Origin of the sequence: Caballeronia sp. TF1N1 (genome assembly GCF_022878925.1) — a bacterium.
Classification (GTDB): Bacteria; Pseudomonadota; Gammaproteobacteria; order Burkholderiales; family Burkholderiaceae; genus Caballeronia.
The window spans coordinates 114,639-171,919 of record NZ_CP084627.1 but is presented as its reverse complement, the minus strand read 5'-3'; the positions used below and the strand labels follow the sequence as shown (position 1 = coordinate 171,919).

53 protein-coding genes (1 of these 53 only partly in view) are annotated in these 57,281 nt (G+C 61.2%); 22 read left to right on the top strand and 31 right to left on the bottom strand.

Translation table 11 applies throughout. The features are described 5' to 3' along the window. Positions 1 to 53: 53 nt before the first annotated feature. Complete coding sequence (locus LDZ28_RS14850) at positions 54 to 1,175, bottom strand: HAMP domain-containing sensor histidine kinase (RefSeq protein WP_244829144.1); 1,122 nt, start codon at positions 1,173 to 1,175, stop codon at positions 54 to 56. Positions 1,176 to 1,795: 620 nt separating this feature from the next. On the opposite strand from LDZ28_RS14850, the gene LDZ28_RS14845 reads away from it, so the two are divergent. The 12 genes from LDZ28_RS14845 to LDZ28_RS14790 all read left to right on the top strand — a co-directional run bounded on the left by LDZ28_RS14845 (position 1,796) and on the right by LDZ28_RS14790 (position 16,912). Beyond that, a complete protein-coding gene (locus tag LDZ28_RS14845; protein ID WP_244829143.1) occupies positions 1,796 to 2,851 on the top strand; it encodes a glycosyltransferase family 2 protein in 1,056 nt (351 codons plus the stop codon). A 22-nt stretch (positions 2,852 to 2,873) separates the two neighbouring features. Beyond that, on the top strand, positions 2,874 to 4,364 hold the full coding sequence (locus LDZ28_RS14840; protein ID WP_244829142.1) for a N,N-dimethylformamidase beta subunit family domain-containing protein: 1,491 nt from the start codon (positions 2,874 to 2,876) through the stop codon (positions 4,362 to 4,364). A gap of 337 nt (positions 4,365 to 4,701) precedes the next feature. Beyond that, positions 4,702 to 5,967 (top strand): flippase, encoded by a 1,266-nt coding sequence (locus LDZ28_RS14835; protein WP_244829141.1) that lies wholly within the window; start codon positions 4,702 to 4,704, stop codon positions 5,965 to 5,967. Positions 5,968 to 6,213: 246 nt separating this feature from the next. Next, entirely contained in the window at positions 6,214 to 6,390 is a 177-nt protein-coding gene (locus tag LDZ28_RS14830) for a hypothetical protein (protein ID WP_244829140.1), read from the top strand. 422 nt (positions 6,391 to 6,812) lie between these two features. After that, the gene (locus LDZ28_RS14825; protein WP_244829139.1) at positions 6,813 to 7,967 is read left to right on the top strand and encodes a glycosyltransferase; all 1,155 of its coding nucleotides are present in this window, start codon (positions 6,813 to 6,815) and stop codon (positions 7,965 to 7,967) included. 12 nt (positions 7,968 to 7,979) lie between these two features. Then, positions 7,980 to 9,065, top strand: a complete 1,086-nt coding sequence (locus LDZ28_RS14820) for a glycosyltransferase family 1 protein (RefSeq protein ID WP_244829138.1) — start codon at positions 7,980 to 7,982, stop codon at positions 9,063 to 9,065. A gap of 22 nt (positions 9,066 to 9,087) precedes the next feature. Next, positions 9,088 to 10,281: a glycosyltransferase gene (locus LDZ28_RS14815; RefSeq protein ID WP_244829137.1), complete on the top strand. Its 1,194-nt coding sequence runs from the start codon at positions 9,088 to 9,090 to the stop codon at positions 10,279 to 10,281. 24 nt (positions 10,282 to 10,305) lie between these two features. Then, a complete protein-coding gene (locus LDZ28_RS14810) occupies positions 10,306 to 11,418 on the top strand; it encodes a glycosyl hydrolase (protein ID WP_244829136.1) in 1,113 nt (370 codons plus the stop codon). A 368-nt stretch (positions 11,419 to 11,786) separates the two neighbouring features. After that, positions 11,787 to 14,147 (top strand): polysaccharide biosynthesis tyrosine autokinase, encoded by a 2,361-nt coding sequence (locus LDZ28_RS14805; protein WP_250466488.1) that lies wholly within the window; start codon positions 11,787 to 11,789, stop codon positions 14,145 to 14,147. A gap of 76 nt (positions 14,148 to 14,223) precedes the next feature. Beyond that, positions 14,224 to 15,654 (top strand): hypothetical protein, encoded by a 1,431-nt coding sequence (locus LDZ28_RS14800; protein ID WP_244829134.1) that lies wholly within the window; start codon positions 14,224 to 14,226, stop codon positions 15,652 to 15,654. 134 nt (positions 15,655 to 15,788) lie between these two features. Continuing rightward, positions 15,789 to 16,130 (top strand): FKBP-type peptidyl-prolyl cis-trans isomerase, encoded by a 342-nt coding sequence (locus LDZ28_RS14795; protein WP_244829133.1) that lies wholly within the window; start codon positions 15,789 to 15,791, stop codon positions 16,128 to 16,130. An 11-nt stretch (positions 16,131 to 16,141) separates the two neighbouring features. Beyond that, positions 16,142 to 16,912 carry an AraC family transcriptional regulator gene (locus tag LDZ28_RS14790; protein WP_244829132.1) on the top strand — a complete coding sequence of 257 codons (771 nt, stop codon included), beginning with the start codon at positions 16,142 to 16,144 and terminating at the stop codon, positions 16,910 to 16,912. A 66-nt stretch (positions 16,913 to 16,978) separates the two neighbouring features. On the opposite strand, the gene purF is transcribed toward LDZ28_RS14790, so the two are convergent. The 23 genes from purF to LDZ28_RS14675 form a co-directional block, all read right to left on the bottom strand. Next, positions 16,979 to 18,526: an amidophosphoribosyltransferase gene (purF, locus tag LDZ28_RS14785; protein ID WP_244829131.1), complete on the bottom strand. Its 1,548-nt coding sequence runs from the start codon at positions 18,524 to 18,526 to the stop codon at positions 16,979 to 16,981. Between the two features lie 117 nt (positions 18,527 to 18,643). After that, entirely contained in the window at positions 18,644 to 19,183 is a 540-nt protein-coding gene (locus tag LDZ28_RS14780; RefSeq protein WP_244829130.1) for a CvpA family protein, read from the bottom strand. 17 nt (positions 19,184 to 19,200) lie between these two features. After that, positions 19,201 to 20,019 carry an SPOR domain-containing protein gene (locus LDZ28_RS14775; protein ID WP_244829129.1) on the bottom strand — a complete coding sequence of 273 codons (819 nt, stop codon included), beginning with the start codon at positions 20,017 to 20,019 and terminating at the stop codon, positions 19,201 to 19,203. A 61-nt stretch (positions 20,020 to 20,080) separates the two neighbouring features. Further along, positions 20,081 to 21,391 (bottom strand): bifunctional tetrahydrofolate synthase/dihydrofolate synthase, encoded by a 1,311-nt coding sequence (gene folC, locus LDZ28_RS14770; RefSeq protein ID WP_244829128.1) that lies wholly within the window; start codon positions 21,389 to 21,391, stop codon positions 20,081 to 20,083. A 76-nt stretch (positions 21,392 to 21,467) separates the two neighbouring features. Then, a complete protein-coding gene (gene accD, locus LDZ28_RS14765; RefSeq protein WP_244829127.1) occupies positions 21,468 to 22,340 on the bottom strand; it encodes an acetyl-CoA carboxylase, carboxyltransferase subunit beta in 873 nt (290 codons plus the stop codon). 70 nt (positions 22,341 to 22,410) lie between these two features. Further along, positions 22,411 to 23,214, bottom strand: coding sequence for a tryptophan synthase subunit alpha (gene trpA, locus LDZ28_RS14760; protein WP_244829126.1), 804 nt, complete (start codon positions 23,212 to 23,214; stop codon positions 22,411 to 22,413). 81 nt (positions 23,215 to 23,295) lie between these two features. Next, positions 23,296 to 24,150 carry a site-specific DNA-methyltransferase gene (locus LDZ28_RS14755; protein ID WP_244829124.1) on the bottom strand — a complete coding sequence of 285 codons (855 nt, stop codon included), beginning with the start codon at positions 24,148 to 24,150 and terminating at the stop codon, positions 23,296 to 23,298. A gap of 8 nt (positions 24,151 to 24,158) precedes the next feature. After that, positions 24,159 to 25,352, bottom strand: a complete 1,194-nt coding sequence (gene trpB / locus LDZ28_RS14750) for a tryptophan synthase subunit beta (protein WP_244829123.1) — start codon at positions 25,350 to 25,352, stop codon at positions 24,159 to 24,161. A 51-nt stretch (positions 25,353 to 25,403) separates the two neighbouring features. Next, entirely contained in the window at positions 25,404 to 26,072 is a 669-nt protein-coding gene (locus tag LDZ28_RS14745) for a phosphoribosylanthranilate isomerase (RefSeq protein WP_244829122.1), read from the bottom strand. Beyond that, positions 26,069 to 26,872 (bottom strand): tRNA pseudouridine(38-40) synthase TruA, encoded by an 804-nt coding sequence (gene truA, locus LDZ28_RS14740; protein ID WP_244829121.1) that lies wholly within the window; start codon positions 26,870 to 26,872, stop codon positions 26,069 to 26,071. Before truA ends, LDZ28_RS14745 begins: the two co-directional genes overlap by 4 nt. 1 nt (position 26,873) lies before the next feature. Then, a complete protein-coding gene (locus LDZ28_RS14735) occupies positions 26,874 to 28,937 on the bottom strand; it encodes a FimV/HubP family polar landmark protein (RefSeq protein WP_244829119.1) in 2,064 nt (687 codons plus the stop codon). A gap of 183 nt (positions 28,938 to 29,120) precedes the next feature. Continuing rightward, positions 29,121 to 30,242 (bottom strand): aspartate-semialdehyde dehydrogenase, encoded by a 1,122-nt coding sequence (gene asd, locus LDZ28_RS14730; protein ID WP_244829118.1) that lies wholly within the window; start codon positions 30,240 to 30,242, stop codon positions 29,121 to 29,123. 375 nt (positions 30,243 to 30,617) lie between these two features. Next, complete coding sequence (leuB, locus tag LDZ28_RS14725) at positions 30,618 to 31,685, bottom strand: 3-isopropylmalate dehydrogenase (RefSeq protein ID WP_244829117.1); 1,068 nt, start codon at positions 31,683 to 31,685, stop codon at positions 30,618 to 30,620. A 141-nt stretch (positions 31,686 to 31,826) separates the two neighbouring features. After that, positions 31,827 to 32,477: a 3-isopropylmalate dehydratase small subunit gene (gene leuD, locus LDZ28_RS14720; RefSeq protein WP_244829115.1), complete on the bottom strand. Its 651-nt coding sequence runs from the start codon at positions 32,475 to 32,477 to the stop codon at positions 31,827 to 31,829. A 71-nt stretch (positions 32,478 to 32,548) separates the two neighbouring features. Next, entirely contained in the window at positions 32,549 to 32,686 is a 138-nt protein-coding gene (locus LDZ28_RS14715) for an entericidin A/B family lipoprotein (protein ID WP_244829114.1), read from the bottom strand. A gap of 9 nt (positions 32,687 to 32,695) precedes the next feature. After that, a complete protein-coding gene (gene leuC / locus LDZ28_RS14710; protein ID WP_244829113.1) occupies positions 32,696 to 34,105 on the bottom strand; it encodes a 3-isopropylmalate dehydratase large subunit in 1,410 nt (469 codons plus the stop codon). A gap of 247 nt (positions 34,106 to 34,352) precedes the next feature. Next, positions 34,353 to 35,654: a citrate synthase gene (gene gltA, locus LDZ28_RS14705; RefSeq protein WP_244829112.1), complete on the bottom strand. Its 1,302-nt coding sequence runs from the start codon at positions 35,652 to 35,654 to the stop codon at positions 34,353 to 34,355. A 147-nt stretch (positions 35,655 to 35,801) separates the two neighbouring features. Beyond that, complete coding sequence (locus tag LDZ28_RS14700; RefSeq protein ID WP_244829111.1) at positions 35,802 to 36,098, bottom strand: succinate dehydrogenase assembly factor 2; 297 nt, start codon at positions 36,096 to 36,098, stop codon at positions 35,802 to 35,804. A gap of 13 nt (positions 36,099 to 36,111) precedes the next feature. Further along, complete coding sequence (locus LDZ28_RS14695; RefSeq protein WP_244829110.1) at positions 36,112 to 36,816, bottom strand: succinate dehydrogenase iron-sulfur subunit; 705 nt, start codon at positions 36,814 to 36,816, stop codon at positions 36,112 to 36,114. Between the two features lie 19 nt (positions 36,817 to 36,835). After that, entirely contained in the window at positions 36,836 to 38,611 is a 1,776-nt protein-coding gene (gene sdhA, locus LDZ28_RS14690) for a succinate dehydrogenase flavoprotein subunit (RefSeq protein ID WP_244829109.1), read from the bottom strand. A 5-nt stretch (positions 38,612 to 38,616) separates the two neighbouring features. Then, positions 38,617 to 38,985, bottom strand: coding sequence for a succinate dehydrogenase, hydrophobic membrane anchor protein (sdhD, locus tag LDZ28_RS14685; protein WP_244829108.1), 369 nt, complete (start codon positions 38,983 to 38,985; stop codon positions 38,617 to 38,619). Positions 38,986 to 38,989: 4 nt separating this feature from the next. Continuing rightward, positions 38,990 to 39,400, bottom strand: a complete 411-nt coding sequence (sdhC, locus tag LDZ28_RS14680; RefSeq protein WP_244829107.1) for a succinate dehydrogenase, cytochrome b556 subunit — start codon at positions 39,398 to 39,400, stop codon at positions 38,990 to 38,992. A gap of 179 nt (positions 39,401 to 39,579) precedes the next feature. Then, on the bottom strand, positions 39,580 to 40,371 hold the full coding sequence (locus tag LDZ28_RS14675; protein ID WP_244829106.1) for a GntR family transcriptional regulator: 792 nt from the start codon (positions 40,369 to 40,371) through the stop codon (positions 39,580 to 39,582). Positions 40,372 to 40,984: 613 nt separating this feature from the next. On the opposite strand from LDZ28_RS14675, the gene LDZ28_RS14670 reads away from it, so the two are divergent. From LDZ28_RS14670 to acnA, 6 genes are all read left to right on the top strand, one after another. Continuing rightward, entirely contained in the window at positions 40,985 to 41,971 is a 987-nt protein-coding gene (locus tag LDZ28_RS14670) for a malate dehydrogenase (RefSeq protein WP_244829105.1), read from the top strand. A 182-nt stretch (positions 41,972 to 42,153) separates the two neighbouring features. Then, positions 42,154 to 43,164 carry a CoA ester lyase gene (locus LDZ28_RS14665; protein ID WP_244829104.1) on the top strand — a complete coding sequence of 337 codons (1,011 nt, stop codon included), beginning with the start codon at positions 42,154 to 42,156 and terminating at the stop codon, positions 43,162 to 43,164. Between the two features lie 94 nt (positions 43,165 to 43,258). After that, complete coding sequence (gene prpC, locus LDZ28_RS14660) at positions 43,259 to 44,434, top strand: 2-methylcitrate synthase (protein WP_244829103.1); 1,176 nt, start codon at positions 43,259 to 43,261, stop codon at positions 44,432 to 44,434. A gap of 85 nt (positions 44,435 to 44,519) precedes the next feature. Then, positions 44,520 to 45,029, top strand: a complete 510-nt coding sequence (locus LDZ28_RS14655; protein WP_244829743.1) for a hypothetical protein — start codon at positions 44,520 to 44,522, stop codon at positions 45,027 to 45,029. A gap of 29 nt (positions 45,030 to 45,058) precedes the next feature. Beyond that, positions 45,059 to 46,510 (top strand): bifunctional 2-methylcitrate dehydratase/aconitate hydratase, encoded by a 1,452-nt coding sequence (locus tag LDZ28_RS14650; RefSeq protein ID WP_244829102.1) that lies wholly within the window; start codon positions 45,059 to 45,061, stop codon positions 46,508 to 46,510. Between the two features lie 105 nt (positions 46,511 to 46,615). Then, the gene (gene acnA, locus LDZ28_RS14645; RefSeq protein WP_244829101.1) at positions 46,616 to 49,333 is read left to right on the top strand and encodes an aconitate hydratase AcnA; all 2,718 of its coding nucleotides are present in this window, start codon (positions 46,616 to 46,618) and stop codon (positions 49,331 to 49,333) included. A gap of 84 nt (positions 49,334 to 49,417) precedes the next feature. On the opposite strand, the gene LDZ28_RS14640 is transcribed toward acnA, so the two are convergent. After that, entirely contained in the window at positions 49,418 to 49,744 is a 327-nt protein-coding gene (locus tag LDZ28_RS14640) for a DUF2917 domain-containing protein (RefSeq protein ID WP_244829100.1), read from the bottom strand. 318 nt (positions 49,745 to 50,062) lie between these two features. Here LDZ28_RS14640 and LDZ28_RS14635 point away from each other — a divergent pair, with 318 nt between their 5' ends. Continuing rightward, the gene (locus tag LDZ28_RS14635) at positions 50,063 to 51,481 is read left to right on the top strand and encodes a PLP-dependent aminotransferase family protein (RefSeq protein WP_244829099.1); all 1,419 of its coding nucleotides are present in this window, start codon (positions 50,063 to 50,065) and stop codon (positions 51,479 to 51,481) included. On the opposite strand, the gene LDZ28_RS14630 is transcribed toward LDZ28_RS14635, so the two are convergent. Further along, a complete protein-coding gene (locus LDZ28_RS14630; RefSeq protein ID WP_244829098.1) occupies positions 51,478 to 52,284 on the bottom strand; it encodes an NAD(P)-dependent oxidoreductase in 807 nt (268 codons plus the stop codon). The two genes, LDZ28_RS14635 and LDZ28_RS14630, sit on opposite strands and share 4 nt — an antisense overlap. 51 nt (positions 52,285 to 52,335) lie before the next feature. Further along, positions 52,336 to 53,787, bottom strand: coding sequence for an NAD-dependent succinate-semialdehyde dehydrogenase (locus LDZ28_RS14625; RefSeq protein WP_244829097.1), 1,452 nt, complete (start codon positions 53,785 to 53,787; stop codon positions 52,336 to 52,338). 130 nt (positions 53,788 to 53,917) lie between these two features. Here LDZ28_RS14625 and LDZ28_RS14620 point away from each other — a divergent pair, with 130 nt between their 5' ends. Beyond that, on the top strand, positions 53,918 to 54,334 hold the full coding sequence (locus tag LDZ28_RS14620; RefSeq protein WP_244829096.1) for a MarR family winged helix-turn-helix transcriptional regulator: 417 nt from the start codon (positions 53,918 to 53,920) through the stop codon (positions 54,332 to 54,334). 46 nt (positions 54,335 to 54,380) lie between these two features. Here the strand turns inward: LDZ28_RS14620 and LDZ28_RS14615 are convergent, their stop codons facing one another. From LDZ28_RS14615 to LDZ28_RS14600, 4 genes are all read right to left on the bottom strand, one after another. After that, on the bottom strand, positions 54,381 to 54,992 hold the full coding sequence (locus LDZ28_RS14615; RefSeq protein ID WP_244829095.1) for a hypothetical protein: 612 nt from the start codon (positions 54,990 to 54,992) through the stop codon (positions 54,381 to 54,383). 44 nt (positions 54,993 to 55,036) lie between these two features. Next, positions 55,037 to 55,810 (bottom strand): molybdopterin-dependent oxidoreductase, encoded by a 774-nt coding sequence (locus LDZ28_RS14610; RefSeq protein WP_244829094.1) that lies wholly within the window; start codon positions 55,808 to 55,810, stop codon positions 55,037 to 55,039. Positions 55,811 to 55,813: 3 nt separating this feature from the next. After that, positions 55,814 to 56,335, bottom strand: coding sequence for a cytochrome b/b6 domain-containing protein (locus LDZ28_RS14605; protein WP_244829742.1), 522 nt, complete (start codon positions 56,333 to 56,335; stop codon positions 55,814 to 55,816). A gap of 88 nt (positions 56,336 to 56,423) precedes the next feature. After that, positions 56,424 to 56,564 carry a hypothetical protein gene (locus LDZ28_RS14600; RefSeq protein WP_244829093.1) on the bottom strand — a complete coding sequence of 47 codons (141 nt, stop codon included), beginning with the start codon at positions 56,562 to 56,564 and terminating at the stop codon, positions 56,424 to 56,426. On the opposite strand from LDZ28_RS14600, the gene LDZ28_RS14595 reads away from it, so the two are divergent. Both LDZ28_RS14595 and LDZ28_RS14590 read left to right on the top strand, forming a co-directional pair. Next, positions 56,563 to 57,234, top strand: coding sequence for a heavy metal response regulator transcription factor (locus LDZ28_RS14595; RefSeq protein ID WP_244829092.1), 672 nt, complete (start codon positions 56,563 to 56,565; stop codon positions 57,232 to 57,234). The two genes, LDZ28_RS14600 and LDZ28_RS14595, sit on opposite strands and share 2 nt — an antisense overlap. After that, on the top strand, positions 57,231 to 57,281 hold the beginning of the coding sequence (locus LDZ28_RS14590; RefSeq protein ID WP_244829091.1) for a heavy metal sensor histidine kinase. Its footprint extends 1,389 nt past the window's final position; the window shows 51 of its 1,440 coding nt (coding positions 1-51); it begins with the start codon at positions 57,231 to 57,233; the stop codon falls past the right edge of the window. Before LDZ28_RS14595 ends, LDZ28_RS14590 begins: the two co-directional genes overlap by 4 nt.

Genomic DNA, 57,281 nt, shown 5'->3' with positions numbered 1-57,281 from the left:
GAAAGCGTCAGTATATGGGCGACAGGCAAACGAAAGTCAATTTACGTCCTCAATTACATTCCCGCCACCGGAATACGCATGGTGGCCGTGACAGCTGCACCATTGACGATATCCGTGTGCTCGAACGCGCCGCCATGCGCCTCCGAAATGCGCTTGCAAAGCGCAAGGCCCCACGCGATGCGGCCGGCTTCGCGCGGCTCCAGCGCCTGTCTGCGCGCGAATGCCTCGAGTACATGCGCGGCCGATGCATCGGTCAATGCGGACGCCGCAACCGTGAAGCGCACGTCGGTGCGCCACGTGCTGCCTTCGATGTTGCTCGATACCTGCACCGTCGTGTCGCGCGCGCTTGCTTCGGTGGCGAATGCCGCCATGAGCCAGAGCGCGTTGGTAAGCCGATCGGCGTCGCCTTCCACTTGTTCTTCCACGAGCGGCGAGTCGAGCGTGATGCTCACGCCGCGTCGCTCGCCGATAGCCTCGCGTGCGAGCGCGACGCCACGCTCGAGAAGAGCGCGCGCGGCGGCAGGCGCGATGGCAAGCGCGACGGCCTTGGTTTCGGCACGCGTCGTATCGATCGACTGTTCGATCAGCTTGACCTGCTGTTCGACGCCCGAGCGAATGCCCGTGAGCGCGCGCTGGGCGGCGGGGTCGTTTGCATCGACCTTGCGCTCGAGCACATAGCCCCAGCTATGAATGGCGTTGAGCGGACCGCGCAAGTCGTGCGATACGACCGAGAGCACGTGATCGCGCATGAACAGCGCGGCTTCGGCTCGCAGATGCGCGATGCGCGCTGCGTTGTCGCTAGCACCCGTCGCGTTCGCGCAGGTCGAGACGATCAGCGTCACGGATTCGGCGACGGGCAGCGCAAGTATGTTGAAGACTCGCGTGGAATCGTCCTCCTCGATGCTGACCTGCGCGCGCCGGGCGCCGTTGCCCGCGAGCGCGGCATCGGCTGCAAGCGAAAGCGACGCGATCAACGGAGCGGGCAGCGGGAGATCGGCGAGTGCGCGTCCGCGCAGCGCGGTGGAATCGACATCGAAGAGATGGGAGAAGACGGCGTCGGCACTGAGGCAGCGTTGGGCCGCATCGAGCACCAGCAAGCCATCGTTTCCGGCGACGGCCGTATCGAAGGACTGAGTGTCTCCGGGCTCGACCGTACTGGAAAATGACGTGGTCACGGTTTTGGGTCCTTGCGTGGATCGGTGTTGAGGTTCTGTCGCGAGCGGCGTTCCGGTCACCAGGAGCGCGTCGCGCGAGGCCAAGCCTGCGGGTCTTCCGAGAGGCCATTATAGGTGAGCGCCTGCCGCACGAACGGCTCTGTTTGCTCACGAACTACGGGGCAATTCCAGCAATTGGCGTGCACGGACGTGCGAAGAAAACGAGGGCGTCATGCGTCCCGGATTCAACCATTGCGAAACCGCGCCGATATACAGTCAGTGCAATTCAAATGGCCGATATCCGCGGATAACCAACGCTCTCATCCGCTATACCCGCCATTTGCGAGAAGCAATTGAAACACGGGTGTCTCTTACTCGCTCTAAGCTGATTATCCACGCCTGACAAGGATTCATCGGGTTTTGCAGAGCGATGCACGAAATCGCGCTTGAAGATACGGAAATCGTTTGCGAAGAAGCGGAAATTTCATGCGTGCGTCGGCGAACATTCCAAGCTTACAACTGCCTATAGCATTTGTCAGGAGACTACGTATGGACGGCTGGTCGACCTTTATTGTCGGCCCTCGAACGCCGGCCGCGGCCACGGTGGCTTCAACTAAAACTTAATCCGGTGACACGAGCCTATGACACGCGTCGAGAGCGACACCCCCAGAACCTTGCTGTCGGTGATCATTCCCGCCTATAACGTCGAGCACTTTATAGCCGCATCGTTGGAATCCGCGCTTTCGCAGCCGCGCTCCGACGAGATCGAACTTATCGTTATCGACGATGGTTCCACCGACCAGACACTCGCCCGCATTCTCGAAGTGCAGAAGCGCGCGCATGGCAAGCAGATTCACGTGATTCACCAGGAAAACCGTGGTGTTTCCGCCGCACGCAATCGCGCGATTGCAGAAGCGAAATCGCCCTATATCGGCTTTCTCGATTCCGACGATGTCTGGTCCGCGGATTTCACCGCCAAGATCATGCCGCTCCTCGACGCGCAAGCCGCGGACATAATCGAGTTCAACGTGGGCATCATCAATTCTGGCGGCAAGGTGATCGACAACGTAAAGCTGATCGACCGCTCGACCATCGGCTCGCGCACGTGCGATCTCGACGCGCTGCTCGACTTCGCGCACGTGTATCAGGTGTTCCCGGCCGCGCGTGTCTACAAGCGCGAATTGTGGGACGGCATCGAATTTCCGGCAGGCCGCGTGTACGAAGACGCCGCCGCCATTCCGCTCGTCTACGCGCGCGCCCGCACGCTGCATCGTCTGGCCGACGAACTGTATTCTTACCGCCGCCGCGCGGGCAGCATCACGACCAAGGCCACGACCTATACGGTCACGAGCCTCACGATCTGCGCGGAAGAAACGCTGCAACGCTGCGATGGCGGTCCGTACGACGCCTTCTGGCTCGCCATGTTCCACAAGATTTTCGGCTATGCGTGCCACCAGGCCGCGCGCGTGGATGCCCGCGCCTATGACGATGCGATCCGCGCGATCGAAGCCACGGCGGAGCGATATCGCGTGTTCGCGACGCAGCGCGGCGAAGAATCGAAGGAATTGCGTTTCCACAAGAAGATTGCCGCGGACCGCCGCCTGTTTCTCGCCAAGCGCCTGATCAAACGCGTGCTGGGCATGGAACTTCGCGCGCCCGCCGCCGCGCCGCGCGCGATGCCCGCAGGCAACCGATGACTCCGCGTATAAAGGCGCACTGATGCAGATCTATCCGATCAAGCCCGGCTTCACCGCTGGCGAACCGTTCGAAATCGCCGTGCAACCGGGATCGCGGTTTTCCATCGCCATCTATCGGCAAGGGCATGACGAGAATCTGACGAGCGTGGGCGGCGTGGCCGTTCAGGCAGGCGGCGCCGTTACGGCGGAACTCAAGCACGGCAAGTACGTGTTCCAGTCGCCGGGCCGCACGACGCCCGTGCGCTTCGACGAAGACTGGGGCTGGCCGACCATCACCATCAAGCCGAACACGGCGTCGCTCGAAACGGGCGCGTATGTGGTGATCGCATATGAAGTCGGCGGCAAGGGCGAGCCCCTGACCGAGCTCGGTCGACGCGCCGCCACGCACAAGCCGATCTTCGCGGGACCGCCCGACAGCGACAGCATGGCGCTCGTCATCGCGCGGCCGCGCAAGCCTTCCGCCGATATCGCGTATATCGTGCCGATCAACACGTATCACGCATACAACTCCATCGGCGGCGGCTGTTACTACGGCGACCCAATTCATCGCACGAAGCCCGCGACACGCGTGAGTCTTCGTCGGCCAGGCGGCGGTCTTGGCGCGCAACTCGGCGAGCCGAACGATCCCTATGATTCGCGCTCGCCGCGCCAGCAATTCACGCATTGGGATGCGAAGTTCATTCGCTGGCTCAAGGCGGAAGGAATTGCTTGCGACTTCTACACCGACCACGATCTGCATCGCGGCACGGATCTCAAGCTCGAGAACTACCGCTGCATGTTGAGCGTGGGGCATCACGAATACTGGACCACGGAGATGCGCGAGCGCGTGGCGGGCTTCATCGCGCAAGGCGGCAACCTCGCGGTATTCAGCGGCAATACGTGCTTCCGTCCGGTCGATTTCGGCGATGCGCCTATCGAAGGCGATCTCAAGATCATGAACCGGCTTGCCGAGAAATGGCCCGATCACGATGAATCGAATCTCATCGGCCTGAGCTATGGTTACGGCGGCGGGAAATACGGCGAATGGAAACGCTTGCGCGGCGGATGGATCAGACGCGAGCGCGAAGCGATCGGTTTTACGGTGCGTCAGGCGAATCATTGGGTCTTTGCAGGCACCGGCTTGCGAGAAGGTCAGACGTTCGGCGCGGAAGATCGTCTCGTAGGCTATGAAGTGGATGGCGTTCCGCCTGTCGCGAATGGCTTCGTGACGCTTGCGGATACCGTCAAGCTCACGGGCTGGGATGTCGGCGGCGCGGGCGCAATGGGCGTCTTCAAGCCCGATGCGAACGGCTCGCCAGAACAAGGCGAAGTGTTCAATGGCGGCACCACGGACTGGGCGCGCGTTCTCATGAATACGAGCGCGCAGAGCCATGTCGTCGTCGATCAGATCACGCGTAACGTCGTGCGCCGGTTCATCGGCTTGCCGCCGCTCGTGATCGAGCGACACGACACGCTTCTGGACCAGATGGTGAACAACGAGAGCGAGATTGCTAGCGCGATGCTCTACCAATAGTCAAGCAGTAGCCGGCAGTGTGCGTGTGCAAACCCACTGACGAATAAATTTTTTTATTGTTAAATACGTCCGGCACGACAACATGAACCGCTTCGCGTGGGCTTGTCGCTCGAGAGCGGTTCATGTCGTTCATACTTGCGCTCCTTTGCCCTGAGGCCAAGGCGAGGATGTGTCTAACCCCATTGGTCTTGCTGCGCTCGAAGTGGCGCATGCGCCTGACGAAACGATTCGTTACACGCGTTGTCATGCAATGCCCTTTTAAACGGGCGAACATGCGACAAGGCCGCAAACTGCGTTACCGCGATCAGTCAGCGCTCAAGCCGGAACCTATCGTTACATGGCATCTTTTCGAAAGAACTTCACCATTCTGATGACGTTGCAGGTATCCACATACCTCGCACCGCTTCTCACGCTGCCGTGGCTTGCGCGCGTACTCGGCCCCAGCGAATATGGACGCCTTTCGTTCGCACTCGCCTTCTCCGCTTATTTCATCACGCTTACGAATTACAGTTTCTCGTTGACGGCGACACCAAGAGTCTCGATCAATCGCGATGACCGCGCCATGCGCTCGCAGGTCTTCTGGGAAACCATCCTCACGCAAAGCGTGCTTGCGCTTGCAGGCTTCATCATCCTGCTCGCGGTGACGTTCATCGTGCCGTATCTTGCGGAAAACCGCGACTTGCTGCTATTGGGCTTCGGCATGGCGGTCGGCTCCATGCTCATTCCCACGTGGTATTTCCAGGGCGTGGAAGACCTCGGCATGATCAGCGTATTCGTATTCATCGGACGCGCCTTGAGCATTCCGGCGATGTACCTCTTCGTGCGTCATCGCGGCGATGTCGATATCGCCATGGCCGTCAACACGCTCGTGCCGTTGTGCTCGGGCATCGCAATTTGCACGTATTTGTATTTTCGACGCGAACTCGACTTCGTGCCGGTATCGCTGCCGACCATCTTCACGCGCCTGAAGGAAGGATGGAGCGTGTTCATGGCCACGTCGCTCGTCGATATCTATGCATCGAGCAATATCGTCTTGCTCACCTTCATTGCGGGCAATGTGGCGGGCGGCTACTTTGCGGCCGGCGACAAGCTGATTCGCGCGGCGTTGAACATGCTTCAGCCGCTCAAGACGGCCGCTTATCCGCGCGTGAGCTTCCTCATGCATCATGCGCGCGACGACGCCTTCGCCTTTCTGCGCAAGATGTTCGTGCTGCAAGGGTCGATCGTCTCGCTCATCTCCGTATGTATTTTCTTTGGCGCGCCGCTTGCCGTGAAACTGCTTTATGGTCCCCAGTTCGCGCCGACCGTCGACGTGCTGCGCTGGATGGCGTTCGTCCCGTTGATGGCCGGTCTCTCCGATCTCTTCGGCGTTCAGACCATGCTTCCACTCGGCATGAAGGCGCAATTCAGCCGTGTACTCATCGCTTCGGCGGTTCTGAACTTCGGTCTTCTCGCCGTGCTTGCCAGGCTCTTCGGCGAGCAAGGCGCGGCAGCCACCGTGCTGATCGTCGAGACGTCGATTGCCACCGCGATGTTCTGCACCCTGCACTTCCAGGGCGTACCCCTGCTCCGGCGCGCCATGCCGGAAAGCGCCGGTTCCTGACCAGGCGTGAATCGTGCACAAGGCACGTTTGCATCGGCATGACGAGCTTTAAACGGCTCCGTCATGCGGTGCACGGTTAGCCACTTCTACCTAATGTCCAGACGATTCAAGCTCCCACATTTCCGTTCGACGACGCACCGTTACTGCAAAAGTTGCGTTTTTGTATGTGTCGAAACGCACGGACGCCAATTGTTTGAGCCGATATCGTATTAGTAACAACATCAGGTAGGCAGGGTGAGGACCGGAATGAACTCAAACGACCCGACGCTCGAACGTGTGCGAGAACTCGCTGATCGTGCAGACAGGCTGCGTATGCAGTCCGTCGCGATTCCGCTCAAGGAACTCAAAGCCCTTGTGCAACTTTGCGACCAAGCGCTCGAACAGAAATACGCTTGGCTCAAGGCTGAATCGGAAGTCGATTAACCCGCTGCCTTGCTCGCTTGCATTCGTCTTTAACTGCGTGAACAAACTGTCGACGCTGGCCTAAGAATTCTTTAGACCAGTTCGCAGTTTTGATTGTCCTTAAGCCAGATTCGCTAACGCGGGCTTTGCAAAGCCGATTAGCAGGGGAATCAGCAAGTCCGTGTGCGTTGCCGCCCGGTTCTGAGAGATCGAGGCGCACCGGTTAGGTTGCATATGTATTAATCGAACAGAAAAACTCAGGTCGATTAGTGATACTGCATTCCAGGCCGTCATAGATGCCTCCTTCGACGGAACCGATAACGGACCCAGCGAGGCGCGTTGGCAAGCGGAGCTCACCACTCCACCTATAAACACAAGACCGCCGTGCCTTCTCAATTGCGAATGCCGCGGGCGCTCGGCTTTTGCTCATTGCAGAGTTCTATATGAAAGAGATCGTACATATAACCGAAGCCTTTGGAGGGGGAGTCCTCTCCATGCTCACTCAGCTCTCGAACCGTGCTGCGGCTGCAGGCGTCGGCGTCACGATCCTCCACTCCATCCGGCCCGAAACGCCGAACAACTTCGCGAGCCTCTTTCATCCGGCCGTGAAGCTCGTCTACGTGAGCATGTTTCGCGAAGTCAGTGTGAAGAAAGACTGGACGAGCATGTGGGAGCTGGTGCGCAAGCTCAAGGAATGCAATCCGTCGGTCGTGCATTTGCATTCGTCCAAGGCGGGTGTGCTGGGACGGGCCGCCGCGCGCATTGCCGCGCCGCGTGCCCGCGTGTTCTATTCGCCGCATGGCCTTGCGTTTCTGCGCCGCGATGTATCGGCGGCAAAGCAGTTTGCTTATCTCAGCTTCGAGCGCATTGCAGCACGCATGGGCGGCACCATCGTCGCGTGCTCCAAGAGCGAACAGCACGAGATAGAAACGCAGATGCGCACGCGCAACACGGAGATGATCGAGAACGGCGTCAACGTGCTGGAGATTCCTTCGCGTCTTGAGAAAGACGGCCGTGAAGTCGTGGTCGGCATGAGCGGACGCGCGTCGTTCCAGAAGAATCACGAAGCCTTCGTGCAGCTCGCCACCGATCTGCGCAACTCCACGACGCAATTCTTGTGGATCGGCGGAAACCTCGATGAATTGCCCGGTCAGACTGCGAGTGATTCAGTCGTATGCAGCGGCTGGGTCACGCGTGAACGCGCGCTCGCCCTGACCTCCGGCCTCGACATCTATGTGCAGACCTCGCGCTGGGAAGGCATGCCGATCGCGTTGATCGAAGCGCAGGTCGCGGGCATTCCCGCTGTCGTGACAGACGTGGTCGGCAATCGCGATGTCGTCTTGCACGGGCAGACTGGCTTCGTCGCCACGACGCACGAAGACATGCAAAAGTACATCGCCATGTTGCGCGACGACCCTATCCTGCGTGCGCGCATGGGCGAAACCGCGAAAAGAACGGCTAGCCGGCGCTTCTCGATGGAAGCCATCTTCCGCAAGTGGCTCTCGGTATACGAATTCGGTTCGGACAGGTACTTGAAAGAGCCCGTCGAATCGAACGAATTCGAATCGTACGAACCCACTTCCGAATCACAGTACTGACCCGCCCGAGACATGGACACATCTATTGCCCCGAACAAGCTCGTCTACAACGGCAGGTTTACGAGTCAGAAGACCACCGGCGTACAACGCGTTGCGCGCGAGCTCGTAGCCGCGCTCGTCAAGCTGCCGCAAGGCTCGCATGTGACGCTTGCCGTGCCGCCGCAAGACGGGCTAGAACCCGTGGCCGGCGTCGAAACCGTGAAGCTCGGCTTCGGTAAAGGCGTGCTGTGGGAACAATTCGTCCTGCCACTCTTTGCGGGCCGCTCGCGCATTGTCAATCTGAGTAACTCGGGTTCGATCTTTCGCGCGAACCAGGTCATCTACATGCACGATGCCGCGGTGTTTGACACGCCCGCGCACTTCTCGTGGAAGTTCCGCATGTGGTATCGCGTGATGTTCTGGATACTCGCGCGCACGTCGAGTTGCGTGATGACGAATTCGGAGTTCTCGCGCGACCGCCTCGCGCATCATGTCGGTGTGGATGCCAAACGTATCGGCGTCGTGCCGCTCGCAGCGGACCATCTCGATCACGTCGTGCCGGACCGGTCCGTCATCAAGGATCTCGATCTCACGCCGAACCGGTACGTGCTTGCAGTAAGCAGCATGAACCCGACAAAGAACTTTCAACGTCTTGTCGACGCGTTCATTCGACTGAACGATCCGTCTATCGACCTCGTTATTGTCGGCATGAAGAACGCCACTATTTTTGGCCGCGCGCATGATCTCTCGAGTGCGCCTAACATCAAGCAAGCGGGCTACGTGAGCGATGAAAAGCTCAAAGCTTTATATCAGGATGCAGCTTGCTTTCTTTATCCTTCGATTTACGAAGGATTCGGCATTCCGCCGCTGGAAGCCATGCGCAATGGCTGTCCGACGCTTGTCGGACGCGCAGCGGCGCTGCCGGAAACGTGCGGCGACGCATCAATCTATTGTGATCCGTACTCCGTCGAGGATATTTCGGCTAAGCTGCGCGAATTGCTCGACTCGCCGGCACTAAGCGAGGATCTCAAGCAGCGCGGCATTGCACACGCGGAGAAGTATCGCTGGACGGAAAGCGCGCGCATGCTCATGCAGTTCATCGACAAGCCATCGCGTTGAACGCGTTTTTGGGGGAAGGCCGGTGAAGTTAGGTATTTACTGCGATTCGGGCATCAATGGCGGGCACGAGGAAATGCTCAAGCGCCTGATGCTTGCGCTCGTCGCAAGCACAGGTATCGAGACGCTTAACATTCTCGTGCCGACCGCTAATGAACCGCTTTTTCGTTATGTAAGCGAACTATCGCTCAAGCATAAGAAAGTGAAGGTCATCGGTCTTACCTATACGGCCGAATCGCTGCGCGGAAACATGATCGAACTCGTCCGCATGGTGCGCTCCACGGCCGCCATCCTGCGTAGTCTCGAACTCGAAAAATTGCTGATCGCGCAAGGCACCATCGCTTCCGGTCTCGCAGGTCTTTTCGCCGCGCGCCAGGCGCGTGTCACCGCCGTGAGCTATCTTCCTCTCGTGGACGAAGCGCCGGAAAACGCGGGCGCCGCCGAGAAGATCAAGTGGCTCATCAAGCGCGTGTTGTATCGCATGCCGGATGAATTCGTCACGCTCAACGAGCACTTGCGTGGCAAATTGCGCGCACTTGCGCCGCGTGCGCGGACCACGATCCTCGAAAACTATGTCGATGACCGCTTCAGCCGTTCAACGCTCACGCGTTCGCAAGCACGCGCATCGCTGGGTCTGCCGGATGACGGCACCACGATCATCGCGCATATCGGCAGACTGAATTTCCAGCAGAAGCGTCAGGACTTTCTGATGCAGGCTATCGAAAGTCACAAGGAAGCGTTCGCGCGAACGCTGGTGTTGATCGTCGGCGAAGGACCGGATGCGGAGCGTCTCGAAGCAATCGTCGAGAAGAGTCCCGCGCTTGCCGCATGCGTGCGTATTGTCGGGCCACAGAAGGACGTGCTGCCGTATATCGTCGCAAGCGACACGCTCGTGTTGCCTTCAGCGTATGAAGGCGTGCCGCTCGTGATGATCGAAGCGGTGCTCGCGGAACGTCCAGTTGTCGTGTCACGGGTGTCGGGTCTCGAATCTTATCTGCCCAATGCGCTGCTGTTTCCCGTCGACGACTCCGCGTCTTTCGTAAAGCGAGTCTTCTCGGCGAGCACCTACTCGATGGCCGCGCTCACGCGCGACTTTCGCCGCCGCTTCTCGCGTGAAGTTTTCGACGCGCAAGCGCAAAGCATCCTGACGAGCGCATCGAGCTCGCGCGGCGCGGCCAATCCCGCCACGCGCGAGCATTCGGACATGCTGGCCAAATAGTTTCGCCTTCCCGAGGTCCAGATATTGAAGCGAACGATTCTGATCGTAGTCGCCTTCTTCGGCGCAATGCTTTGCGGCTCCGTTCTGCTCTTCGCGCGCAGCGGCAGTCCCGATGCGTATCACGCAAGCCGCACCGGCGGCGCCAAGGCCGATGCCAATGCCGACACCCCATCATTCGCCGCACCCAAGATGAAATGCGGCAATGAGTCGGCCGGCGTGTTCTACGGCATTGCTGGCCATATCGAACATCGCGGTGCGTATCGCACGAGCGACTATGGTTTGCAGATTTCGCAGCTTCGCGAACTCGGCGTCACCATGTACGCCCAGGACGTCTCGAACGAAGAAAGCGCGCACATGGTCGCGGACTTCGCGCGTCAGGCGTCCAGGCAGTGCATCGGCGTGCTTGCCCTCGTGACACCGTTCGAAGTGCAAAAGCGCGCCAACGAAGCGGAAGCCTTCGCGCGCGGCTACGAACTCGGCAAGCTCTCCGGACGCATTCTGAAGGGCGTGGTGACCTACTATCAGGTGGGCAACGAGTACGACAACTGGACCATACGCGGCGATGACCGCAGCGGCGAACATCCGTCGGATTACGACAACGCGTTGTACATGAAGGCGCGCGGCTCGATCCTCGGTCTCATCAAGGGCATTCGCGAATCCGACCCCGACGCCAAGATTCTGCTCACGTCGTTCAGCTGGCTGCATTTCGCCTTTCCGGACATGCTCTTTTCCGGCACGCAGCCGGACGGAACCAAAGGGCATCCCGTGCCGCAATGGGACATCACCGTGTGGCACTGGTATTCCGACATGGGTTCGATCACGTCAGCGGGATCGCAAAAGACCAACGTGCTGGAGCGTTTGCGCGACAGTTACGGCAAGCCGATCTGGATCACGGAATACGGCGTACGTCCGGATCATCCGGACCCTTCGGGGTATCTCGTGGGAAAGAACGCGCTGGGCGGTTTCGTCTCGATGGCGAAGACCTATGGCATTCAAAACGTGACGCTCTACGAGCTTTACGACGACCAGCGCTTTGGTGGCGACGGCAACTACGGCGTGATTCACGACGACGGCAAAACAAAAAAACCACGCTTCGACGTGGTCCGCGAATTCATCAAAGCCAACCCTATGCCGTGAGTGCGTGCCCGGGCTCAGGCAAACCGCGCATTATCGCCCAAATCCGCCATCGCGCAAGCGGCATGCCTGACCTTTCGAGCATTACAACGTTCGGTACTTAACAGACGCAGATAACTCAGGGCCGGAAGATGCCCCTTAGGATAATTTTTTTCTATTTATCTGCAAGTATCGTAGGGGTTTGCAAGATGCGCCGGGGCTGTCAAGGCCCGCGCTGACCGACGCCGCAGGCCCCAAGCATTCATGTTGCTGCGACTCACCGGCCGTACCGCCGGATTAAATAAAGCAAAGAGACGTACCGCGGCTTTAGCCGCCGGGGCATTCGTTTTTTCCAACGCCCTGACAACTACGTTCTAACTATCGAATTGAGGATGGCGCCTTTGAACACGCTCTATGTCAACTCCGGATCTTCGCGCTCAGGCAAGGACGACGGTGAATTCACCGCGAGCGATATGCTCAAACTGCTTCGCGACCATATCGGCATGCTGATGCTGTTCATCGCGGGCGCGGCCTTGCTCGCCACGGCTTATGCGTTTCTCGCCAAGCCGATCTACTCCGCCGACGTCATCATCCGCGTCGATCCGCCAGATCCGAACGCGCTCGGCATCACGCCGCAGAATCAGCAGCAGATGCAGCAGCAGGCGCAGACCGTCAATCAGATCGCGCCCGCCGAGATCTCGGTGATGCAGAGCCGTTCCGTGCTGGAACCGGTCGTCAAGCAATTTCACTTCGACATCAAGGCGAAGCCGCGCACGCTGCCGGTCCTCGGGCAGATCGCCGACCTGTTCGCCAAGCGCGGTCAACTTTCGCCCGCATGGCTCGGCCTCGATTCGTATGGCTGGGGCGGCGAGGAACTGAACATCGGCCGGCTCGACGTGCCTGCATCGCTCGAAGATTCGAAGCTCGATTTCGTGCTGCTCGACAAGAACCAGTACGAACTGCGCGACGAAGACGGCGACGTGCTCGTGCGTGGCACCGTTGGCCGTCCGGCGGCCGCGAATGGCGTGTCGATGCTCGTGGACAGTGTGGTGGGCCATCCCGGCGTGCACTTCGACGTGATCCGCTACAACACGCTCGACGCCATCGCGCTCATGCTCAAGACGATGAAGGTGACCGAGTCAGCGAAAGACACGGGCATTGTGCAGATTTCGTTCAATGCGGACGACCCCGAACTCACGGCCAATGTCGCGAACGCGCTCGGTCAGGCGTACATGTCGGCGGCAGTCGCGAGCCGTCAGGCCAACGACACCAAGACGCTCGAGTTCATTCGCGGCGAGTTGCCGCGTCTCGAAGCCGACCTGAAGACGGCCGAGGGCAATCTCAGCGCGTTCCGTTCGAAGTCGCAGTCGGTGCAGCCGGTCAACGAGGCGCAAGCGTATTTGCAAGGCAGCATCACGTCGATGCAACAGCTCGCCATGCTGCAACTGCAGCGCACGCAGGCCTTGCAGCGCTTCCAGCCCGACAGCCCGCAAGTGAAGAATCTGGATCAGCAGATCGCCCAATTCGAAGCGACCAACAAGCAGATCCAGTCGCGCTTCGACAGCATGCCGGCGTCGGAGCGTCAAAGCGCCGAACTCACGCGCGATGCACGCGTGGCCGAAACCATCTACCTCGGCATGATGAACAAGGCCGAGGAGCTGTCGGTGCGTCGTGCGAGCACGAGCGGCGGCGCGCATATTCTCGACAACGCGTTGCGTCCGCATCGCCCGGTGAAGCCGAACAAGATGCTCGTGATTCTCGCGGGTACGGGTCTTGGCTTCTTCGTCGGCACGTTCTTCATCTTCCTGCGCCGTCACGCCATGATCGGCGTGACCGACCCGATGTTCGTCGAACGCCGTCTGTCGGTGCCGGTGCTGGGCGAGGTACTGTTCAGCCGCCAGCAACTCGTGCTCGATCACGAGATCGCGGTGTCGCCGGTCGGACGCGCGCTCGGCTTCTCGGGCACGCAGCAAAACGGCGCCGCGCCCAAGGCCCTGCCGCACTATGACCAGGCGCAACACGATGCCATGACCATGCCGCATGTGGACGAACGCGACGAAGACGCTCGCGTGCTTGCCTCGCGCTTCCCGCACGATCCGGCTGTCGAAGCGCTGCGCGCCGTGCGTACCGAGTTGTATCGCGATCTCGTCAATGCACCGAACAACATCGTCATGTTGACCGGCCCGATCCCGTCGGCAGGCAAGAGCTTCGTCGCGGCCAATCTCGCCGTGCTGCTCGCGGAAATCGGCCTGAAAGTGTTGCTGATCGACGCCGACATGCGCCGTGGCCATATCGCGTCGTTCTTCAAGCAGTCGAACCCTGGCGGCCTCGCGGAAGTGCTGAAGGGCGATATCGGCATCACGGATGCGCTGCGTTACGTCGGCGTACCCGGCCTGTCGTTCATGTCGTGCGGCGGCTATCCGCAGAATCCGTCCGAATTGCTGATGATGCCGCGTTTCCGCGACATGCTCGCGCGCATGAGCGACCAGTTCGACCTCGTGCTCGTCGATACCCCGCCGTTCCTCGCCGTCACGGATGCCGCGATCGTCGCAAGCGACGCAGGCTCCACGGTGCTGGTGTTGCGCTCGGGCATTCAGACCGAGGAAGAGATCGAGGAGACCGTGAAGAAGGTGCAGCGCGCGGGCGGCAGACTCGTGGGTTCGGTCTTCAACGCAATTCCGCGCCGGCGCAGCAACCGTCGCAGTTATGGCTATGCCGCGGCATACACCAGTTCGTTCAAGCCGGTGAATTAAGCTTGGCCCACTAAAAGAGCGATTACGCAACGCCGCGTGTCTCACGCGGCGTTGCGCGTTGAAGAGCCCCCGACCGATGAAAGAAAAACTCGCGCTGACAGACCGCTTCTACCAGATATGGGCCTTCGCGATGCCCGTGACGTCGTTCCTCGTGATGCCGAGCATCCAGGGCACGACGATCGGCTATCTGATGTGCTTTCTTTCGGTGCCGCTCGTGCTGCTCTTCGGCGGCAAGGCGCGCAAGAACTGGATGCACTTCCTGATCGCGGCCGTGGTCGTATGGCTTTTGATGTTCTGCACCTCGCAGCTCGCGGACGTCATGGCGCCTTTCGATCCCGACTTCAGCAAGGTCGCGATGGTCGACGACACCGACCTCGTCACGTTCATCCTGCGCAAGAGCATGTTCACGCAGTCGATCTACGTCGCGGCGGTGGTGCTCTACGCATCCTACGTCTACTACTTCTACAAGCCGACATGGGACCAGTGGATTCTCGTGGCCGTGACGCTTTTCGCGCTCTACGGCATGTACGAAGTGGTCTACTTCGTCGCGACTGGACAGCCGGGCGACTTCATCTCGAACCGTGCATTTGGCGATCAGTTCGGAAAGGGTATCGTGCGCTCGGACGGCACCGTGAACGGCAGCTCGTTCCAGCAGATCGACATCAAGGGCTTCCCCATTCAGCGGCTGAAGGCGCTGACCGGCGAGCCTTCCATGTACGCGATGTCCATCTTCCCTTTCTGGGTGTATTTCAACGCGACATCGCGCGTACGCTGGCCGGTGTGGGTCATCGGCATCTCGCTCATCATGAGTACGTCGTCGACGGTGCTGATCGGCTATGCGGTTTATGCGCTGATTCGCATGCGCAAGCTCGGCATCAACCCGATCAAGGCGTTGATCGCGCTCGCGGTGGTGTGCGTGATCGCCTATCTCGCGCAGGACTATATCGCCGATCTGTTCCAGCAGATGGTGATGGACAAGCTCGAAGGCAAGAACGAATCGGGCTCGGACCGTTCGATGCTGGTCCTGAATTCCGTGCAGATGTGGCTTGGCGCGACGCCGATGAATCAGTTGTTCGGCATCGGCTTCGGCTACATACGCTCGACCGATTTGTTCTCCACGTTGCTCGTGAACACGGGCGTGGTCGGTCTCGTCGGCATCAGCGCGCTCATGCTGTATCCCGCGTTCAAGCTCGACTGGGACGCGCGCGGCATGGCGCTGCGTCAATGCTGCGTGGGCACCTGGCTGATGATGATGGTCTCCGTGCCCGAGTTCGCCTATCTCGCACCGTGGACTTTCGTCGCGATGGCTTACGTGCGAGTGCGCGCGCTCAAGCAGGCCCGGCAGCAATCGCATGACCGCGACGCCGCCGTCGTCATCGATCAGACGCCTATCGGCACCGACTTCGGTACGAACGCTAAACCGCATTCGGGTCCGCGTGTCGGCTCGCCCGTGGGACCGCGTCCCGCTATCGGCAGCCGCATGAATCCGCGCGGACGTCATCCCTGAAAGCGCCTCGGTGACCCTTCGGGCAGTGCGCGCACTGCCCTCCCGCTTGCCTGCGACGTTCTACAATGGTGGTTTCGACCACCGGACCATGGCATGACGAACGTGCGCATGGCCGGGCAACCAGGGAGCACAACATGGCGCAAGTCACGACCGATTCCGGCCTCAAATACGAAGACATCGCTGTTGGCGAAGGCGCCGAAGCCGTCGCGGGCAAGACGGTGAGCGTGCACTACACGGGCTGGCTGACCGACGGACAGAAGTTCGATTCGAGCAAGGACCGCAACGACCCGTTCGCCTTCGTGCTGGGCGGCGGCATGGTCATCAAGGGCTGGGACGAAGGCGTGCAAGGCATGAAAGTGGGCGGCACGCGCCGTCTCACCATTCCGCCGCAACTCGGCTACGGCGCGCGTGGCGCGGGCGGCGTCATTCCGCCGAACGCCACGCTCGTGTTCGAAGTGGAACTGCTCGACGTCTGAGTGTCGACGCCATGAACGCGCCAGTTCATCGTCCAGGCATTTCGCTGCGCCGCTATGAAGCGGTGCAAGCGACAGACGAGCACGACTTCCATCAGATCGTGCTCGGCTTCGACGGCGCAATGGGCATGGCGGTGGACGGGCGCGAGTCGCATATCGACCGGCATCGCGCGTGGATCATTCCGGCTCACGCGCGGCATGAATACTGGGCCGAGGGCGTGAATCGCCAACTCGTGCTCGATCTTCCGGCGACGTCGGTGGCGGTGCCCGAGCGCTTTTTCGAACGCGCTCGCACTGTCAATCTCGATTCCGCGATGACGCAGCTCGTCGCCGATATCGCGCTGAATGCAGGCATTCACGATGGCCGCTTCGCCTGGCAAGCCGCCGCGCATCTGTGCGGCGCGTTGATGGCCGACGCGGGCGCATCCGTCGTGGCCGAAGCGCGTGGCCTCGACTTCGCGCGCATCGACCGATGGCTGCGGCTGCATTTGTCGGAGCCGCTGCGCATTGCCGATCTCGCCGCACACTGCGGCTTCGGCATGCGGCGCTTTCATCAGCTATTCAGCGAGGCGTTTGGCGAGACGCCGCATCGCTATCTGCATCGCTTGCGGCTCGATACCGCGCTTGCGTTGCTTGCCGATCCGCGCGCCGCGTTGTCGGACATTGCGCTCGATGTCGGTTTCGCCGATCAAAGCGCGTTCACGCATGCGTTCTCGAAGCGCTTCGGCATAGCGCCTGGTCTCTGGCGCAATGGCCTGAGAGCGCCTGATCCGCGTCAGCATTGAAGACGTAAAAAAGCCCGCCGGTCATCGACCAGGCGGGCTTTCTTCATGCCTCAACCAGCTAACGAATCATTCCACCGACAGTTGCAGATGCAACTGCGAGCGCGCGACGTCGCCCTCTTGCACGTCGCTTGCATTGTCGCGATCCGACTGCGATTGCGGCGCAAGACGCGCCGATTCGATCCGGTCGAGATACTCGGTCGTGATGTCGCCGGTGATGTAGTTGCCGTCGAAGCACGAAGCCTCGAACTCCTGCAACTCAGGGTTGATGTCACGGATCGCGCTTTTAAGGTCGGCCACGTCCTGATAGACGAGATAATCCGCGCCGATCATGCGCGCGACTTCTTCGTCGCTGCGGCCGTGCGCCACGAGTTCACCGCGCGTGGGCATGTCGATGCCATACACGTTAGGGAATTTAACCGGCGGCGCGGCGGACGCGAAGATCACCTTGTTTGCGCCGGCGTCACGTGCCATCTGCACGATTTCATGCGAGGTCGTGCCGCGCACGATTGAGTCGTCGACGATCAGCACGTTCTTGCCTTTGAACTCGATGGCCATGGCATTGAGCTTCTGGCGCACCGACTTCTTACGCACCGCCTGGCCCGGCATGATGAAGGTGCGGCCCACGTAGCGATTCTTGAAGAAGCCTTCGCGATACTCCACGCCGAGCTTCGCGGCCACTTGCATGGCGGCGGGACGCGAGGAATCGGGAATGGGCATGACCACGTCGATAGGCACGTCCGGCAGCACGCGCTTGATCTTCTCGGCGAGATAGTCACCCATGCGCAGACGCGCGTTGTAGACGGGCACGCCGTCGAGGCACGAATCCGGACGCGCGAGATACACGAGTTCGAAGATGCATGGGTTGAGCGTCGGTTTTTCGGCGCATTGATGACTGTGGAGGTTGCCTTCCGCGTCGATGAAGATGGCTTCGCCCGGCTCGACATCGCGCACGAACTCGAAGCCCACGCCTTCCACCGCCACCGATTCCGACGCCACCATCCATTCCACGCCCGTCGCGGTTTCCAGCTTGCCGAGTACGAGCGGACGAATGCCGAACGGATCGCGGAACGCAACGAGCCCGTAGCCCGCGATCAGCGAGACGATCGCATAAGAACCCTTCACCCGCCGATGCACGCCCGCAACCGCCTTCCAGAGCGCGGCGGCGTCGAGTTGCAAGCCCGAACTCGCGAGCTGCAGTTCATGCGCGAAGACGTTGAGAAGGACTTCCGTGTCCGACGCCGTGTTGATGTGCCGGCGATCGATGCGGAACATCTCGTCCTTCAACTGCGTCCAGTTGGTCAGATTGCCGTTGTGCGCGAGGATGATCCCGAACGGCGCGTTCACGTAGAACGGTTGCGCTTCTTCCTCGCTCGATGCGGAACCCGCCGTCGGATAACGCACTTGCCCGATGCCGACCGTACCCGGCAGGCTGCGCATGTTGCGCGTGCGGAACACGTCGCGCACCATGCCATTGGCTTTGTGCATGTGGAAGTTGTTGCCGTTCGCCGTGGCGATGCCCGCTGCGTCCTGGCCGCGATGCTGCAGAAGCAGCAAGCTGTCATAGATCAGCTGATTGACGGGACTTTGGGAAACTACACCTACGATGCCGCACATGGCATGGTCCTTCAAAGAGTCGAAACGGGGTCGACGGGGTCGATAGGCGGTGCCGGTCCACACCGCCTGTTCGCAGGCGGGCGCCGTATCGCGTCCCTCATGTAGCCAGCCGTTCGTCTATTGTGCGACGTTTCGCGCCGCGTCGCCGGCATCGGGGGCCGGGGCGACACGCACATACGCGGCAAGCGTAGCGGGGAGCAGCGGTTTCAGTTCACGCACGCCTTGCTCGGCCATGGGCGCGAGCAGCGCATTGCGCCAAAAATCTTTCTGCGGCAGTTCGGTCAAGCCCGCCAGGGCGACCAGGATGACTACCAATATAGCCCCTCTGGCGAGGCCGAACAGCAAACCCAGCGAGCGGTCGACACCGCGCAGGCCGGTGACTTCGGTGATGCGCGTCAGGAGCGCGGACAGCACGCTCGACAGAAGCAGCACGGCCGCCACCACGAGCAGGAACGCCACGAGCCATTGCGTCAATGCACCGCCCGGCCACGTGGACGGTATGTACGGCACGACGACGCTGACGAAGCGCCCTGCAATCAAGATAGCCGCCACCCAGCCGACGAGACCGAACGCTTCGGCCAGAAAGCCGCGCCACATGCCGCGCAGGGCTGACAGGCCGATCACGGCGAGCACGGCATAGTCGAAACTGGTGAACATCGAGCTTCTGGTTCGCCTCAGTTCGCTGGCCGCTTGCCACCGGCAAGTCCGGCTTGCCGCACCTTCTGAAGCGCCGCCGATGCCGCCGTGCGATCCGCAAACGGTCCTGCGCGCAACAGAGCGCGCGTGGAGCCGTCCGTTTGCTTGCGATGTTCGAGATATGCGGGCACACCGGCCGCTTTCAACTTGTTGACCCAGTTTTGCGCGGCGGTTTCGTCGTCGAAGGTGCCGATTTGCAGCACGAAGCGGCTGCCGGCCGGCGACGAAGGCGAGCTCGGTGCGTTGGCGGCGGTATTGGCTTCTTCGGCGGGCGCGACCGGCTGCGGCTTGGCCGCCTGGGTTTTTGCGGGCTGGCTCGCGGGTGCCGGGGACTTTGCCTCCGGTTTGACCTGCGCCTGTTGCTGAACTGGCGCCGGCGTTTGCGCGTCGGGCTGCGCTACGCCCGCCGCCACGCCGTTCGATGTCGCCGCGGGGCCGTCATGCGCGACGCCGGCTTGCGTGTCGGCATCGGTGGCTTCGCGCGATTGCTTCACGGCAGGCGCGGGGCGGCTTGGAATATCGATGGAGATATCGTCGGTGACGGGCTTCGGGCGCGAGTCCAGCACCATGGGCAGAACGATGACCGCGGCCAGCACAAGCGCGATTGCGCCGACCAGCCTGCGCCGGGCACGCTGCTTTTCGGGCAGCGTGGGGTCGAGCATCATCGCGTCGGCGTCGGTGCGCTCGGGGCGGCGCGTGCGGCGTTCCGTGCGGACGGTATGACGCGTGCCGCGCGGTGAGTCGGAATAAGCGTCGCGACCGGAGTCGTCTTTCTTGCCGAACGAGAAAAGTCCCATGTATGGCTTGGTGCGAGAAGCTTGGTGCGGGGGTTTGCCTTGCGGCTGACCGCCAACCGTCTCAGTGATGCTGCGATTTCCGGTATGCCATGACGCCGGCAACCGTGTAGAAACTGCCGAAAACCAAAATTCTATCATTTTCGGACGCACGACTTAACGCATCTCGAAATGCTTCGGCCGGTGTGTCGAATTGTGAAACGCTGCTGTCGGGGCCTTCGTTGACACCGGCATCGCGCAAAACCTTGGCCAGGCGGTCGGTCGACGCAGCGCGCGGAGTAGGCAACGCGCTCACGTTCCAGTGATCGACCTCGCCCTTGAGCTGATTGACGATGCCTTCGATGTCTTTGTCGCCCATTGCGCCGAACACCGCGTAGGTGTACGGAAAGTAGCCCATGTTGCCGAGATTCTGACCGAGCACGGCGGCGGCGTGCGGATTGTGCGCGACATCCAAAATGATCTGCGGTTTGCCCGGCAGCACCTGAAAGCGCCCCGGCAACTCGACGTTCGCCAGGCCCAGCCGGATATCCTGCGCCGACACGGCCAGACGGTCGCGCAGCGCTTCGAGCGCCGCCAGCGCGGCCGACGTATTGATGAGCTGATTCGCGCCCCGCAACGCCGGGTAAGCCAGCGCGGAACGCCGTTGTGCGCGTCCGATGTAGCTCCACTGCTGGCGCTCGTTGCCCGGCTGCGCCTCGTAGCGGAAATCGCGGCCCACGAGCCACAAATCCGCGCCGATCGCCTCGGCATGATCGATCAGGCTTTGCGGCGGCGTTGGGTCGCCGCAAATCGCGGGCTTGCCCGAGCGGAAAATGCCCGCCTTCTCGAAGCCGATTTTCTCGCGCGTATCGCCGAGATAATCCGTGTGATCGATGTCGATACTCGTGATCACCGCGCAGTCCGTATCGACGATATTGACCGCGTCCAGCCGCCCGCCGAGCCCGACTTCGAGAACCACGGCGTCTAGTGTGCGCGAGGCGAAGAGATGCAGGATCGCGAGCGTCGTGAATTCGAAATAAGTCAGCGAGACCGGCTCGGCGAGACTCGCGCGCGCTTTTTCCACGGCCTCGAAATGCTGCAGCAACTCGGCGTCACTTGCCTCGACGCCATCGACGCGCGCCCGCTCGTTGAACGAAAGCAGATGCGGCGACGTGTGACAGCCCACGCGATAACCCGCGCGCAACAAAATGGTTTCGATGATCGCGCACGTCGAGCCCTTGCCATTCGTGCCGCCGACGGTGATGACCGGGCAGGCGAAGGAAAGCCCGAGCGCTTCCTTCACGCGACCGATGCGCGCGAGACCCATGTCGATACCGACCGGATGCGCCGCTTCGAGATGAGCGAGCCAGGCGTCGAGGGTGGGGAAAGTGTTCATTTTCGAGATCGGGAAACAAAAGCGCCGCGCGGAACCTCGCGGGTTCACGCGCGGCGCGGCGCTGCATTCGAAGCCGTCAGGCGACGGCGTCGGCGGGCTGTCGGGTCATCAATGCCATCAACTGGGCAATTTCCTCGCGCATCTTGCGGCGATCCACGATCATGTCGACGGCGCCCTTCGTCATCAGGAACTCGGCGCGCTGGAAGCCTTCCGGCAGCTTTTCACGCACCGTCTGCTCGATCACGCGCGGACCCGCGAAGCCGATGAGCGCTTTCGGCTCGGCAATCACCACATCGCCCAGAAACGCGAAGCTCGCGGACACGCCGCCCATGGTCGGGTCGGTCAGCACCGAGATGAACGGCAGCTTTGCCTCGGCCAGCTTGGTGAGGAGCGCAGTGGTTTTGGCCATTTGCATGAGCGAAAGCAGGCTTTCCTGCATGCGCGCGCCGCCCGAAGCCGTAAAGCAGATGAACGGTACGTTCTGTTCGAGCGCATTGCGCGCGCCGCGCACGAAACGTTCGCCGACCACCGAACCCATCGAGCCGCCCATGAACGAGAACTCGAAGCACGCCACGACGCACGGTATGGTGTGGATTGCGCCGCCCATGACGACCATGGCATCGGTTTCGTCGGTGTCTTCCATCGCCTCTTTCAGGCGGTCCGGATACTTGCGGCTGTCCTTGAACTTGAGGGCGTCGACCGGCAAGACTTCCTGGCCGATTTCATAGCGGCCTTCCGGATCGAGCAGACGATCGAGCCGCTCGCGCGCGCCGATTCGCATGTGGTGGCTGCACTTCGGGCACACATGCAGATTCGCCTCCACGTCGTTGCGGTACAGCACCGCCTCGCACGCCGGACACTTCACCCACAGGCCTTCGGGAATGCCCTTGCGGCTTTTGGGATCGGTCTGTTTGATCTTGGGCGGCAACAATTTGTCGAGCCAGCTCATCGAATTTCCTTCAGTGTTCAGACGGTCGCGGCGCCGCGCCGAGGGAATCCGGCGCGGCCGCGACTGCGTTTTACTTGGCGGCGTCGAGCGCCGCTCTGATTTCCGCGATGAATGTCGTAAGCGACGCCGCGGCAGTATCCGGCGGCGCCTCTTCGAGCAACTGCACGAGCCGGCTGCCGATGACCACGGCATCCGCGATCTCAGCCACCGCGCGGGCAGTTTGCGCGTCGCGGATGCCGAAACCCACGCCCACCGGCAGCGGCACATGCGACTTGATGGCCGGGATTTTACTCGCGATGCTAGAAACGTCCAGATTTGCCGCGCCGGTCACGCCTTTCAGCGAGACGTAATAGACATAGCCGCTCGCAATCTTCCCGACCGCCGCGATACGTTCGTCGGTCGAAGTCGGCGCCAGCAGGAAGATGGGATCGATGCCTGCCGCGCGCATCTTCGTGCCGAATTCCTCGGCTTCCTCGGGCGGGTAATCGACCACCAGCACGCCGTCGACGCCCGCTTCGTTCGCTGCCGCCGCGAAAGCGTCCGCACCCATGCGTTCGATCGGATTGGCGTAGCCCATCAGGACGACCGGCGTTCTGTCGTTGGTCTGGCGAAAACGCGCGACATCGGCAAGCACGCGCTTGAGCGTCACGCCGCGCGCCAGTGCGCGTTCCGACGAGCGCTGAATGACGGGACCGTCGGCCATCGGGTCCGAAAACGGCACGCCCAGTTCGATGACGTCCGCGCCGCCTTTCGCCAGCGCGTGCATGAACTCGACGGTCTGTTCAGGGTTCGGGTCGCCCGCCGTGATGAACGGAATCAGCCCCTTCTTGCCTTCGGCGGCGAGTGCCGCAAATGTAGTTTTGATGCGTGACATGAGAAATTTCTCGCAGTCGTATTCGTGGGCGTCAGACGTCGTTGTCTCGGCATCTGACGCGTTTCAGCGACGAAAATGGCGCTATCGGGCAGCTTCCGGTACGAGACTGACGCTAGGTGCGCGCAAAACCTGCATTCGATCCTCGCGTCCCTGCGCCGTGCGCTGTTCAGCGATCGCACAGTAGTCCGCGTTTATTTCGTACCCGGTGAAGAGCCGTCCGTGACGCGCGCACGCAACACCCGTGGTGCCGCTGCCCATGAATGGATCAAGCACGCGGCCGCCCGGCGGGCAACTGGCAAGCACCATCCGTTCGATGATCTCCAGCGGCTTTTGTGTCGGATGATCGACCCGTTCCGCATGCTGCCGGTGCAAACGCGACACCGACCACACGTCTTTCGGGTTGTAGCCCATCTCCAGCCACTTGCTGCCTTCGAAAATCTTGCGCGAGCGCGCCTTCTTCGTCACTGCGTCGTAAGGAATGCGCACTGGATCGAGATCGAAGTAATAGTCCTTCGATACCGCGAAATAGCCGATGTTGTCATGCACCGACGAAAATTTTCGCGTCGTTCCGCCCATGCTCGGTACACGCCGGTCCCAGACGATCTCGTTGATCATCATCAGCCGGCGCTTGAGAAACACGAACAGCTCGGGCGAATACTGCCAGGTGCAGAAGATATACATCGAACCGCTTCGCTTGAGCTTTGGCAAGGCCAGTTCAAGCCAGCCGTACGTCCATTCAAGGAAGGCGTCTCCGGACCGCATGTCCGAGTCGTTCCCGTAGTCCTTGCCCAAACCATAGGGAGGGTCCGCGACGATCAAGTCGATCGACGCGTCGGGAATGGTCGCGGCATCGGCCAGGAAATCGCGATTGCGGATATCGATATCGGCGCCCGTGAGCGCGCCGACGGACAACGGTTCGTCGATGACAGTGCGCATCCGGCCGCTCAGAACTGAATGCCCGATCGCTCGGCGACCGTGTGCATGTCCTTGTCGCCCCGGCCCGACAGGTTGACGAGCAGCACCTTGTCGCGCGGCAGCGTCTTCGCGAGCTTCGCGCCATACGCCAGCGCGTGACTCGATTCGAGCGCCGGGATGATGCCTTCGATGCGGCAGCAGTCGTGGAAGGCCTTGAGCGCTTCCTCGTCCGTGATGCCGACATATTCGGCCCGTCCCGCGTCCTTCAGCCATGCGTGCTCGGGACCGACGCCCGGATAGTCGAGACCCGCCGAAACCGAATGCGTCTCGATGATCTGGCCGTTGTCGTCCTGCAGAAGATAGGTGCGATTGCCGTGCAAAACGCCGGGACTACCGCCCATGAGCGAGGCTGCGTGACGGCCGGTGTCCATTCCGTCGCCAGCTGCCTCGACGCCAATCAGACGCACGTCCTTGTCGTCGATATAGGGATAAAAGATGCCCATCGCGTTCGATCCACCGCCTACGCACGCTATCACCGCGTCCGGCTGACGACCGGCCATTTCGGGCATTTGCACCTTGCATTCGTCGCCGATCACACGCTGGAAGTCGCGCACCATCATCGGATAAGGATGCGGGCCCGCCACCGTGCCGATGATGTAGAACGTGCTCTCGACGTTCGTCACCCAGTCGCGCATGGCTTCGTTGAGCGCGTCTTTCAGCGTCTTCGAGCCCGATTCGACCGGCACGACCGTCGCGCCCAGCAGCTTCATCCGATACACGTTCGCAGCCTGACGCCGCACGTCCTCGACGCCCATGTACACCACGCATTCCATGCCGAAGCGCGCGGCAATGGTGGCGGTTGCAACACCGTGCTGACCTGCGCCCGTCTCGGCGATTACACGCTTCTTGCCCATCTGGCGCGCAAGCAGCGCCTGGCCGATCACATTGTTGACCTTGTGCGCGCCGGTGTGATTCAGGTCCTCGCGCTTCAAATAAAGCTGCGCGCCGCCAAGCATTTCGCTCCAGCGCTTTGCGTGATAAATCGGGGAAGGGCGACCCACATAATGCTTCAGTTCGTAGTGATACTCCGCCTGGAACTCGGGATCTTGCTGAGCGGCTTCATACGCGACGCGCAATTCATCAAGTGCGTGGATGAGCGTTTCAGACACGAAAATCCCACCATATTGGCCGAAATGGCCTCTTTCGTCTGGTAAGTTGTACATTACGTCACTCTTCGGTGGTGAAGTGCCATTGCGGCGAATTCACATTTTTATTCAGCTGGCATCCGCTTCGCGCACCGCGCGCACGAATGCCGCCATCCGGGCGGGATCTTTCACGCCCTTGGCGCCCGGCGTTTCGATGCCGCTTGAAACATCGACCGCGAACGGGCGCACGCGCCGGATGGCTTCACTGACGTTTTGCGTGTTCAACCCACCACTCAAAACGGCCCGATGCCCTAGATCTGTTGGGATAAGTGACCAATCGAATATCTTCCCGCCGCCGCCAAAGCCCTCGACGAGTGCGTCGAGAAGAATGCCGCCAGCATCTGCAAATTTAAGAGACGATTCTATCAAATCGCTCGTTGCAGCATCAGGCCCGATTCGCAATGCGCGCCAATAGGGCAAACCCGCAATCGCGGCCAACTCGGCGCATTGTTCGGGTGTTTCGTCCCCGTGAAACTGCAAAATGGATAGAGGAACGTTCGACGTGACTTCTCTCACCCATTCCGGCGTCGCGTTGACGAACAAACCGACTGCCGACACAAGGGGCGGCACATGCCGAGCCAGTTCGACGGCTTGCGAAACGCTCACCGAACGCGGACTCGGTGGATAGAAAACAAAGCCCACGGCGTCCGCGCCGAGCGCCACGGCGTGGCGCACGTCTTCGGCGCGGGAAAGTCCGCACAGCTTGATTCTCGTTCGATGAAGATCCCGTTCGCTCATTTCTCGTTCGCCCAGACGGCGCTCCACGGCATGCTTTCAATATGCGCAGGCGGCACCGCGAATTGCGCCGGATAACCGACTTCCGCCAGATATAGGCCGTCCGGCATGAAGGTCGGCGCGGCGATACGACGGTCGCGCGCGGCGAGTACGTCGGTCATCCACGAAACCGGATGTTTTCCCCGGCCAATGGCAACGAAACATCCCATTAGATTGCGTACCATGTGATGCAAAAACGCGTTGGCGCGAAACCGGAAGTGCACGAAGTTGCCCTGCTCGCGTATATCGATCCGATACACATGCTTGACCGGCGTTTTCGACTGGCAATCCGCCGCGCGGAACGACGAAAAGTCGTGCTCGCCGATAAGACACGCCACCGATTCACGCATCGCGCCGACATCCAGCGGCGTGTGCACCCAGCCAGCGCGTTTCGCGAGCATGGGTGAACGGACCGCATTGATGTACAGCACGTAATAGTAAGTGCGTTCGAATGCGCTGAAGCGGGCGTGGAAGTCGGCGGGCATCGGCTTCGCCCATTGCACCGCGATCGTTTCCGGCAAAAACGCATTCGTGCCGCGCACCCAGGAAAACTCGGTACGGTCGAGTTCCGTGTCGAAGTGCACGACTTGGCCCAGCCCGTGAACCCCGGTATCTGTCCGTCCGGCGACGACCGTCTGCAAACGAGTCTGCGCGAACTCCCCGAGCGCGCGCTCGAGTTCGTCCTGCACCGTGTTGCCATGCGGCTGAGATTGCCAGCCGGAAAACGCCGAGCCGTCGTACTGAATGCCTAATGCAATGCGCATTTCAGGAATGCGGCGCGAGCGTCGAAAGCAACGCGGCGGCTTGCGGACGCGTGGCTGAATCGTTCGAGGCGAGCACTTCCTGAAGCAACGTGCGCGCGCCCGACAAATCGCCCAGTTCGATGTATTCGGTCGCTAGTTCGAGCTTGTTTCGCGCGATCGTCGCGAGTTGCGAAGGCGTCAGCGCCGGCAACGGTGCAGTCTGGCTCGCCGGCAGATTCAGGTCGAAGTCGAGGCTCAGCGGGCCGTACTGGGTGGCTCCGAGGCCGGCCACCGCCGCGGCGCCTGCAGTGCCGGCTTCGATCTGAGCGACGACGGAATCCCCTCGCGGCACGGGCGGCAAGTCCTCGTGAGCCGTCTGCGCGTGGGCCACCGGCTGCGGGATGAACGGCAACGGCGCCGCGTCAGCGGACTCACGGGGCGCGGCTTCAAGCGCCTGCGGCGGCGAACTCGCCAAATCATGAGGCGTGTTCAGCGTCAGTTCGAGACGCGGCGGCAGACCGAGTTCGAGCGAGTCGAGCGCCTGAATTGCTTCTTTTGGAAACTTGGGCATCGGGAAACGATGACCGGGCGATGGATCGTCATCGAGTTCCGGCTCCGGCGGCACGTCGAGCGCTGCGTGCTCGATCTCGCGCTGTTCTGCCGCGCGCTGCTCGGCGGCTTCCTCGGCGGCCGCACGCGCCTGAGCTTCGCGCAGTTCGGCTTCGCGAGCGATGATCTCGCGCGCCGCCGCCTCGCGGGCGTGTTCCGCGTGCTCGGAGGCATCGCGCGCTTCGGCCTCGCGCAATTGCGTTTCGCGGGCGGACAAATCGCGGGCGAGCGCCTCGCGGGCCGCGAGCTCACGTGCGCGCGTCTCCCGTTCCTCGGCTTCCTGATGCGCAGCCTGTCGCGCGGCGGCTTCGCGCTCCTGTTCTTCCCATTTGCGCGCTTCGAGCGCGGCGGCCTGGCGTGCGGCAATTTCGCGGGCATGCGTTTCGTGCGCGTCGGCATCGTTCGATGATTCTTCGCGCGCGGATGGCACGAATTCCGCGTGCAAAGCGGCGGGCGTCGCGGGAACGAACGGCTCGGCTTGCGACGCCGGATTCCTGGCCGATGGCGTCATGCGCGCGACCGCGTCGTCATCGGACGGCGTGGGGAAAACTTGCGCCGCATCGTAATCCTCGATGCTCGCCGCCACCGCGTTCAGTTCCGACTGATCGTCGCGCTGAACCGCCTTGCCATCTACGCTCGCCACGGCGATAGCAGCCAAACGCTCGCGCTCGCGTTGCTGACGCAGCTTTTCGTTACGCGCGGCGGCGTCTGCTTCCGCTTCTTCCATCGAGGAAAAGGTTCGCGGCGCGCGCGGGTCCGCTGCCGCTCTAGCCGCTTCGAGTTTGGCGCGATTACGCCTTCTGATATACCACTGGCCGAATATGACACTCAGTCCGACCAGCCCACCAAGGAAAATCCTGGGGTCCGAAAGCGGCGACCCGGTCGCGGGCGCCGCAGCGGAAGTGGCGAACTCGGGCTTCGCTGGCGCCATTGTGGAACTTGCCTCGGACGCCGGCGCAACGGCATTCGGCGCGCTCGCAACAAGCGCGGGATTCGAGGCTGCTTCGGGCGGCGCGGGTTCGCTCGCGGCGCTTTGAGTCGCTGACGCCGGTGCAACGCCAGTCGCGGATGCGCCCGCCGTCGCGTTTTCCTGCGGGACCGGCGCTGGCGTCGATGCGGGCACCGAGACCGGCGCGGACGCTCCGCCCGCATCCGTTGCCGGCACGTTCAACACCGAACCGAGCTTCAACCGGTTGATGTCGTGCCCGGCGAACGCGTTCGGATTGGCTTCGAACAGGGCGCGCGCCATCTTTTCCTTGACCGCGCGTTCCTTGGAACCGGTGAGTTCGCCGGCGATATCGCTCAGCGACTGACCGGGCTTCACCGCGTACTGCTGCGTAGCGCCTGCTGCAACCTCGCTCGCCTGCGCGAAAGCCGCGCCCGGATGCGCGGCGAGCACCGCGGACGCGACAATGCCAGCCGCAGCGAACGCCGCGCGCGAAGGCGTGTTGAAAGACCGGCCAGGTCGATGAATCATTGAAACTCCAGGGAACGGCGAAGGTTGAATCGAAACACTGCCATGACGAACGCGCGCGGGTGAATTTTTCGTCGAACGGTCACGCGGACACGTTCCATGACAAAACCGGCTGCACAAACGAAAAAGCGCCGCGATAAACGCGACGCTTCTCGTCAAGCCGCGCTCATAAGCGCGTAGTTTACTTTACTTGTCCAACAGAATGCGCAGCATGCGGCGCAGCGGCTCGGCAGCACCCCACAAGAGCTGGTCGCCGACCGTGAACGCGGACAGATATTCACCGCCCATGGCGAGCTTGCGCAGACGGCCAACCGGCACCGTAAGCGTGCCCGTAACGACTGCAGGCGACAGATCGCGGATGGATGCTTCGCGCTCGTTCGGCACGACCTTCACCCAGTCGTTCGCCGATGCCAGGATGCCGTGCACTTCGTCGAGCGGCACGTCCTTCGCGAGCTTGATGGTCAGCGCTTGCGAATGGCAGCGCATGGCGCCGATCCGCACGCAAAGCCCATCCACGGGAACCGAGCCCGGCTGACCCATTGCGGGCTTGCCGAGAATCTTGTTGGTTTCCGCGCCGCCCTTCCACTCTTCCTTCGACATGCCGTCGCCGAGATCCTTGTCGATCCACGGGATCAGCGAGCCTGCGAGCGGCACGCCGAAATTGTCGACGGGCATGCGTTCGCCGTTCATTGCAGCCAGCACGCGGCGGTCGATATCGAGGATGGCGGAAGACGGGTCGGCCAGGTCTTCCTTGGCCGCGCCGTAAAGCACACCCATTTGCTGCAGCAGTTCGCGCATGTTCTGCGCACCCGCGCCGGATGCGGCCTGATACGTCATGGCCGTCGTCCATTCGACGAGGTTTTCGCGGAACAGGCCGCCGAGCGCCATCAGCATGAGGCTGACCGTGCAATTGCCGCCGATGAAATCGCGCCCGCCCTTGACGAGCGAGTCCTTGATGACGTTCAGGTTGACCGGATCGAGAATGATGACCGCATCGTCCTTCATGCGCAGCGCCGAGGCCGCGTCGATCCAATAACCTTTCCAGCCCGCTGCGCGCAGCTTCGGATACACCTCGTTGGTGTAGTCGCCGCCCTGACACGTGATGATGGCGTCGCACTTCTTCAGGTCGTCGATGCTCGTCGCGTCTTTGAGCTTAGTCTCGTTCTTGGCGAACGACGGCGCGTTGCCGCCCGCATTGCTGGTGCTGAAAAACACCGGTTCGATCAGGTCGAAGTCGCCTTCCTGCTGCATGCGCTGCATCAGGACGCTGCCGACCATGCCGCGCCAACCAACGAGACCTACGTTCATGACTCACCCTTCCAGTGGTAGCTTCCCCGCATCCTTACCCGGCGTGGCCGCGCGGGGAAGACGCTCGGACACGAGGGACGATCAGCGAATCGTGATCGCTTTGATGGAGGTTTTCGTAATGCGCGTTTTGGCGAGGCCAACGATGGCGTGACCGCGCGTGCTGATGGTGAGACCCGTCGCGCTGACTTTTGAGCCGCGTCCGATGGATTCCAAAGAGAATTGAGAGTTCTTCGCCATAACAAAACAGTCTACACGATAACCGGGCAATTTCGTGGATCTCGAACCGAATCGCCGCGAATCGTGCCGTAAAACGGGTAAAAATAGGATAAACGTCACGATCGGCTGCATTTGTCGCAACAGCCGATCGCGAGTTTTTTAGAGCGCCTTGAGCACCGCGTCGCCCATTTCCTTCGTGCCGACGATTTTGCCGTCGGGCGTCGCGATATCGCCGGTGCGATAGCCCTGCTCCAGCACCTTCTTCACCGCGCTTTCGATACGGTCGGCTTGCTCCGTCTTGCCGAGCGAGTAACGCAGCATCATCGCGGCGGAGAGAATGGTCGCAAGCGGATTGGCCACGCCCTTGCCCGCGATATCCGGCGCCGAACCATGCGACGGCTCGTACAAGCCCTTGTTGTTCTTGTCGAGCGACGCCGAAGGCAACATGCCAATGGAACCCGTGAGCATCGCGGCTTCGTCGGAGAGAATGTCGCCGAACATGTTGCCCGTCACGACCACGTCGAAAGCCTTCGGCGCCTTGACCAGCTGCATCGCCGCGTTATCGACATACATGTGCGACAGCTCGACGTCCGGATATTCCTTGGACACGTCGATCATGATGTCGCGCCAGAATTGCGATGTTTCGAGCACGTTCGCCTTGTCCACGCTCGTCAACTTCTTCTGACGCTTTTGCGCAGCCTGAAACGCGACATGCGCAATGCGCCGCACTTCCGGTTCCGCGTAACGCATGGTGTCGAAGCCTTCCTGCGCGCCTTCGAACAAGCCGTCCGGCGCAGCACGCACGCCGCGTGGCTGACCAAAGTAGATGTCACCGTTCAGTTCACGCACGATCAGGATATCGAGCCCCGACACAATCTCGGCCTTCAGCGACGAAGCACCCGTCAATTGCGGATAGCAAATGGCCGGACGGAAGTTCGCGAACAGTTGCAGATGCTTGCGCAGACCGAGAATGGCTTGCTCCGGGCGCAACGCGCGTTCGAGCTTGTCATACTTCCAGTCGCCGACGGCGCCGAAAAGGATCGCGTCGGCGTCCTTGGCGAGTTGCAGCGTCGCATCCGGCAGCGGATGGCCCTTCGCCTCGTAACCCGCGCCGCCAACGGGCGCTTCTTCGAGTTCGAACTTCTCACCAAGCGCGTTCAGCACCTTGACCGCCTCGGCGGTGATTTCCGGACCGATACCGTCGCCGGGGAGGACTGCAATCTTCATGTCTCGATTCCTTATTCACAGGACGCGCTCCGCGCTTGCGGAGCTTCCCGGTTTGGTTCGCGCCGTCGTGTCGGGTTTCTCGGACACGAACAACGTCACTAAAAGCGCGCCTGCATCTGGGCGCAGGCCGAATACAGGTTCTTATCCAACCAGCCGATTGTTCAGCCACGGCTGCTTCGTCAGCCGTTCCGTCTCGTACTGACGAATCTTGTCCGCGTGGCGCAGAGTCAGCGCGATATCGTCGAAGCCGTTCAGCAGACAGTACTTGCGAAAGCCCGGGACTTCGAAAGAATACTCGGTGCCGTCGCCCGTACGCACGACTTGCGCTTCGAGATCGACAGTCAGCGTATAACCCACGAACGCGTTGGTCTCGTTGAACAGCTTGTCCACTTGCTGCTCCGTCAGCGCCACCGGCAGCAGCCCGTTCTTGAAGCAGTTGTTATAGAAAATGTCCGCGAAACTCGGCGCGATGATCGCGCGAAAGCCGTATTGATCCAGCGCCCACGGCGCGTGTTCCCGCGAGCTGCCGCAGCCGAAGTTCTTGCGCGTGAGCAGAATCGACGCGCCCTGGTAACGCTGCTGATTCAGCACGAAATCCGGGTTCAGCGGGCGCTTGCTGTTGTCCTGACCCGGCTGGCCGACATCGAGATAACGCCATTCGTCGAACGCGTTGGGACCGAACCCAGTGCGCTTGATCGACTTCAGGAACTGCTTCGGAATGATCGCGTCCGTGTCGACGTTTTCGCGATCCAGCGGCGCCACGAGGCCGCTATGCACAATGAATTTTTCCATGACGCTTGAGCCCTTTGTCTGTTGCAGATCCGGCAATGCTTGGCGCGCCTCGCCGGATGAATGCGGCCCGCCTACTTAGCCGCGTTGCTGATCGAATTGCCCAGATGCTGCAAATCTTCGCCGAAACCGTGCATCGTGTTGCAGCCCGCGAGTGTCAGTGTGAGCAGACAACCGACGGCAACCACGAGCGAGAGTAGATTTCGCTTCATCGCACCGAGTCAGGCGAGCTTGCGAACGTCGACGAAGTGACCTTCGATTGCAGCGGCGGCCGCCATTGCCGGGCTCACCAGATGCGTGCGTCCGCCCGCGCCTTGACGGCCTTCGAAATTGCGGTTCGACGTCGATGCGCAGCGCTCGCCCGGATCGAGCCGGTCCGCGTTCATGGCGAGGCACATGGAGCATCCCGGCTCGCGCCATTCGAAGCCCGCGTTCGTGAAAATCTTGTCGAGCCCTTCCCGCTCGGCCTGCGCTTTCACGAGACCGGAGCCCGGCACGACCATCGCCAGACGAATGTTCGATGCCACGCGGCGGCCGAGCGTCTTCACCACATACGCGGCGGCGCGCAGGTCTTCAATACGCGCATTCGTGCACGAGCCGATGAAGATTTTGTCCGGCTTGATGGCCTCGATTGGCGTGTTCGGTTGCAGCGCCATGTAGTGCAGCGCGCGTTCCATGGCGTCGCGCTTGACCGGATCTTTTTCGCGCTCGGGATCGGGCACGCGGCCATCGACCGACGTGACCATTTCCGGCGACGTGCCCCACGTGACTTGCGGCACGATTTCGGCCGCATTGAGTTCGACCACGCGGTCGAACTGCGCGTCTGGGTCCGACTTGAACTGACGCCAGTACTCGACCGCCTGATTCCACTCGACGCCCTGCGGCGAGTACGGACGATCCTTGAGATAGTTGATCGTGGTGTCGTCGACGGCCACCATGCCGGCGCGCGCGCCCGCTTCGATCGCCATGTTGCAGACCGTCATGCGGCCTTCCATGGTGAGCGCGCGGATGGTCGAGCCGCCGAATTCCATGGCGTAACCGGTGCCGCCCGCCGTGCCGATCTTGCCGATGATCGCGAGCACGATGTCCTTCGCGGTGCAGCCGCGCGGCAATTGGCCTTCGACCTTGATGAGCAGGTTCTTGCTCTTCTTCTGCAAGAGCGTTTGCGTGGCGAGCACGTGCTCCACTTCCGAGGTGCCGATGCCGTGCGCGAGCGCGCCGAACGCGCCGTGCGTGGAGGTGTGCGAGTCGCCGCAGACGATGGTCATGCCCGGCAGCGTCGCGCCCTGTTCCGGCCCGATGATGTGCACGATGCCCTGACGCAGATCGTTCATCTTGAACTGAGTGATGCCGAAGCTATCGCAATTGGAGTCGAGCGTATCGACTTGCAGCTTCGACACGGGATCAGCAATGCCGTGGGAACGGTCGGTGGTCGGCACGTTATGGTCGGACACGGCCAGGTTCGCGCTGATGCGCCACACCGGGCGCTCGGCCAGCTTCAAGCCTTCGAAGGCCTGCGGGCTCGTCACTTCGTGCAGCAGGTGACGGTCGATGTAGAGGATCGACGTGCCGTCCTCTTCCGTGTGGATCACGTGTGTGTTCCACAGTTTGTCGTAGAGAGTCTGTGCCATGTGAGCGCTTTGGAGTGTGACTGCGGGGTTTTCAGTTTGACGACTTGTGAGTCGATTATGCCACTCTCACGGAGCGCGTGGATAGTACTAGGCTACGGAAAAATCCATTAAAAACAGTGGGTTGGGTGGTGGGTTCGGTACCTGGATCAGCGATACCCGGATAGAAAGACGGACGAGGAAGAAGCCAAAAGCAAAAAGCCCCGGCAATCACTCGCCGGGGCTTTCGTCCAACCTAACCTGCGTGCGCTTAACGCTTGTCCAGCGCCTTTGCATCACGCGGCGTTTGACCAATGAACAACTGACGCGGACGGCCAATCTTTTGTTCCGGATCGGCGATCATCTCGTTCCACTGTGCAATCCAGCCAACCGTACGAGCCATTGCGAAAATACACGTGAACATGGACGTCGGAATGCCCAGCGCGCGCTGAACGATACCCGAGTAAAAGTCTACGTTCGGGTACAGCTTGCGCGACACGAAGTATTCGTCTTCCAGCGCGATCTTTTCCAGTTCCATCGCAAGCTTGAAGAGCGGGTCGTCATGCAGACCGAGCTCGTTCAGCACTTCGTGGCAGGTTTCGCGCATGAGCTTCGCGCGGGGATCGTAATTCTTGTAGACGCGGTGGCCGAAGCCCATCAGCTTCACGCCCGAGTTCTTGTCCTTCACCTGCTTGATGAACTCGGCGATGTTGTCGACCGAGCCGATTTCTTCCAGCATGTTCAGCGCGGCTTCGTTCGCGCCGCCGTGCGCCGGGCCCCACAGACACGCGATACCAGCTGCAATACACGCAAACGGATTGGCGCCCGACGACCCCGCGAGACGCACCGTCGAGGTCGACGCGTTTTGCTCGTGGTCCGCGTGCAGGATGAGGATACGGTCGAGCGCGCGCACCAGCACGTCGTTGACTTTGTACTCTTCGCACGGATTCGAGAACATCATGTACATGAAGTTCGCGCTATACGACAGGTCGTTCTTCGGATAAACGAACGGTTGACCGATGCTGAATTTGTACGCCATGGCCACCAGCGTCGGCAGCTTGGCGATCATGCGGATGGCCGACACTTCGCGATGACGCGGGTCGTTGATATTCAGCGAGTCATGGTAGAACGCCGACAGCGCGCCGACTGCGGCGACGAGGACGGCCATGGGGTGCGCGTCGCGACGGAAACCGCGGAAGAAGAAGTGCATTTGCTCATGCACCATCGTGTGGCGCGTGACCGTATCCACGAATTCCTGGTTCTGCGCGGCGGTCGGCAATTCGCCCTTCAGCAGCAGATAGCAGGTTTCGAGGAAGTCGGCGTTCACCGCCAGTTCTTCGATCGGATATCCGCGATAGAGCAGTTCGCCCTTGTCGCCGTCGATATACGTGATCGCGGAATTGCACGCTGCCGTCGACATGAAGCCCGGGTCATACGTGAACTTGCCGGTCTGACCGTACAACTTGCGAATGTCGATCACGTCCGGGCCCATGGTGCCCTTGTAGATCGGCATTTCGACGCTCGGCGAGTTGTCGCTGAACGATAGCGTGGCTTTAACATCTGACGGGGTCATAGCACATCCTCAATCGAAGTATGGATACAGGTTCTCGATAATTTGCACGACGGAAGCTGCGCGGCACAAACTGTACTGTGGGCCTCTTGCGGCCTTAATTCGTTTATTTCGGCTTATTGTGCAGAACTCCGTGGATTCCTGCTGAAATCACACGGTACGCAGCATACCTAGCAGACGGATTACATCGGGCGTCGCAAGCTCGCCTTCGGGCTCGGTGCGCGCCAGCAACAAATCCATCAGTTCGTTGTCGCTCAGCTCCAGCAGACGGGTCAACGCGAACACGTCGGCGTCACTGAGGTCATGCTCATATCGGCTGAAAAAACGCTCGAAGATCAGATCGTTTTCCAGCAGGCCGCGCCGCGCACGCCAGCGAAGACGCGCGCGACGAAGGGGGTCGGACTGATGCGGACCGTCGTCCGCGGTATTGCTTGAATTGTCGACCATCTCTTAGCCCATCTCAGACAGCGCGGCGCACCATCAATTCCTTGATCTTGCCGATCGCCTTGGTCGGGTTGAGCCCCTTCGGGCACACGTCGACGCAATTCATGATCGTGTGGCAACGGAACAGACGATACGGATCTTCCAGATTGTCCAAACGCTCGCCGGTCGCTTCATCCCGGCTATCCGCAATGAAGCGATACGCCTGCAGCAAGCCCGCCGGTCCGACGAACTTGTCCGGATTCCACCAGAAGCTCGGGCACGACGTCGAGCAACTCGCGCACAGAATGCACTCGTACAGCCCGTCGAGCTCGTCGCGTTCGACCGGCGACTGCAGACGCTCTTTTTCCGGCGGCGGCGTGTCGTTGATCAGATACGGCTTGATCGAATGATACTGATTAAAAAATTGCGTGAAGTCGCAAATCAGATCGCGCACCACCGGCAAGCCCGGCAGCGGACGCAGCACAATGCGCTGCGGCAGATCGTTCATGTTCTGCAAACACGCAAGACCGTTCTTGCCGTTGATGTTCATCGCGTCCGAGCCGCACACGCCTTCGCGGCACGAACGGCGAAACGACAGCGTCTCGTCGACCGACTTTAGCTTGAGCAGTGCATCGAGCAGCATGCGTTCGTGCGAGTCGATCTCCAGCTCGTAGGTCTGCATGCGCGGGGCTGCGTCCTTGTCCGGATCGTAGCGATAGACTTCGAAAATTCTCTTTGCCATTTCGATTTTCCCTTGTGCCTTAGAAGGTCCGTGCCTTCGGCGGCACCGATTCAACCGTCAGCGGCTTCATCTGCACCGGCTTGTAGTCGAGGCGATCGCCTTCGCTGAACCACAGCGTATGGCGCATCCAGTTCTCGTCGTCGCGATGCTCGAAGTCGCTGTGCGCGTGCGCGCCACGGCTTTCCTTGCGCGCTTCGGCCGACACCATGGTCGCGCGTGCGACTTCGATCAGGTTCGCCAACTCCAGCGCCTCGACCTTCGCCGTGTTGAACACCTTCGATTTGTCCTTCAGATGCACGTGCTTCACGCGCGCGGTGAGTTCGTCGATCTTGCTCACGCCCTCTTCGAGCAGCTTCGATGTGCGGAACACGCCCGCATGCGCCTGCATGGTCGAACGAATGTCGTTGGCGATGTTCTGCGTGTATTCGCCCGACGTCGACTTCTCCAGCACCGCGAGGCGTTCGAGCGCGAAGTCGGCGGCATCGGCCGGCAGCGGCTTGTGCTCTTTCAACTCCTTCGCGTGCTTGATGATGTGATTGCCCGCCGCGCGGCCGAACACCACCAGGTCGAGCAGCGAGTTCGTGCCCAGACGGTTCGCGCCATGCACCGAGACGCACGAGCATTCGCCCACCGCGTAGAACCCGTTGACCGGCTCGTTATAACCATTGGACGTACCCACGACCTGCCCGTGCATGTTCGTCGGTATGCCACCCATTTGATAGTGGATGGTCGGCACCACGGGAATGGGCTCCTTGATGCAATCGACGTTGGCGAACTTGAGCGCGATCTCGCGAATCGACGGCAAGCGCTTCATGATCGTCTCGGCGCCGATGTGCGACAGATCCAGCAACACGTGGTCCTTGTTCGGACCCACGCCACGGCCTTCCTTGATTTCCTGATCCATCGAACGCGAAACGAAGTCGCGCGGCGCGAGGTCCTTGAGCGTCGGCGCGTAGCGCTCCATGAAGCGGTCGCCGTTCGAATTGCGCAAGATGCCGCCTTCGCCGCGCACGCCTTCGGTAATCAGCACGCCCGCGCCCGCGACACCGGTCGGGTGGAATTGCCAGAACTCCATGTCCTGCAACGCGATGCCCGAGCGCGCGGCCATGCCCAAGCCATCGCCCGTGTTGATGAACGCATTCGTCGATGCCGCGAAGATACGTCCCGCGCCGCCCGTGGCGAACAGCGTGGTCTTGCCTTCGAGGATATACACGTCGCCCGTTTCCATCTCCAGCGCGGTGACGCCGAGCACATCGCCTTCGGCGTCGCGGATCAGGTCCAGCGCCATCCATTCGACGAAGAAGTGCGTTTTGGCCGCGACGTTCTGCTGATACAGCGTGTGCAACAACGCGTGGCCGGTACGGTCGGCCGCGGCACAGGCGCGTTGCACGGGCTTTTCGCCGTAGTTGGCCGTGTGTCCGCCGAACGGACGCTGATAGATCGTGCCATCCGGATTGCGGTCGAACGGCATGCCCATGTGTTCGAGCTCATACACGGCGTTGGGCGCTTCACGGCACATGAATTCGATTGCATCCTGGTCGCCGAGCCAGTCGGAGCCCTTGATGGTGTCGTAGAAGTGATAGTGCCAGTTGTCCTCGCTCATGTTGCCAAGCGAGGCGCCGATGCCGCCTTGCGCGGCGACCGTATGCGAGCGCGTGGGAAACACCTTCGACAACACAGCGACCGACAGGCCCGCACGCGCGAGCTGCAGCGATGCGCGCATGCCCGAGCCGCCCGCGCCCACGATGACCACGTCGAAACGGCGACGCGGCAGGGAAGTCTTGATTGCAGCCATGTTCTTTAAACTCTCCAGAGAATCTGTGCAGCGTAGCCGGCGCATCCAACGAGCCAGAGGATGGTCAGCACCTGAAGAAACAGGCGCACGGCCATGGGCTTCACGTAATCCATCCAGATATCGCGAATGCCGACCCACGCGTGATAGAACAGGCAAAGCAGAGTCACGAACGTGGCAAGCTTCATCCACTGCATGGCGAAGATGGACGCCCAGCCTTCATAGGAGAAGCTGTGTGCGGCGAAGAACCAGAACAGCAAAACGACGGTGTACGCCGCCATCACGACGGCGGTAATGCGTTGCGCGAGCCAGTCGCGCAGGCCGTAATGCGCGCCCACGACCAGGCGCTTCGGGCCAACTCTGTTTTGGGTTGCCATGGTCTTAAAAGGCTCCGAAGATTTTAAGGGCCATCACAGCCGTGAGAAGCAGCGAGACGACGAGCACGATCAACGCGCTTTGCTTGCCGCCTTCCTTGTTCACGCCAACGTGCGTGTCGAGCAGCAGAAAACGAATGCCCGCGCAGAAGTGATGCAGATACGCCCACGACAGCACGAGCGTGATGATCTTGACGATGGGGTTGGCCAGAAAGCCCTTGAACGCGTCGAAACTGAGTTCCGAGGTCAGGCTCTGATCGAGCAGATAGAGAATGAACGGCAGCGACACGAAAAGCAGCAAGCCGCTGATGCGATGCAGGATGGACACCTTCCCCGCCAGCGGCAAGCGATACTTCGCGAGTTGACCAAGCCCGATGTTCCGGAACTCGGGCCTTGGTTTTTTTACGGCTTCAGCCATGCTAGACCCCAACTTGTTATTACACCAATCCGCGATTTTAGCGCCTTTTTATTCCGCGCTGCAGCGAAAACCGGCCTAAAACACTCTTCTAAGGCGTGTAAGAAAAGAGTATCCCTTACGTGCTTGCGCGAAACTTACGCACTGCTTGCCACCCTGCATTTCCCGCCTGCTTTCGGCGCTCAACTCAAGTCGTTCTGATAGTAATACCCGGTCGTGACATACCAGCCGCGCCGCACTTCGACCGGCCGGTCGCCATACGTATAGGAGACGCGTTCGACCGACAGCAGTGGAAAGTCCGGTTTCACATCGAGCAGGCGCGCGACCGCTGGGTCAGCGGCGACGGCGCGGATCTTTTCTGTCGCACGAATCATGCGCGTACCGAACTCCGTCTCGAACATTGCGTAGAGCGGACCCTTGTAATCGGCGAGACGCTCGGCGGTCAGGCCGCGAAAGACCGCGCCGGGCAGCCAGATTTCATCGAAAACGGTCGTCACGCCATCAAACTGCAACAGGCGCTTGATAAGAACAACGGGGTCGGCCGGTTTCAGATCGAGTTGACGCGCGATCTCGGCGGGCGCGCGCAGACGCTTGCATTCGAGCAGGCGGCTGACGTGGGGATGAGCGTCGCCGTCGTCGGGCAACAAGCGCAGGAAGCGGAACTGGACGCGGTCTTCATTGTGCGTCGCAACAAACGTGCCCTTGCCTTGACGGCGCACGAGCAGATTGTCGGCGGCGAGTTCGTCGATGGCCTTGCGGACGGTGCCCTGGCTGACTTTATAGCGCGCGGCGAGTTCGACCTCGCTCGGGATGATTTCGCCGGGCTTCCATTCACCCGTTTCGAGCCCCTGCGTGATGAGCGATTTGATTTGCTGATATAGCGGACTGAACGTAGGCGACGACGTACTCGCGGCAGCCTCAGCCGCGCTCGCGCTGCCGTTCGGGTTCGTCGTGCTCGCCGGGTTCGAATTCATGCCGCGCATTTCAACACAAAGCCGCGCCGTGCGTCCAGAGCTTTCCCTGAGAATCCTATGTCTTATATAAGACATAAGATAGTGTTGACTTTGCTTGTGACGAACCCTACACTCCTTGTCGAGCAAGGGTTTGCGGGTTGTCGTAACACCGGAAACCGAGCTGACCGGCGCGTTTGTCCTGGCGGTTTTCGCCAGATGCCGTCAGTTCTTCGGCCGCGCGACATACCGCCAGGCACGCCCTTTCGCTTTCGCCTTACGCCGATCGACCACTCGATTCGCGCGCCGCTGCCTGCCTATCGCCTCGCAACGTCAAGCGCCGTCTCGTATGGGCGCGTTGCCGTTGGACCCAAGCGAATTTCGCGTCCTTTAAGAAACCTCCCGCAAGCAACTCGCTCGAACGAGAGATTCATGGCATGACAGTCACGCCGCGCCCGTCGGTGCGCCGCTCGCCTTGGCGCCAATACAGGCGCGAAGCCGCATCGGCAGGATATCGGCCGGGCGTTCCCACGCTTCGCGGGCGGCATGGCAGGCATGTCTTTCATCAACGCTTTGCGTAACGCGCATAAAATGGCGCTTTCCCTAGCGTTCCACGCACCGTCCAGGAGAGTTATCAATGGCTAAGTCCGCAAAGCGCGTTGCCGTCACCGGCGCCGCAGGTCAAATCGGCTACTCGCTGCTGTTCCGTATCGCCAATGGCGATCTGCTCGGCAAAGACCAGCCCGTGATTCTTCAGTTGCTCGATTTGCCGCAAGCGCAAGGCGCAGTCAAGGGCGTCGTGATGGAACTGGAAGACTGCGCGTTCCCGCTGCTCGCAGGCGTGGTCGTCACGGACGACCCCAAAGTCGCGTTCAAGGACGCCGACGTCGCGCTGCTGGTCGGTGCGCGTCCGCGCTCGAAAGGCATGGAGCGTAAGGACCTCTTGTCGGCCAACGCCGAAATCTTCACGGTTCAGGGCAAGGCGCTCAACGAAGTCGCAAGCCGCGACGTCAAGGTTCTCGTGGTCGGCAACCCGGCCAACACGAACGCCTATATCGCGATGAAGTCGGCGCCGGATCTGCCGAAGAAGAACTTCACCGCCATGCTGCGCCTGGACCACAACCGCGCGCTGTCGCAACTGGCGGCCAAGTCGGGCAAGCCGGTCGCATCGATCGAAAAACTGGCTGTGTGGGGCAACCACTCGCCGACCATGTACCCCGACTTCCGCTTCGCCACCGCGGCGGGCGACGATCTGACGAAGCTCATCAACGACGATGAATGGAACCGCAACACGTTCATCCCGACGGTCGGCAAGCGCGGTGCGGCGATCATCGAAGCGCGCGGTCTGTCGTCGGCGGCATCGGCGGCTAACGCTGCAATCGACCACGTGCGCGACTGGGTGCTCGGCACCAATGGCAAGTGGGTCACCATGGGCATTCCGTCGGACGGCTCGTACGGCATTCCGGAAGACATCATCTACGGCGTGCCGGTCACGTGCGAAAACGGCGAGTACAAACGCGTCGAAGGTCTGGAAATCGACGCGTTCTCGCGCGAAAAAATGGACGGCACGCTGAGCGAACTGCTAGAAGAGCGCGACGGCGTGGCGCATTTGCTGGGCAAGTAATTTTAAGTATCGCGGGGAAGCCGGGAGGCTTCCCGCTGGCGCGAATGCATCCGATGCATCGCGCCTGATCCGAACGCGTTTGGAGCTTGCCGTGCTTTCACGGAAGCAGCCCGAGCGCGGCCGAATCAGAAGCATTGAGCAAGATCGACATCCTTTTCCCCCAATTGGACCCGACGCCGACGATGCGCGCTCTCACCCCCGCCGAAGTGCTGTTTGACGGCGACCCGCAGCCTGCTGTCCTGCCGCCCTGCGATCACTACGCGGGCAGCGAAAAGCTGATGAAGAAGTCGCTCGCGTTGCAGGCGCAACTCGGGCCGGTCTTCGACATCACGCTCGATTGCGAGGACGGTGCGGAAGTAGGCCGCGAGGCGGAGCATGCGGAACTCGTCGCGTCGTTCGTCGGCGGCGAGGAAGACCGCTTCGGGCGCGTGGGCGTGCGCATTCACGACTTCAATCACCGCGCGTGGCGCGACGACGTGCGCATCATCCTGCGCCACGCGAGGAAAGCGCCTGCCTTCGTCATGCTGCCGAAAATCCGCAGCGTCTTCGACGCCGCCGAGATGGTGGCTTTCGTCGAGGCATCGCGTTGCGAGTTCGGCATCGAGAAACCGGTGCCTTGTCATCTGCTGATCGAAACACATGGCGCGCTTCGCGAAGCCTTCGAGCTCGCGGCGCTGCCCGGCGTCGAATCGCTGAGCTTCGGTCTGATGGACTTCGTTTCGGCGCACAACGGCGCCATTCCAGATACCGCCATGCGCTCGCCCGGCCAGTTTGAACATCCGCTCGTGCGGCGCGCGAAGCTGGAAATCGCGGCGGCGTGTCATGCACACGGCAAGGTGCCGTCCCACAACGTATCGACGGAAGTGCGCGACATGGGCATCGTGGCGAACGACGCCGGGCGCGCGCGCAACGAGTTCGGCTATACGCGCATGTGGAGCATTCATCCGGAGCAGATACGGCCTGTCGTCGAAGCCTTCTCGCCACGTGCCGATGAAATCGCGCTCGCCGCCGAGATACTGCTTGGCGCACAACGCGCGCAGTGGGGCCCAACGCGTCACCGCGATACCTTGCATGATCGCGCGAGCTATCGCTATTACTGGTCGGTGCTGCGGCGCGCCGAGGCCACCGGCCAGGCAATGCCAAGCGATTACGCGTCGCTCTTCGCCACGCCGGCGCAAGGCGGCAAGGCATGACAGAGCATTTGCAGCACGCGCGCGAGCGGTTACGCAGCGCGCGTTTCAAGAAGAAGTAACGCACGCCCTGAGCGTTGAAAGGAGACTTGAAGCAATGAGCGATACCGTATCGACCGACGCACCCGCCGCAGCGGGCGCATTCAAGCCAAAGAAATCCGTCGCGCTTTCGGGCGTGACCGCGGGCAACACCGCGTTGTGCACAGTCGGCAAGACCGGCAACGACCTGCACTATCGCGGTTACGACATTCTCGATGTCGCGACCACCAGCGAGTTCGAGGAGATCGCTTATCTGCTCGTGCATGGCAAGCTGCCGAACGTCGCCGAGTTGAAGGCGTACAAGACAAAACTCAAGGCTTTGCGCGGCTTGCCCGCAAACCTCAAGGCCGCGCTCGAATGGATTCCGGCGTCCGCGCACCCCATGGACGTCATGCGCACCGGCGTATCCATGCTCGGCACCATCCTGCCCGAAAAGGACGATCACAACGTTCCCGGCGCGAAGGATATCGCCGACAAGCTGATGGCCTCGCTCGGTTCGATGCTGCTCTACTGGTATCACTACTCGCACAACGGCAAGCGCATCGAAGTCGAAACTGACGACGACTCCATCGGCGGACACTTTCTGCATTTGCTGCATGGCGCGGAGCCCTCGAAATCGTGGGTCGAAGCCATGCACGTATCGCTCAATCTTTACGCTGAACATGAGTTCAACGCATCCACGTTCACCACTCGCGTGATCGCGGGCACGGGCTCGGACATGTATTCGGCGATCGTGGGTGGCATTGGCGCATTGCGCGGCCCGAAACATGGCGGCGCCAATGAAGTCGCGTTCGAAATTCAATCGCGCTATCAGACGCCCGACGAAGCCGAGTCCGATATTCGCGCACGCGTCGAGAAGAAGGAAGTGGTGATCGGCTTCGGTCATCCGGTCTATACCATCTCCGATCCGCGTAACAAGGTCATCAAGGAAGTCGCGAAGAAGCTCTCGAAGGAAGCGGGCGACAACAAGCTCTTCAGCATCGCCGAACGGCTCGAATCCGTGATGGCCGACGCAAAGAAAATGTTCCCCAACCTCGACTGGTTCAGCGCGGTTTCGTATCACATGATGGGCGTGCCCACGGCCATGTTCACGCCGCTCTTCGTCATCTCGCGCACGGCGGGATGGAGCGCGCACATCATCGAGCAACGCATCGACAACAAAATCATCCGGCCGAGTGCGAACTACACGGGCCCCGATAATTTGAAGTTCACGCCACTAAATAAGCGAAAATAGCGGACTGCGCGATCGAATTTCGCGAGGACGAAATTCACTCCGCGCGGCAACCGTTACCAACCTCCATGTTTTGAAAGGTTTTTCGATGAATAAACTCCTGATCGCTGCAATCGTCGGCACACTGGCTACCACCAGCGTGTTCGTCAGTGCCGACGCCTTCGCCGCGACGACCACCACGGACTCGAAGGCGGCAAAGGCCAAACGCCCGGCTCCGGCACGTCGACTCATCAAGCGCTCACCCAAGGCCGAAGCGGCCGCAGCAGCGAAGACCGACCCGATTCCCGAAGGCGCCGTCAAGTGGACCTGTAAGGAAGGCGCGTCTTTCTATCTGAAAGGCGACATGAAGCGTGACACTATCGTCACCGTGAATTGGGCCAAGAAGGACTACAAGCTGCCCCGTCAGGACACCACGACCGGCGCCGATCGTTTCCACGATGCGGCAACGGGCATGGATCTCGTCGTGATCCCGTCGAAGGCAATGCTGTTCTCCGACAAAGATTCGTCGCGCCTGGCCGACGAGTGCATGACCGCCGAAATGGCTGCGGGCGCAACCGCTCCCACGCAGTCGGAAGCGTTGTTCAAGAAGGCCGAATAACAAAGTCTGCAATCAAACAGGAATCCTCGATGTCCGCACCGATCTCGAACGTCCGGCCAGAGCCGGATCAGGTACTCGTCGACATAGTCGACTACGTTCTCAACTATCGCGTCGAGAGCACGCTTGCGCTGGAAACCGCGCGCAACTGCCTGATCGACACCCTCGGCTGCGGACTCGAAGCCCTCTCGTACCCTGCCTGCACCAAGCTGATGGGACCGATCGTGCCCGGCACGATCGTCCCCAACGGCGCGAAGGTGCCTGGCACCCAGTTTCAGCTCGACCCGGTTCAGGCCGCCTTCAACATCGGCGCCATGATCCGCTGGCTCGACTTCAACGACACATGGCTCGCCGCCGAGTGGGGCCATCCGTCGGACAACCTGGGCGGCATTCTCGCCACCGCCGACTGGCTGTCACGTAACGCAATCGCCACCGGCAAGAAGCCGCTTGCCATGAAAGACGTGCTGATCGCCATGGTCAAGGCGCACGAAATTCAAGGCTGTATCGCGCTGGAAAACTCGTTCAACAAGGTCGGGCTCGATCACGTGCTGCTGGTCAAGCTCGCGTCCACGGCGGTCGTTGGTCAGTTGATCGGCCTCTCGCGCGACGAACTCATCAACGCGGTGTCGCTCGCTTTCGTCGATGGTCATTCGCTGCGCACATATCGCCACGCGCCGAACACGGGTTCGCGCAAGTCATGGGCCGCGGGCGACGCGACCTCGCGCGCCGTGCGTCTCGCGCTGATCGCGAAGACCGGCGAAATGGGCTATCCGTCGGTCTTGACCACGAAGACCTGGGGCTTCTACGACGTGCTCTTCAAGGGCAACGACTTCAAGTTCCAGCGCCCGTACGGCTCGTATGTCATGGAGAACGTGCTCTTCAAGATTTCGTTCCCGGCCGAATTCCATTCGCAAACCGCCGTCGAAGCCGCCATGACGCTGCACGGCAAGCTGAAGGAAGCGGGCAAGAGTGTCGAAGATATCGCGAAGATCACCATTCGCACGCACGAAGCGGCTATCCGCATCATCGACAAGAAGGGACCGCTCAACAATCCGGCCGACCGCGATCACTGCATTCAGTACATGATCGCCGTGCCGCTCATCCACGGCCGTCTCACCGCCGCCGATTACGAAGATTCGATCGCGCAGGACCCGCGCATCGACACCTTGCGCGCGAAGATGGAATGCGTGGAAGACCCGCAATACACGACCGATTACCACGACCCTGAGAAGCGCTCGATTGCGAACGCGCTCACCGTCGAGTTCACGGACGGTTCGAAGCTCGATGAAATCGCGGTGGAATATCCGATCGGTCACAAGCGCCGCCGCGAGGACGGCATTCCGCTGCTCGTCGAGAAGTTCAAGACCAATCTCGCGCGCCGGTTCCCGCAAAAACAGCAACAGGCGATCCTCGCGGTATCGCTCGATCAGGCAAAGCTCGAAGCCATGCCGGTCAATGAATACGTCGATTTGTATGTGATCTAGCGCCTGGAGCCGGTGCGCGCGTGCCGGCGCGTCAAACCAGGCACGACCCGGTTTCAGATTCAGGAAACGTTGCATCAAACCCAGATCAGCCCAAGGAAAATAACCATGGCCCACAATCTTCACAATACGCTCAAGGAATTCGACAGTGGTTCCGGCAAAGGCAAGTTCTACTCGCTGCCGCAACTCGGCGAAGCCCTGAAGGTCAAGATCGAACGTCTGCCGGTGTCTATCCGGCTGGTGCTCGAATCCGTGCTGCGCAATTACGACGGCAAGAAGATTTCCGAAGAGCACATCGAGCAACTCGTGAACTGGAAACCGACTGCAGCCCGCGTCGATGAAATCCCGTTCGTCGTCGCGCGCGTCGTGCTGCAGGATTTCACCGGCGTGCCCCTGCTCGCCGACATCGCCGCCATGCGCGGTGTGGCCGAACGCGCGGGCAAGGACCCGAAGGCAATCGAGCCGCTCGTGCCGGTGGATCTCGTCGTCGATCACTCGGTGCAGATCGATCACTTCCGCGAGCCGAACGCGCTCGACCTGAACATGAAGCTGGAGTTTCAGCGCAATAACGAGCGCTACCAGTTCATGAAGTGGGGCATGCAGGCGTTCGACACGTTCAAGGTCGTGCCGCCGGGCGTGGGTATCGTCCACCAGGTGAATCTGGAGTATCTCGCACGCGGCGTGCACAAGAAGACCGAAGGCAACGACACGGTCTACTACCCGGACACGCTCGTCGGCACCGACAGCCACACGACGATGATCAACGGCATCGGCGTGGTGGGCTGGGGCGTGGGCGGCATCGAAGCGGAAGCAGGCATGCTCGGCCAGCCGGTGTATTTCCTCACGCCGGATGTCGTCGGCGTCGAGTTGAAGGGCAAGCTGCGCGAAGGCTGCACGGCAACCGACCTCGTCTTGACCATCACGGAAATGCTGCGCAAGGAGAAGGTCGTCGGCAAGTTCGTCGAGTTCTTCGGCGAAGGCACGGCTTCCATCGCGGTGCCGGACCGCGCGACCATCGGCAACATGGCGCCGGAATACGGCGCCACCATGGGCTTCTTCCCGGTCGATGAAAAAACCATCGACTACTTCAAGGGCACGGGCCGTACCGACGCCGAAATCTCCGCCTTCGAGAACTACTTCAGGGCGCAGAAGCTGTGGGGCGTGCCGAAGGCCGGCGACATCGACTTCACGAAGACGCTGACGCTGGATTTGTCCACCGTCGCGCCGTCGCTGGCGGGTCCGAAGCGCCCGCAAGACCGTATCGAAATCGGCAATGTGAAGAGCACGTTTACCGACCTCTTCTCGAAGCCGGTCGGCGAAAACGGCTTTGCCAAGAAGCCCGCCGATCTGACCGCCGACTACAAGACCGCCGATGGCGTCGACGTGAAGAACGGCGACGTGCTGATCGCCGCGATCACGTCGTGCACGAACACGTCGAACCCGAGCGTGCTGCTGGCCGCCGGTCTGCTGGCCAAGAAAGCGGTCGAGGCCGGTCTGACGGTGGCGCCGCATATCAAGACGTCGCTGGCACCGGGATCGCGTATCGTCACCGAATATCTGACGAAGACCGATCTCCTGCAGTATCTCGACAAGCTCGGCTTTACGCTCGCCGCTTACGGTTGCACGACGTGTATCGGCAATGCGGGCGACCTGACGCCGGAGCTGAACGACGCCATCGTGAAGAACGATATCGTCGCGGCCGCCGTCCTGTCGGGCAACCGCAACTTCGAAGCGCGTATTCACCCGAACATCCGCGCCAACTTCCTGGCTTCGCCGCCGCTGGTGGTCGCTTATGCCATCGCGGGCAACATCACGCGCGACCTCATGACCGAGCCGGTCGGCAAGGGCAAGGACGGGCACGACGTGTATCTCGGCGACATCTGGCCGACGAGCGAGGAAGTGCATTCGCTGCTCAAGTACGCGCTCAACGCCGAAGCCTTCCGCGAGAACTACTCGCAGCTTACGAAGGATGGCGACCTGTGGAGCAAGATCGCGGGCGAAACCGGTCAGGTCTATGACTGGCCGAAGTCGACGTATATCGCGGAGCCGCCGTTCTTCGGCCACGACTTCTCGATGACCCCGGCCGACTCGATCCCCGCCGTGAAGGGCGCACGCGCGCTTGGCATCTTCGGCGACTCGGTCACGACCGACCACATCAGCCCGGCAGGTTCAATCAAGGAAACGTCGCCGGCGGGCGTGTGGTTGAAGGCGAACGGCGTGCAGAAGGCCGACTTCAACAGCTACGGCTCGCGTCGCGGCAACCACGACGTGATGATGCGCGGCACTTTCGCCAACGTGCGTATCAAGAACCTGATGATTCCGCTGAAGGAAGATGGCACGCGCGTGGAAGGCGGCCTGACGATCCATCAACCGAGCGGCGAACAGTTGTCCATCTACGACGCCGCGATGAAGTACATCGGCGACAACACGCAGACCGTGATCTTCGCGGGCGAGGAATACGGCACGGGTTCGTCGCGCGACTGGGCGGCGAAAGGCACGCAACTGCTCGGCGTGAAGGCCGTGGTGGCGCGCAGCTTCGAGCGTATCCATCGTTCGAACCTGGTCGGCATGGGTGTGTTGCCGCTGCAGTTCAAGGGTACGGACAGCGTGCAGACGCTCGGCATCACGGGCGAAGAGACGTACGATATCGAAGGTCTGGGCGACGACTTCAAGCCGCAACAAGAAGTGACGCTCGTAATCCATCGGAAGGACGGCAAGGAAGATCGCGTGCAGGTGCTGCTGCGTATCGACACGCCGATCGAAGTCGACTACTACAAGCACGGCGGCATTCTGCCGTTCGTGTTGCGCTCGCTGCTGGCGGCGTAAGCGAGTAGTCTGTAGCTTTGCAGGTGACCGCGCTCGAAAGAGCGCGGGAACATTGGACCCGGCCTCGGCCGGGTTTTTTTTCGACTATGCCTTCGAGATCGCCGCACCGGAAGGCGCCGTGCGGCGCGCGAGCCACGCGCGGGCTGCGTCGATCAAGCGCCTCGATGTGGTCGTCGGCGTGGAAACCGCCGCCAGCGAAAAAGCGCTTTCGTCCCGCGCGCCGCTTACCCAGATCGTCGAGAACGGCTGAAGTTCGACGCACTCGCCCGCATCGAGCCAGAAATCGCCGGCGTCGCCCTCGATGGTCAGCCAGATCTGGCCACGCGTAGCGCGCAGCGTTTGCGGCCGGTCGATAAACCAGCTAGTCGGCGCATCGCGCCCGTCGAGTTCAAAAGTCCTGATTTCACGCATGATGCCGCTCCCTGTCGCTCGATCGCCTGATCGCTTGATGGATGCTGCGAATGTAAAAGCGTGTCGCAGCCGTTAAGCGTATTATTCGGCCAGTGCCGAACATCTAGAATGAACACTTGCGTACAGTTACACAGGAACTGTATAGCCAGAAATACCGAACACTTCTAAGTGAATAATTTTGTCGGTATTCGCTCAAAACAGTGTGGATGGCCGTTTGGCCTAGTTGACGGCGATTTTCGGATGCGTTCGAATACTTCAAATCACTCCGCAAACACTTGATCGCAACTGTTCACTCTGTTCGACCGAACACTTAAAACGATGAACGCACTTCCGCTAAATATCGATGGCGCCACAGGCGTGCCGCTGACCGAGCAGATCGTCAGCCAGATCGAAACCATGATCCGTTCGCGCCGCGTGCTGGCGGGCGCGAAACTGCCGTCGATCCGGCAACTCGCGACCGAACAGAGCATCAGCCGCTTTCCGGTAATCGAAGCGTACGACCGTCTTGCGTCGCGCGGGCTGATTCAGCCGCGTCACGGTTCGGGCTTTTACGTGGCGAATCATGTGGACGAACACGCGCGCGATGCCGGCAATTGCGACCCGCGTCTCGCGGAAGAGGAGTCAAGCCAGATCCTCGCGCAGTTCAACTATCCCGGCGAGACGCTCAAGCTGTCGAGCGGCTTCATTCCCGAGGCATGGCGCGATGTCGATGGCCTCACGCAGGCGGTGCGGCAGGCGTCGCGCGCGGACATCGCAAGCGTGATCGATTACGCCATTCCGCACGGCGACACGAACCTGCGCCAGCAGATCCAGATGCGCCTCAACACGCTCGGCATCAACGCGGATTTGCCCAATGTGATGATCACGAGCGGCGCGAGTCAGGCGCTCGATCTCGTCGTGCGCTACATGCTCAAGCCCGGCGATACGGTATTCGTCGAAGATCCCGGCTACTACAATCTGTTTGGCTTGCTGAAACTGCAAGGCGTGCGGCTCGTCGGCGTGCCGCGTCTGGCCAACGGGCCGGATGTCGAGATGGCCGAAGCGCTTCTGAAGCAGCACACGCCCAAACTGTTCTTCATGAACACCGTGTTCCAGAACCCGACGGCGACCAACATCGCGCCGCAAGTCGCTTTCAGGCTGCTGCAACTTGCGACGCAGCACGGTTTCACTATCGTGGAAGACGACATTTATGCGGATTTTCAGACCGTGCCGACGCAACGGCTCGCATCGCTCGATCAGTTCGACCGCGTGATTTATGTGGGCGGCTTGTCGAAGACGCTGTCGTCGTCGCTGAGAATCGGCTATCTCGCGGCCAATCGCGAGCTCGTGAAGAATCTCGTCGATGTGAAAGTGCTGACGAGTCTTGGCGGCACGCGCTTCGCCGAGAGCGTTGCGGCAAGTCTGCTGGAACGCGGCACGTACAGGAAGTATCTCGAACGGCTGCGCAAGCGCGTGCGCGATTCGCTTTCGAGCGCGGTGCAGCAGTTGGAGAGCTACGGCTGGGACGTATTCGATCAACCGAGCGGCGGAAATTTCGTCTGGGCGAAGGTACCGGGTATCGAAGACTCGACGAAGCTCGTGAGTGAAGCGCTGAAGTTCGGCGTGACGCTGGCGCCGGGGAATTACTATCGGCCGAACGGCGAGGCGTGCGCGTGGGTGCGCATCAATTCGGCATACGCAGGCGACCGGCGCGCCGCACGCTTTTTCGAACACATGACGCAGACGGCCAGGGCTTAACGCTCGAAGAACTGCTTGAGCGCGTCGGTGGCGTCCTTGTCCTGGGCCAGGCGTTCGTAGAGACCGGCCGCGCCTTCATAGATGCGATGCTCGGCATGTTCGTCACCGATAAAGCCCGCGATCTCTTCCATCTCCGCGACCCATCGATACGCCTTGGGCGGCATGCGCGGCACGCTATTCGCAAGCCATTTGGCGAGCTCGGGCTGACTCGCCGATAACTCGTCGAAGAGCGCATCGCCCGCGCCATTGCGAAGCGCGGCGAGCGACATGGCCGCGCCGATCGCGGTCAATCCCTTCGTGATTCCCGCATACGACATCTTGAGCGCCGATGCCGCGCCGACAGGACCATCGAGCACGTGTACGTCGAGGCCCGCATCGGCGAGTGCGAGCGTACGGTGCGCTTGCGGTCCCGACACATAGAACTTTGGCGCGGATGGCAAACCGATGATCGCGCCATCGACGAACGGAACGTCGAGCGCTTCTGCCACGCGCTTGACCGTCGCCGGACTGACCGCGTTGCAATCGACGTAGAGAGGCTTACGGGCGGCCCGCGCAAGCACGGGCGCCAGACGGTGCGCCGATTCGACCGCCACCGCGGGCGGCACGATCGATAGAATGAAATCGCACTCGGCGAAGCGGTCGGGACTTGCGTCTTCGATCCCCGCCTCGCGCGCGCGAGCGATGCTGGCCTCGCTGCGCCCTTCGAGCGTCGTCAAGACACGCGCGCCCTTCTGCGTCAGCCTGTGTCCGACAGCCGCGCCCATGCTGCCCGCGCCGAGCAAACCCACGACCGTTCGCGTCACCTGCTTCTCCTGTCGATGCGCGAGCGTCGTGATAACGCCCGCGCGTTTCCATCAACGATGCTCGGTCACGAACTTGGTGACGAGATACGCTTCCATCGCCTCGCTGCCGCCTTCCGAACCGTAGCCCGAATCCTTCACACCGCCGAACGGCGTTTCAGGCAAGGCAAGCCCGTGATGGTTGATCGACAGCATGCCGCTTTCGATATCGTCCGATACCGCCGCCGCAGTCGCCGCCGAACTCGTGTACGCATAAGCGGCGAGACCGTAAGGCAAGCGATTCGCTTCGGCGATGACTTCGTCGTACGACTTGAACGACGCGATAGGCGCAATCGGGCCGAACGGCTCTTCGGTCATGATGCGCGCGTTCATGGGCACGTCCACCAGCACGGTCGGCGCGAAGAAGTAACCTTCGCGGCCCACGCGTTCGCCGCCCGTCAGCACCTTTGCGCCGTGCTCGCGGGCATCGGCGACGAGGCGTTCCATGGCTTCGAGACGGCGGCCGTTGGCGAGCGGGCCCATTTGCACGCCGTCGTCGAGACCGTTGCCGACCTTCACCGCGCTCGCCGTCGCGACGAAGTGATGCACGAACTCTTCATACGCCGCTTCTTCGACGAGAAAGCGCGTAGGCGAGATACACACCTGACCGGCGTTGCGGAACTTGGCCGATGCCAGCATCTTCGCCGCGCGCGGCACGTCCGCGTCCTTGAAGACGATAGCGGGCGCATGTCCGCCGAGCTCCATGGTCACGCGCTTCATATGCTCGCCCGCCAGCGATGCGAGCAGCTTGCCCACCGGTGTGGAACCCGTGAACGAAATCTTGCGGATGGCCGGATGCGCGATCAAATATTTCGATACATCCGCCGGCACGCCGAACACGAGATTCAGCACGCCCTTGGGCAAACCCGCATCGGCATAAGCCTGCACGAGCGCCGCGCAACTCGCGGGCGTTTCCTCCGGTCCCTTCAACACGACCGAGCAGCCCGAGGCCAGCGCCGCCGACACCTTGCGCACCGCCTGATTGATCGGGAAGTTCCACGGTGTGAAAGCGGCTACGGGACCGACGGGCTCGCGCGTCACGATCTGGCGCACCGCGTCCGAACGCGACGGAATCACGCGGCCATACGTGCGGCGCCCTTCTTCGGCAAACCATTCGATGATGTCCGCAGCCGACAGCGTCTCGATGCGCGCTTCCCCGAGCGGCTTGCCCTGCTCCATCGACATAATGGCGGCGATCTGCTCCGCGCGGTCGCGGATGTTCTGCGCGGCGCGACGCATCAGCTTGCTGCGCTCGTACGGCGAAACCTTGCGCCATTCCTTGAAGCCACGCGCGGCGGCATCGGCGGCAAGCGAGAGTTCGTCGATGCCCGCGAGCGCGAGACGGCCGATTTCCGCTTCGCTCGCGGGATTGATCACGGCGGTGTCGCGCGAGCCGGCGCGCCATTCGCCATCGATATAAAGCTGTGTGTTCGGATATGACGGAAGGTCGGAACGCGTATTGCTCATGCATGTTCTCCTGACGAGTGGTTCGCGGCAAACGACGATGTTAACCCGAGCCCGTAAAATCTGCTGACCCGTCCGTCGACGACACACGGATAGTTGCAGAGCAAATCAATTCGATTCAAAGGAAAGCCGCATGTTCGACCAATGCCTTTACTTCAACACCACGGCGCTTGCACGCACATTGGAGCGCGAGTGGACGAAAGCGTTCAAGCCGTTCGGCCTTACGCCGTCACAAGGCTTCATGCTGCGCGCGATCGTCGAGCATCCCGGCTTGCTGCAGGGCGAGCTTGCCGATGCGCTCGCCATTTCGCGACCCACGGCCACGCGCACGCTGGACGGCTTACAAAAGCTCGGCTTGGTCGAACGCTGGTCGACCGACAGGGATGGACGCGAGGCATCGATTCATCCGACAGCCGCGGCGCCTGCGCTGATGAAGCGCATAGGCTCGATGAGCTCGGAGGTCACGAAGCGCATGAGGCGCAAGCTCGGGTCCGCGCACTTCGACGAGACGGTGTCGAACGTGAGAGACGTGCGCGCGAGTCTGGAATGAAAACGCCCGCTCTGAAGCGGGCGCGGGTCTTACGTTACATCGAAGCTTACATCGGCGGAGCGACGCCGTCCTTTTCCACCACGATACGCTGCGCGGCAAAGTCGCCACCTGCCGGACTCGCCACGACGAACACCTTCTTGCCAGGCTTCAGGTCGTCATGCGAAGCGGGCGCGAAGGTCACGACCGGCACGTTCGGCGGCACGGTGACAGCGTTCGAGCCGCCCTTGTACGACAGCTTGAGATCGCGTCCGCTCGTGCCTTGCACGACCTGATCGACGTTCGCGTTGGTCATCGAGCTTTGCGGGCCGAGGTCCCACGCGTAGTGGCCTTCACCCGTGCCGCGTGCCGCTTCCGGAAACACCAGCACCTCGGTTGCGGTCATCTTGCCGTCGGTGCCCGTGGTCGCGGCCGTGCCGACGAACTGACCCGGCTTGATGTCTTCGAGCTTGATGTTCTTGAGCGCCGTGACGGGCGTGTCGGCCTTCACCGCGACCTTGACCGTGTCGCCGCTACGCCGATGCACCGTCATCGTGTCGCCGGACAGGGACACGATATCGCCGCGAATACGCGTGGGTTTGGCAGCGGGCGTCTGCGCGAAGGCCGCGCTCGTGAGTGCGAGCGCCGCGATGCTGACGCCGAGTTTCATGCGAATCGACATGGATTCTCCTTTGGTATCGATAAGGGTCAAGCGAAGAGACTTCTTCAGGAACCGCCGAACCAGTTATAGCCCTGGTTCTCCCAGTAGCCGCCGGGGTAATCGTTGGTCACGGTGATCGCGACGATATGCTTCGGATTCTTGTAGCCGAGCTTGGTCGGCATGCGCAGCTTCATCGGAAAACCGTATTTGGGCGGCAAGGTCTGACCGTCGTAGCTGAGCGTGAGCAAGGTTTGTGCATGCAGCGCGGTCGGCATGTCGATGCTGGTCGAGTAATTGTCCGCACAGTGAAAGGCCACGTATTTCGCGGTCGTATCCGCGCCTGCATGCAGCAGAAAATTCGCGAAGCGCACGCCGCCCCACTTGCCTATGGCACTCCATCCTTCAATGCAAATGTGCCGTGTCACCTGGCTCTCTTGCGGCATGGCATGAAGCTCGTCGAGCGTCCAGACCCGCTTGCCTTTGACCAGGCCGCCGACCTGCAGCTTGTAGCTCGAAGCGTCCACTTCGGGCACTTCGTCGATGTCGTAGAACGCGTTGAAGGGAAACGGACGCGTAATCATCGAATCGGGATAAGTCGGCGCGAGTTGCTTGGGATCGAAGAGCAACGCCTGCATGTCGTCGTTGAAGGACGAGATCTTGCGCAGCATCGCGTTGACGGATTTGTCGTCGGTGATGTTGCAGCCGGACAGCATCGCGAGACCGCCGAGCGAAAGAATGCGCTTGCCGAATAAACGGCGCGCGGGGGCCTTTAATTCCTTCGCCGCATCTTTAACGATGAGTTCGGCGTCCGTTCGTGTTTTAAAAAGCTTGAGCGACATGAATCAACGTCCCTTGATCATCAACACGAGCGAACGCGGCACGAGCGCGACCATGGCGACATGCACGACGAAGAACGCCACCAGAAAGCTCATGCCGAGGAAATGCACGACGCGTGCGTTGTCGTAGCCGCCCATCAGCGCGCGTAAAAGCGGGAACTGCACCGACTTCCACACGACGAGGCCCGACAGAATGATGACGACGATATCCACTATGACCGCCAGATACGCGAACTTTTGCACGGCGTTGTAGCGCGTGAGATCGTCGTGACCGAGCTTGCCGCGCACGGCGGCAATGCCATCGGCAATGATGCTTTTGATGCTGAGCGGAAACATGCGCTCGCGCAGACGGCCCGTCGCAACGTTCATCCCGACATAGACGATGAAGTTCGCCACGAGCAGCCACATGGCCGCGAAATGCCATTGCAGCGCACCGCCGAGCCAGCCGCCGAGCGTGATGGCCGGATAAAACGTGAACGCTTTGAAGATCGGCGATGCGTTGTAGATTTGCCAGCCGCTCGTCACCATGATGAGTATGGCGAAGGCGTTGACCCAATGTGTGATGCGAAGCCAAAGCGGCTGCACGGAATGTCGCGAATTGTTCTGCACGTCTTTCTCACGGAGCAAACACAGGACCGATGGTAGCCAGCCCGCTCTGATCGATCCATGACGCATCGATGACTTTTTTGTCATTTTCGACGGACCGTTCGAGCGCACTGGCAAAATGACGGCAATACAAAGCAAGAATGCCGCGCATGACCATCCTCGTTATAGAAGACGATCGCAAGACCGGAGACTACCTGAAAAAAGGGCTTATCGAGTCCGGGTATCAGGTCGATCTCGTGCGCAACGGCACCGACGGTCTGCATCAGGCGCTGGCGAACCCTTACGAGCTGATCGTGCTCGACGTGATGCTGCCCGGCATCGACGGATGGCAGGTCATGTCGGCGTTGCGCGCGAAACGTGACTTGCCTGTCATCTTTCTCACGGCCCGCGACCACGTCACGGACCGTATCCACGGTCTCGAACTCGGCGCGGACGACTATCTCGTCAAGCCCTTTTCCTTCACCGAACTCGTGCTGCGCATTCGCACGCTCTTGCGTCGCGGCGTGATGCGCGAATCGGACATGTTCCAGATTGCCGATCTCCACGTCGATGTGCTGCGCCGCAAGGTGACGCGCAAGGGCATGGATATCGCGTTGACGAACAAGGAATTCGCGCTGCTGCATCTCTTTTGCAAGCATCAGGGCGAGGCGTTGTCGCGCACGCAGATTGCCTCGGAAGTGTGGGACATGAATTTCGATAGCGACACCAACGTGGTCGATGTCGCCATCAAGCGTCTGCGCGCGAAGATCGACAATCCGTTCGAGCCTAAGCTGATTCATACGGTGCGCAGTATCGGCTATTCGTTTGGGGAAGAGCCTTGAACGACGCCGTCTTGCGCTGGCTGCCGCCGCAGCCGTCGCGCTCGCTT

What these genes read in the sequence shown, in the direction of transcription:
- LDZ28_RS14845 (WP_244829143.1), top strand. Translation starts at nt 1,796, where the DNA reads ATGACACGCGTCGAGAGCGACACCCCCAGAACCTTGCTGTCGGTGATC.
- LDZ28_RS14840 (WP_244829142.1), top strand. Translation starts at nt 2,874, where the DNA reads ATGCAGATCTATCCGATCAAGCCCGGCTTCACCGCTGGCGAACCGTTC.
- LDZ28_RS14835 (WP_244829141.1), top strand. Translation starts at nt 4,702, where the DNA reads ATGGCATCTTTTCGAAAGAACTTCACCATTCTGATGACGTTGCAGGTA.
- LDZ28_RS14830 (WP_244829140.1), top strand. Translation starts at nt 6,214, where the DNA reads ATGAACTCAAACGACCCGACGCTCGAACGTGTGCGAGAACTCGCTGAT.
- LDZ28_RS14825 (WP_244829139.1), top strand. Translation starts at nt 6,813, where the DNA reads ATGAAAGAGATCGTACATATAACCGAAGCCTTTGGAGGGGGAGTCCTC.
- LDZ28_RS14820 (WP_244829138.1), top strand. Translation starts at nt 7,980, where the DNA reads ATGGACACATCTATTGCCCCGAACAAGCTCGTCTACAACGGCAGGTTT.
- LDZ28_RS14805 (WP_250466488.1), top strand. Translation starts at nt 11,787, where the DNA reads ATGGCGCCTTTGAACACGCTCTATGTCAACTCCGGATCTTCGCGCTCA.
- LDZ28_RS14800 (WP_244829134.1), top strand. Translation starts at nt 14,224, where the DNA reads ATGAAAGAAAAACTCGCGCTGACAGACCGCTTCTACCAGATATGGGCC.
- LDZ28_RS14795 (WP_244829133.1), top strand. Translation starts at nt 15,789, where the DNA reads ATGGCGCAAGTCACGACCGATTCCGGCCTCAAATACGAAGACATCGCT.
- LDZ28_RS14790 (WP_244829132.1), top strand. Translation starts at nt 16,142, where the DNA reads ATGAACGCGCCAGTTCATCGTCCAGGCATTTCGCTGCGCCGCTATGAA.
- purF (WP_244829131.1), bottom strand. Translation starts at nt 18,526, where the DNA reads ATGTGCGGCATCGTAGGTGTAGTTTCCCAAAGTCCCGTCAATCAGCTG.
- LDZ28_RS14780 (WP_244829130.1), bottom strand. Translation starts at nt 19,183, where the DNA reads ATGTTCACCAGTTTCGACTATGCCGTGCTCGCCGTGATCGGCCTGTCA.
- LDZ28_RS14775 (WP_244829129.1), bottom strand. Translation starts at nt 20,019, where the DNA reads ATGGGACTTTTCTCGTTCGGCAAGAAAGACGACTCCGGTCGCGACGCT.
- folC (WP_244829128.1), bottom strand. Translation starts at nt 21,391, where the DNA reads ATGAACACTTTCCCCACCCTCGACGCCTGGCTCGCTCATCTCGAAGCG.
- accD (WP_244829127.1), bottom strand. Translation starts at nt 22,340, where the DNA reads ATGAGCTGGCTCGACAAATTGTTGCCGCCCAAGATCAAACAGACCGAT.
- trpA (WP_244829126.1), bottom strand. Translation starts at nt 23,214, where the DNA reads ATGTCACGCATCAAAACTACATTTGCGGCACTCGCCGCCGAAGGCAAG.
- LDZ28_RS14755 (WP_244829124.1), bottom strand. Translation starts at nt 24,150, where the DNA reads ATGCGCACTGTCATCGACGAACCGTTGTCCGTCGGCGCGCTCACGGGC.
- trpB (WP_244829123.1), bottom strand. Translation starts at nt 25,352, where the DNA reads ATGTACAACTTACCAGACGAAAGAGGCCATTTCGGCCAATATGGTGGG.
- LDZ28_RS14745 (WP_244829122.1), bottom strand. Translation starts at nt 26,072, where the DNA reads ATGAGCGAACGGGATCTTCATCGAACGAGAATCAAGCTGTGCGGACTT.
- truA (WP_244829121.1), bottom strand. Translation starts at nt 26,872, where the DNA reads ATGCGCATTGCATTAGGCATTCAGTACGACGGCTCGGCGTTTTCCGGC.
- LDZ28_RS14735 (WP_244829119.1), bottom strand. Translation starts at nt 28,937, where the DNA reads ATGATTCATCGACCTGGCCGGTCTTTCAACACGCCTTCGCGCGCGGCG.
- asd (WP_244829118.1), bottom strand. Translation starts at nt 30,242, where the DNA reads ATGAACGTAGGTCTCGTTGGTTGGCGCGGCATGGTCGGCAGCGTCCTG.
- leuB (WP_244829117.1), bottom strand. Translation starts at nt 31,685, where the DNA reads ATGAAGATTGCAGTCCTCCCCGGCGACGGTATCGGTCCGGAAATCACC.
- leuD (WP_244829115.1), bottom strand. Translation starts at nt 32,477, where the DNA reads ATGGAAAAATTCATTGTGCATAGCGGCCTCGTGGCGCCGCTGGATCGC.
- LDZ28_RS14715 (WP_244829114.1), bottom strand. Translation starts at nt 32,686, where the DNA reads ATGAAGCGAAATCTACTCTCGCTCGTGGTTGCCGTCGGTTGTCTGCTC.
- leuC (WP_244829113.1), bottom strand. Translation starts at nt 34,105, where the DNA reads ATGGCACAGACTCTCTACGACAAACTGTGGAACACACACGTGATCCAC.
- gltA (WP_244829112.1), bottom strand. Translation starts at nt 35,654, where the DNA reads ATGACCCCGTCAGATGTTAAAGCCACGCTATCGTTCAGCGACAACTCG.
- LDZ28_RS14700 (WP_244829111.1), bottom strand. Translation starts at nt 36,098, where the DNA reads ATGGTCGACAATTCAAGCAATACCGCGGACGACGGTCCGCATCAGTCC.
- LDZ28_RS14695 (WP_244829110.1), bottom strand. Translation starts at nt 36,816, where the DNA reads ATGGCAAAGAGAATTTTCGAAGTCTATCGCTACGATCCGGACAAGGAC.
- sdhA (WP_244829109.1), bottom strand. Translation starts at nt 38,611, where the DNA reads ATGGCTGCAATCAAGACTTCCCTGCCGCGTCGCCGTTTCGACGTGGTC.
- sdhD (WP_244829108.1), bottom strand. Translation starts at nt 38,985, where the DNA reads ATGGCAACCCAAAACAGAGTTGGCCCGAAGCGCCTGGTCGTGGGCGCG.
- sdhC (WP_244829107.1), bottom strand. Translation starts at nt 39,400, where the DNA reads ATGGCTGAAGCCGTAAAAAAACCAAGGCCCGAGTTCCGGAACATCGGG.
- LDZ28_RS14675 (WP_244829106.1), bottom strand. Translation starts at nt 40,371, where the DNA reads ATGAATTCGAACCCGGCGAGCACGACGAACCCGAACGGCAGCGCGAGC.
- LDZ28_RS14670 (WP_244829105.1), top strand. Translation starts at nt 40,985, where the DNA reads ATGGCTAAGTCCGCAAAGCGCGTTGCCGTCACCGGCGCCGCAGGTCAA.
- LDZ28_RS14665 (WP_244829104.1), top strand. Translation starts at nt 42,154, where the DNA reads ATGCGCGCTCTCACCCCCGCCGAAGTGCTGTTTGACGGCGACCCGCAG.
- prpC (WP_244829103.1), top strand. Translation starts at nt 43,259, where the DNA reads ATGAGCGATACCGTATCGACCGACGCACCCGCCGCAGCGGGCGCATTC.
- LDZ28_RS14655 (WP_244829743.1), top strand. Translation starts at nt 44,520, where the DNA reads ATGAATAAACTCCTGATCGCTGCAATCGTCGGCACACTGGCTACCACC.
- LDZ28_RS14650 (WP_244829102.1), top strand. Translation starts at nt 45,059, where the DNA reads ATGTCCGCACCGATCTCGAACGTCCGGCCAGAGCCGGATCAGGTACTC.
- acnA (WP_244829101.1), top strand. Translation starts at nt 46,616, where the DNA reads ATGGCCCACAATCTTCACAATACGCTCAAGGAATTCGACAGTGGTTCC.
- LDZ28_RS14640 (WP_244829100.1), bottom strand. Translation starts at nt 49,744, where the DNA reads ATGCGTGAAATCAGGACTTTTGAACTCGACGGGCGCGATGCGCCGACT.
- LDZ28_RS14635 (WP_244829099.1), top strand. Translation starts at nt 50,063, where the DNA reads ATGAACGCACTTCCGCTAAATATCGATGGCGCCACAGGCGTGCCGCTG.
- LDZ28_RS14625 (WP_244829097.1), bottom strand. Translation starts at nt 53,787, where the DNA reads ATGAGCAATACGCGTTCCGACCTTCCGTCATATCCGAACACACAGCTT.
- LDZ28_RS14620 (WP_244829096.1), top strand. Translation starts at nt 53,918, where the DNA reads ATGTTCGACCAATGCCTTTACTTCAACACCACGGCGCTTGCACGCACA.
- LDZ28_RS14615 (WP_244829095.1), bottom strand. Translation starts at nt 54,992, where the DNA reads ATGTCGATTCGCATGAAACTCGGCGTCAGCATCGCGGCGCTCGCACTC.
- LDZ28_RS14610 (WP_244829094.1), bottom strand. Translation starts at nt 55,810, where the DNA reads ATGTCGCTCAAGCTTTTTAAAACACGAACGGACGCCGAACTCATCGTT.
- LDZ28_RS14605 (WP_244829742.1), bottom strand. Translation starts at nt 56,335, where the DNA reads ATGGTGACGAGCGGCTGGCAAATCTACAACGCATCGCCGATCTTCAAA.
- LDZ28_RS14595 (WP_244829092.1), top strand. Translation starts at nt 56,563, where the DNA reads ATGACCATCCTCGTTATAGAAGACGATCGCAAGACCGGAGACTACCTG.
- LDZ28_RS14600 (WP_244829093.1), bottom strand. Translation starts at nt 56,564, where the DNA reads ATGCGCGGCATTCTTGCTTTGTATTGCCGTCATTTTGCCAGTGCGCTC.